At 65.7% G+C, this 57671-nt stretch carries 50 protein-coding genes (2 of these 50 cut by a window edge); 22 read left to right on the plus strand and 28 right to left on the minus strand.

The features are described from left to right. Window positions 1-1165, plus strand: the 3' portion of a protein-coding gene (locus tag L5G33_RS02355) for a class I adenylate-forming enzyme family protein (RefSeq protein WP_236996524.1). The gene continues 353 nt to the left of window position 1, outside the view; the window shows 1165 of its 1518 coding nt (coding positions 354-1518); the start codon falls outside the window, past its left edge; it ends in the stop codon at window positions 1163-1165. A 78-nt stretch (window positions 1166-1243) separates the two neighbouring features. On the opposite strand, the gene L5G33_RS02360 is transcribed toward L5G33_RS02355, so the two are convergent. Beyond that, on the minus strand, window positions 1244-2089 hold the full coding sequence (locus L5G33_RS02360) for a mycofactocin-coupled SDR family oxidoreductase (protein ID WP_236996525.1): 846 nt from the start codon (window positions 2087-2089) through the stop codon (window positions 1244-1246). Beyond that, window positions 2089-3537: an aldehyde dehydrogenase family protein gene (locus L5G33_RS02365; RefSeq protein WP_236996526.1), complete on the minus strand. Its 1449-nt coding sequence runs from the start codon at window positions 3535-3537 to the stop codon at window positions 2089-2091. Before L5G33_RS02365 ends, L5G33_RS02360 begins: the two co-directional genes overlap by 1 nt. A 194-nt stretch (window positions 3538-3731) precedes the next feature. On the opposite strand from L5G33_RS02365, the gene L5G33_RS19350 reads away from it, so the two are divergent. The 3 genes from L5G33_RS19350 to L5G33_RS02380 all read left to right on the plus strand — a co-directional run bounded on the left by L5G33_RS19350 (window position 3732) and on the right by L5G33_RS02380 (window position 6787). Then, the gene (locus L5G33_RS19350; RefSeq protein WP_308191529.1) at window positions 3732-4337 is read left to right on the plus strand and encodes a TetR/AcrR family transcriptional regulator; all 606 of its coding nucleotides are present in this window, start codon (window positions 3732-3734) and stop codon (window positions 4335-4337) included. 114 nt (window positions 4338-4451) lie between these two features. Beyond that, window positions 4452-5561, plus strand: coding sequence for an acyl-CoA dehydrogenase family protein (locus tag L5G33_RS02375; protein WP_265742365.1), 1110 nt, complete (start codon window positions 4452-4454; stop codon window positions 5559-5561). A 2-nt stretch (window positions 5562-5563) separates the two neighbouring features. Continuing rightward, window positions 5564-6787: an acyl-CoA dehydrogenase family protein gene (locus tag L5G33_RS02380; RefSeq protein ID WP_236996529.1), complete on the plus strand. Its 1224-nt coding sequence runs from the start codon at window positions 5564-5566 to the stop codon at window positions 6785-6787. A 67-nt stretch (window positions 6788-6854) separates the two neighbouring features. Here the strand turns inward: L5G33_RS02380 and L5G33_RS02385 are convergent, their stop codons facing one another. Further along, on the minus strand, window positions 6855-7832 hold the full coding sequence (locus L5G33_RS02385; protein WP_236996530.1) for an acyl-CoA dehydrogenase family protein: 978 nt from the start codon (window positions 7830-7832) through the stop codon (window positions 6855-6857). 99 nt (window positions 7833-7931) lie between these two features. Here L5G33_RS02385 and L5G33_RS02390 point away from each other — a divergent pair, with 99 nt between their 5' ends. Genes L5G33_RS02390 through L5G33_RS02400 form a run of 3 tightly spaced genes read left to right on the plus strand, consistent with a single transcriptional unit; the run spans window position 7932 to window position 10441 of the window. Beyond that, window positions 7932-9098: an acyl-CoA dehydrogenase family protein gene (locus tag L5G33_RS02390; protein WP_236996531.1), complete on the plus strand. Its 1167-nt coding sequence runs from the start codon at window positions 7932-7934 to the stop codon at window positions 9096-9098. Window positions 9099-9117: 19 nt separating this feature from the next. Further along, window positions 9118-9891, plus strand: coding sequence for an enoyl-CoA hydratase/isomerase family protein (locus tag L5G33_RS02395; RefSeq protein ID WP_236996532.1), 774 nt, complete (start codon window positions 9118-9120; stop codon window positions 9889-9891). Between the two features lie 43 nt (window positions 9892-9934). Then, entirely contained in the window at window positions 9935-10441 is a 507-nt protein-coding gene (locus tag L5G33_RS02400; protein ID WP_236996533.1) for a DoxX family protein, read from the plus strand. Between the two features lie 100 nt (window positions 10442-10541). On the opposite strand, the gene L5G33_RS02405 is transcribed toward L5G33_RS02400, so the two are convergent. Beyond that, entirely contained in the window at window positions 10542-11804 is a 1263-nt protein-coding gene (locus tag L5G33_RS02405; protein ID WP_236996534.1) for an FAS1-like dehydratase domain-containing protein, read from the minus strand. Window positions 11805-11874: 70 nt separating this feature from the next. Between L5G33_RS02405 and L5G33_RS02410 the strand changes: the two genes are divergently transcribed. Next, window positions 11875-12870: an LLM class flavin-dependent oxidoreductase gene (locus L5G33_RS02410; RefSeq protein ID WP_236996535.1), complete on the plus strand. Its 996-nt coding sequence runs from the start codon at window positions 11875-11877 to the stop codon at window positions 12868-12870. 26 nt (window positions 12871-12896) lie between these two features. Continuing rightward, a complete protein-coding gene (locus L5G33_RS02415; RefSeq protein ID WP_236996536.1) occupies window positions 12897-14396 on the plus strand; it encodes an AMP-binding protein in 1500 nt (499 codons plus the stop codon). Window positions 14397-14405: 9 nt separating this feature from the next. Here the strand turns inward: L5G33_RS02415 and L5G33_RS02420 are convergent, their stop codons facing one another. Then, window positions 14406-15560: an acyl-CoA dehydrogenase family protein gene (locus tag L5G33_RS02420; protein ID WP_236996537.1), complete on the minus strand. Its 1155-nt coding sequence runs from the start codon at window positions 15558-15560 to the stop codon at window positions 14406-14408. Between the two features lie 203 nt (window positions 15561-15763). Between L5G33_RS02420 and L5G33_RS02425 the strand changes: the two genes are divergently transcribed. Next, entirely contained in the window at window positions 15764-18232 is a 2469-nt protein-coding gene (locus L5G33_RS02425; protein ID WP_236996538.1) for a CaiB/BaiF CoA-transferase family protein, read from the plus strand. Between the two features lie 32 nt (window positions 18233-18264). Continuing rightward, complete coding sequence (locus L5G33_RS02430) at window positions 18265-19161, plus strand: TIGR03619 family F420-dependent LLM class oxidoreductase (protein ID WP_236996539.1); 897 nt, start codon at window positions 18265-18267, stop codon at window positions 19159-19161. 21 nt (window positions 19162-19182) lie between these two features. Here the strand turns inward: L5G33_RS02430 and L5G33_RS02435 are convergent, their stop codons facing one another. Both L5G33_RS02435 and L5G33_RS02440 read right to left on the minus strand, forming a co-directional pair. Next, window positions 19183-19995 carry a FadR/GntR family transcriptional regulator gene (locus tag L5G33_RS02435; RefSeq protein ID WP_236996540.1) on the minus strand — a complete coding sequence of 271 codons (813 nt, stop codon included), beginning with the start codon at window positions 19993-19995 and terminating at the stop codon, window positions 19183-19185. A gap of 252 nt (window positions 19996-20247) precedes the next feature. Next, window positions 20248-21552 (minus strand): acyl-CoA dehydrogenase family protein, encoded by a 1305-nt coding sequence (locus L5G33_RS02440; RefSeq protein WP_236996541.1) that lies wholly within the window; start codon window positions 21550-21552, stop codon window positions 20248-20250. A 91-nt stretch (window positions 21553-21643) separates the two neighbouring features. On the opposite strand from L5G33_RS02440, the gene L5G33_RS02445 reads away from it, so the two are divergent. Then, window positions 21644-22642, plus strand: coding sequence for a phosphotransferase family protein (locus L5G33_RS02445; protein ID WP_236996542.1), 999 nt, complete (start codon window positions 21644-21646; stop codon window positions 22640-22642). Between the two features lie 12 nt (window positions 22643-22654). Here L5G33_RS02445 and L5G33_RS02450 read toward each other — a convergent pair whose 3' ends face one another. Next, the gene (locus L5G33_RS02450) at window positions 22655-23251 is read right to left on the minus strand and encodes a TetR/AcrR family transcriptional regulator (protein WP_236996543.1); all 597 of its coding nucleotides are present in this window, start codon (window positions 23249-23251) and stop codon (window positions 22655-22657) included. Window positions 23252-23354: 103 nt separating this feature from the next. Between L5G33_RS02450 and L5G33_RS02455 the strand changes: the two genes are divergently transcribed. Further along, window positions 23355-23795: a nuclear transport factor 2 family protein gene (locus L5G33_RS02455; protein ID WP_236996645.1), complete on the plus strand. Its 441-nt coding sequence runs from the start codon at window positions 23355-23357 to the stop codon at window positions 23793-23795. Window positions 23796-23804: 9 nt separating this feature from the next. Here the strand turns inward: L5G33_RS02455 and L5G33_RS02460 are convergent, their stop codons facing one another. The 5 genes from L5G33_RS02460 to L5G33_RS02480 all read right to left on the minus strand — a co-directional run bounded on the left by L5G33_RS02460 (window position 23805) and on the right by L5G33_RS02480 (window position 31609). Then, complete coding sequence (locus tag L5G33_RS02460; protein ID WP_236996544.1) at window positions 23805-24512, minus strand: ABC transporter ATP-binding protein; 708 nt, start codon at window positions 24510-24512, stop codon at window positions 23805-23807. After that, a complete protein-coding gene (locus tag L5G33_RS02465; RefSeq protein ID WP_236996545.1) occupies window positions 24509-27268 on the minus strand; it encodes a branched-chain amino acid ABC transporter permease/ATP-binding protein in 2760 nt (919 codons plus the stop codon). The genes L5G33_RS02460 and L5G33_RS02465 overlap by 4 nt, the downstream gene beginning before the upstream one ends. Window positions 27269-27320: 52 nt before the next feature. Further along, the gene (locus L5G33_RS02470) at window positions 27321-28568 is read right to left on the minus strand and encodes an ABC transporter substrate-binding protein (protein WP_236996546.1); all 1248 of its coding nucleotides are present in this window, start codon (window positions 28566-28568) and stop codon (window positions 27321-27323) included. A 180-nt stretch (window positions 28569-28748) separates the two neighbouring features. Further along, window positions 28749-30137 carry a xylulokinase gene (gene xylB / locus L5G33_RS02475; protein ID WP_236996547.1) on the minus strand — a complete coding sequence of 463 codons (1389 nt, stop codon included), beginning with the start codon at window positions 30135-30137 and terminating at the stop codon, window positions 28749-28751. Further along, entirely contained in the window at window positions 30134-31609 is a 1476-nt protein-coding gene (locus tag L5G33_RS02480) for a mannitol dehydrogenase family protein (protein WP_236996548.1), read from the minus strand. The genes xylB and L5G33_RS02480 overlap by 4 nt, the downstream gene beginning before the upstream one ends. Window positions 31610-31748: 139 nt before the next feature. On the opposite strand from L5G33_RS02480, the gene L5G33_RS02485 reads away from it, so the two are divergent. The 5 genes from L5G33_RS02485 (at window position 31749) to L5G33_RS02505 (ending at window position 37133) form a co-directional block, all read left to right on the plus strand. Beyond that, the gene (locus L5G33_RS02485) at window positions 31749-32795 is read left to right on the plus strand and encodes a sugar-binding transcriptional regulator (RefSeq protein ID WP_236996549.1); all 1047 of its coding nucleotides are present in this window, start codon (window positions 31749-31751) and stop codon (window positions 32793-32795) included. Between the two features lie 89 nt (window positions 32796-32884). Beyond that, window positions 32885-34183: an ABC transporter substrate-binding protein gene (locus L5G33_RS02490; RefSeq protein WP_236996646.1), complete on the plus strand. Its 1299-nt coding sequence runs from the start codon at window positions 32885-32887 to the stop codon at window positions 34181-34183. Between the two features lie 32 nt (window positions 34184-34215). After that, window positions 34216-35139: a carbohydrate ABC transporter permease gene (locus L5G33_RS02495; protein ID WP_236996647.1), complete on the plus strand. Its 924-nt coding sequence runs from the start codon at window positions 34216-34218 to the stop codon at window positions 35137-35139. Further along, complete coding sequence (locus L5G33_RS02500) at window positions 35139-35993, plus strand: carbohydrate ABC transporter permease (RefSeq protein WP_236996550.1); 855 nt, start codon at window positions 35139-35141, stop codon at window positions 35991-35993. The genes L5G33_RS02495 and L5G33_RS02500 overlap by 1 nt, the downstream gene beginning before the upstream one ends. A gap of 39 nt (window positions 35994-36032) precedes the next feature. Further along, window positions 36033-37133: an ABC transporter ATP-binding protein gene (locus tag L5G33_RS02505; RefSeq protein WP_236996551.1), complete on the plus strand. Its 1101-nt coding sequence runs from the start codon at window positions 36033-36035 to the stop codon at window positions 37131-37133. Between the two features lie 122 nt (window positions 37134-37255). On the opposite strand, the gene L5G33_RS02510 is transcribed toward L5G33_RS02505, so the two are convergent. After that, window positions 37256-39499: a CocE/NonD family hydrolase gene (locus tag L5G33_RS02510; protein WP_236996552.1), complete on the minus strand. Its 2244-nt coding sequence runs from the start codon at window positions 39497-39499 to the stop codon at window positions 37256-37258. 259 nt (window positions 39500-39758) lie between these two features. Between L5G33_RS02510 and L5G33_RS02515 the strand changes: the two genes are divergently transcribed. Then, complete coding sequence (locus tag L5G33_RS02515; RefSeq protein WP_236996553.1) at window positions 39759-40292, plus strand: LppP/LprE family lipoprotein; 534 nt, start codon at window positions 39759-39761, stop codon at window positions 40290-40292. Window positions 40293-40308: 16 nt separating this feature from the next. Here L5G33_RS02515 and pcaD read toward each other — a convergent pair whose 3' ends face one another. Then, window positions 40309-41085, minus strand: a complete 777-nt coding sequence (gene pcaD, locus L5G33_RS02520) for a 3-oxoadipate enol-lactonase (RefSeq protein ID WP_236996554.1) — start codon at window positions 41083-41085, stop codon at window positions 40309-40311. A 192-nt stretch (window positions 41086-41277) separates the two neighbouring features. On the opposite strand from pcaD, the gene L5G33_RS02525 reads away from it, so the two are divergent. Together L5G33_RS02525 and L5G33_RS02530 are read left to right on the plus strand one after the other, a co-directional pair. Continuing rightward, complete coding sequence (locus L5G33_RS02525; RefSeq protein ID WP_236996555.1) at window positions 41278-41976, plus strand: ATP-binding cassette domain-containing protein; 699 nt, start codon at window positions 41278-41280, stop codon at window positions 41974-41976. Next, a complete protein-coding gene (locus L5G33_RS02530; protein ID WP_236996557.1) occupies window positions 41976-43985 on the plus strand; it encodes a YhgE/Pip domain-containing protein in 2010 nt (669 codons plus the stop codon). Before L5G33_RS02525 ends, L5G33_RS02530 begins: the two co-directional genes overlap by 1 nt. A gap of 51 nt (window positions 43986-44036) precedes the next feature. On the opposite strand, the gene rnhA is transcribed toward L5G33_RS02530, so the two are convergent. The 10 genes from rnhA to L5G33_RS02580 all read right to left on the minus strand — a co-directional run bounded on the left by rnhA (window position 44037) and on the right by L5G33_RS02580 (window position 52788). Beyond that, the gene (gene rnhA, locus L5G33_RS02535; protein ID WP_236996558.1) at window positions 44037-44486 is read right to left on the minus strand and encodes a ribonuclease HI; all 450 of its coding nucleotides are present in this window, start codon (window positions 44484-44486) and stop codon (window positions 44037-44039) included. 22 nt (window positions 44487-44508) lie between these two features. Further along, on the minus strand, window positions 44509-44847 hold the full coding sequence (locus tag L5G33_RS02540; protein ID WP_236996560.1) for a YidH family protein: 339 nt from the start codon (window positions 44845-44847) through the stop codon (window positions 44509-44511). Further along, on the minus strand, window positions 44844-45371 hold the full coding sequence (locus tag L5G33_RS02545) for a DUF1697 domain-containing protein (RefSeq protein ID WP_236996561.1): 528 nt from the start codon (window positions 45369-45371) through the stop codon (window positions 44844-44846). Before L5G33_RS02545 ends, L5G33_RS02540 begins: the two co-directional genes overlap by 4 nt. Window positions 45372-45460: 89 nt before the next feature. Beyond that, entirely contained in the window at window positions 45461-45859 is a 399-nt protein-coding gene (locus L5G33_RS02550; protein ID WP_236996562.1) for a type II toxin-antitoxin system VapC family toxin, read from the minus strand. Beyond that, window positions 45856-46089, minus strand: coding sequence for a type II toxin-antitoxin system Phd/YefM family antitoxin (locus tag L5G33_RS02555; protein WP_236996563.1), 234 nt, complete (start codon window positions 46087-46089; stop codon window positions 45856-45858). Before L5G33_RS02555 ends, L5G33_RS02550 begins: the two co-directional genes overlap by 4 nt. A 100-nt stretch (window positions 46090-46189) precedes the next feature. Further along, entirely contained in the window at window positions 46190-48109 is a 1920-nt protein-coding gene (locus L5G33_RS02560; RefSeq protein WP_236996564.1) for an ABC transporter ATP-binding protein, read from the minus strand. After that, window positions 48106-49839 (minus strand): ABC transporter ATP-binding protein, encoded by a 1734-nt coding sequence (locus L5G33_RS02565; protein ID WP_236996565.1) that lies wholly within the window; start codon window positions 49837-49839, stop codon window positions 48106-48108. Before L5G33_RS02565 ends, L5G33_RS02560 begins: the two co-directional genes overlap by 4 nt. Before the next feature lie 53 nt (window positions 49840-49892). Beyond that, window positions 49893-50684 (minus strand): family 1 encapsulin nanocompartment shell protein, encoded by a 792-nt coding sequence (locus L5G33_RS02570; protein ID WP_236996566.1) that lies wholly within the window; start codon window positions 50682-50684, stop codon window positions 49893-49895. Further along, window positions 50681-51727, minus strand: a complete 1047-nt coding sequence (locus L5G33_RS02575) for a Dyp-type peroxidase (protein ID WP_236996567.1) — start codon at window positions 51725-51727, stop codon at window positions 50681-50683. The genes L5G33_RS02570 and L5G33_RS02575 overlap by 4 nt, the downstream gene beginning before the upstream one ends. Window positions 51728-51828: 101 nt before the next feature. Next, entirely contained in the window at window positions 51829-52788 is a 960-nt protein-coding gene (locus tag L5G33_RS02580; protein WP_236996568.1) for an alpha/beta hydrolase, read from the minus strand. Between the two features lie 335 nt (window positions 52789-53123). On the opposite strand from L5G33_RS02580, the gene L5G33_RS02585 reads away from it, so the two are divergent. Next, window positions 53124-54788 (plus strand): FAD-binding dehydrogenase, encoded by a 1665-nt coding sequence (locus L5G33_RS02585; protein ID WP_236996569.1) that lies wholly within the window; start codon window positions 53124-53126, stop codon window positions 54786-54788. A 76-nt stretch (window positions 54789-54864) separates the two neighbouring features. Here the strand turns inward: L5G33_RS02585 and L5G33_RS02590 are convergent, their stop codons facing one another. From L5G33_RS02590 to L5G33_RS02600, 3 genes are all read right to left on the minus strand, one after another. After that, window positions 54865-55770 (minus strand): hypothetical protein, encoded by a 906-nt coding sequence (locus L5G33_RS02590; RefSeq protein WP_236996570.1) that lies wholly within the window; start codon window positions 55768-55770, stop codon window positions 54865-54867. Between the two features lie 127 nt (window positions 55771-55897). Then, a complete protein-coding gene (gene pgfA, locus L5G33_RS02595; RefSeq protein ID WP_236996571.1) occupies window positions 55898-57424 on the minus strand; it encodes a cell envelope lipid trafficking protein PgfA in 1527 nt (508 codons plus the stop codon). Between the two features lie 45 nt (window positions 57425-57469). Beyond that, window positions 57470-57671, minus strand: the final stretch of a protein-coding gene (locus L5G33_RS02600) for an ABC1 kinase family protein (RefSeq protein WP_236996572.1). It continues 1163 nt past the right edge of the window; only the last 202 of its 1365 coding nucleotides appear in the window; its start codon lies beyond the right edge, outside the window; its stop codon occupies window positions 57470-57472.

Here is a 57671-nt window from a genome sequence, read left to right on the forward strand (position 1 = left end):
GACGGATGACTGGTTGGCACTCACCGGACAACCGGGCGTTCCCGAACCCGACCCGGTCGTGGACGACGGCCCCGCCGTGGTGATCTACACGAGCGGGACCACCTCCGAGCCCAAAGGCGTCCTGCTGCGACACAGCAATCTCGTATCGTACGTCCTCGGCTCCGTCGAGTACATGAATGCCTCGGTGGGCGATGCGGCACTGGTCAGCGTGCCTCCGTACCACATCGCCGCGGTTGCGAACGTGATCTCGAACCTGTACGGCGGGCGTCGCACGATCGTGCTTGAGCAGTTCGATCCCGAACAATGGCTGGCGACGGTGCGTGACGAAGGCGTGACGAACGCGTTGATCGTGCCCACGATGCTCGCCCGGATCGTCGAGGCGATCCACGACGGCGCCGACGGATCGGTGCCGACGCTGCGCTCGCTAGCGTACGGCGGCGCACCGATGCCGGGGTCGCTCATCGAGAAGGCTCTCGGTGCGTGGCCCGAGGTCGGGTTCGTGAACGCGTACGGGCTCACCGAGACCAGCAGTACCGTCGCCGTGCTCGGGCCCGACGACCATCGGGCCGCAATCGCATCGGACGACCCGGCCGTTCGGTCGCGTCTGACCTCGGTCGGCCAGGTTCTCCCGACCGTCGATCTGGAGATTCGCGACGACCAGAACAATGCGGTGGCGGCAGGGGTCGTCGGACGGATCTGTGTTCGTGGCGACCAGGTCTCGGCCGAGTACGCAGGGGTCGGTCGGGCGGTCGACGACGACGGCTACTTCGACACCCGCGATCAGGGGTACCTCGATGAGGGCGGATACCTGTTCATCGGCGGTCGGGTCGACGACACCATCATTCGCGGAGCGGAGAACATCGCGCCAGCAGAGATCGAAGAGGTGCTCCTGCGACATCCTGACGTTCTGGACGCGGCAGTCGTCGGCGTTCCCGACGAACAATGGGGTCAGCGCATCGAAGCCGCGATCGTAACTCGCGGCGGCGAGACAGTCGACATCGAGGCGCTCAGAGTGTTCGCTCGGGATCTGCTGCGATCGAGCAAGACTCCCGACCGGTTCTGGATCTGGCCGGAGATCCCGCGGACGGCGACGGGCAAGCTGGTACGCCGCAATGTCTTGCAGAAGATCACGGACTCGGCTGGAACTGAGATCCTCAGCTCCTGACCGAGTCACGCACGCCACAGAAGAATCCGGGGCCCGAAATCTATCGGACACCCCGGATTCTGGTGTTCTGCAGAAGGGTCAGCGGACAGAAAAGCCCGCGTCGAGTGCCCATTGCATGCCGGTGATGAACTTCGCCTCGTCGGAGACGAGGAACGCCACGGCATTCGCGATGTCCTCGGCGTCGAGGATGGAGATCGGAAGTGCGTTCTGCATCTGGGAGATGTTGCTGCCCATCTCTTGCGCCTTGCGAGCCAAGGCGTCGTTCATGGTCATTCCCGACAGCACCCCGGTCGGGTGCACGGTGTTCACCCGGATCATGTCGGGGGCGTACTGGGTGGCTAGGACCTGCATGTACCCCACGAGTCCTCGTTTTGCCGCCGTGTACGCCTGTGGGCTCGCGTCGGGTGCCGCCGTCCCCTTGAGGCCTGCCGAGGACGAGGTCAACACGATCGACCCGCCCCGCCCGCCGTCTACGAGTGCGCCGATGGCCGCACGAACCGTGTTGAATGCTCCGGTCAGAATGACGTCGAGCGTGTCCTGCCATTCTTGCTGCGGGTCCTCTTCGTCCGCGTACCGGATCATTCCCGCGTTGGCGATGACGATGTCGACACGACCGAACTCGGCCAGGCCAGCGTCGAACACCGCCTTCAATGCGTGGAAGTCGCGGACGTCGGCCACGCCGAGATGCATTCTGCGACCTTCGATCTCCACAAGTCGCTTGGTCTCCTGCAACTCGTCGATCGACGCGCACGAGTAGTCGAAAGATGCGATGTCCTCGCAGATGTCCACGCCGATCACGTCGACACCTGCTTGCGCGAGACGTACCGCGTGCGCGCGTCCCTGTCCGCGTGCGGCTCCGGTGATGAACGCGACTCGTCCGTCGAGAGTGCCGACGGGCAGCTTCTGGCCTTCGAGATCCAACATCAGGCGAGCCCCACTCCCACGCTCTTGGTTTGCAGGAACTCATCGATCCCTGCGCGGCCTCCCTCTTTGCCTACTCCGCTGATGCCTTTCCCGCCGAACGGTCGGTGAACAGCGAGATTCGCGGCCCCGTTGATCAAAACCTCACCGGTGTCGAGTTCGGCCGCGATCCTGATCGCTCGTTTGAGGTCGCGGGTCTGGATGTATCCGGACAGTCCGTACTCGGTGGAGTTGGCGATCTCGATCGCCTCGTCGTCGGTGCCGAATTTCGTGATGGCCAGTACCGGACCGAACACCTCCGTCTGTGCGAGCTCGGACGCCGGGTCGACGTCCGCGAAGACAGTCGGCTCGATGAAGTAGCCGTCCCGGTCAACCCGGTTGCCGCCGTACACCAGGCGAGCACCGTCGCTCTCCGCGCGGTCGATCATTCCCATGATCCGGTCGACCGCTGCCTCGTTGACCACGGGGCCGGCGATGGTCGTCGGGTTGAAGGGGTCTCCGGTGACTATTGATCCCGCAGCGGCGACGACGGAGTCCACCACCTGGTCGTAGACGGACGCCTGCACGAGCAGTCGAGTGGGGAAGGCGCAGCCTTGGCCGGTCATCATGCCGACGGACAGGAATGCCGCGTGCTGGCATGCGGTGGCGATATCGGCGTCCTCGAGGACGATGTTCGCCGACTTTCCGCCGAGTTCCAGAACGACCGGTTTCATGGATGGCGCACACGCCTCGAGAATGCGGGTCGCGGTGGCCGGGCCGCCGGTGAATGTCACCTTCTTCACCAGCTCGTGGGTGACGAGATGGTTTCCGGCCTCCGCGGTGCCCGGAAGCATGTTGATCACTCCCGGCGGTATGCCCGCCTCATCGACGAGGTCCATGAACAGTTCCGGCACGAACGGCGTCATCTCCGACGGTTTGACGACTACGGTGTTTCCGGCGGCGATGGCGGCGGGGACCTTCATCGCCAGCGAGATCAGGGGGCCGTTCCAGGTGATCACAACACCGATGACGCCGAACGGCTGACGCAGTGTGTAGCCGAGTTCACCGTCGTAGAGCGGCTGACCGGTCACCTCGCCGGCAATCTTGTCGGCCCAGCCGGCGTAGTAGCGGGTCCACTCGGCCGATATCGCGACACCTGCTCCGGCCATGGCGACCGGCATCCCGTTGTCCATCGCGCCGCGACGCGCGAACTCGTCGGCGTTCGCCTCGATGAGCTCGGCGAGTCGGGTTAGGCAGGCTCGCCGGATCGGCGGAGGCGTGCGCCGCCATGAATCGTATGCGGCATGCGCGGTCGCCACTGCGTTGTCGACGTCGCGGGCGTCGGCGAGCGGTATGCGCGCGTTGACCGTGCCGGTGGCCGGATCGATGTGATCGAAGGCTCCGCCGGAGCCATCGGCGAGTCTCTCACCGCCTATATGGAGGTGTACTGCGGGTGGGGTGCGATCGCTCATCGCGTCTCCTTCGGGGATCAGGGCCGCCAGATCGGCGTCACTCGGTACGCAGGCAATCGGGCATTCGTCCCGAAGAGCCGCGGCTAAAAAGAACAATCAGTGATCGATATGACTGACATCACAGACCGTATACGGAACGTACTTCGTCCGCAATAGATGCACGGAAGCCGACTGCGGTCGGTCAGAATGCATGGGTGGGAATAGATGCGACACGTGGCCGACCGAGGGATCCGCTCGTCAGCGGTCGGATTATCGATGCGGCGCTGGTGGAGTATTCGAGATTCGGGTGGTCGGCCTTCACGATGGACGGGGTGGCTCGCAAGGCCGGGGTGGGGAAGGCTGCGCTGTACCGGCGATGGCCCGACAAGGCGAGCCTGCTCCTCGATGCGCTTGAGGCTCGATCGGCGATCATCTCGACCATCTCAGTGACCGGTGATCTCCTGGCCGATCTGACGTCGCTGGGTGCGGCGCTGCTCGAGCACTTTCTGGACCCGTACGGGTGGGCGACGCTCCGAGCCGCCGTTGATGCGGCCTCGGACACACCCTCGGTGGCGGGCTTTCACGATCGACTGGTTGCTACCCATCGGGAAGCGGCAACGGACCTGTTCGAGCGGTATGTCGTTGCTGGCGATCTATCGTCCGTCGTGAGTGCCGACGTCATGGCCGAGCAGTTCTTCGGCGCAGTGCTGATGCACGTACTTGCGTTGCCTCCGGAGGAGCGCGCGCGTGTGCGTGCAGCATCGCGTCATGTCGCGGGGCCGATCGTCGACCTGTTCTTGGCGGGGGCCCGGACCCGTTGACTTTCGCCTGTGCGGGCACGAGGTGTGTCCACGCGCGGAATAATCATGTAACTTATTGCACTGTACAGGTTGTGATGACGCGATCGCGATCGAGCTTTGCGATGGAGGATGACGATGATCACCGGATGGTCAGAGGAACATGATCAACTTCGGGCGGTGGTACGCCGATTCCTCGCCGAGACGTCGCCGACCGAACGCGTCCGAGAACTGGCGGAGGCGGGCGCCGCGGGAGACCCGGTCGTCTGGAGGCAGATGGCGAGTCAGTTGGGGCTCCAGGGGATCGCGATTCCCGAACAGTACGGCGGGTCCGGTATGGGGCCGGTGGAACTGGGCGTCGTGATGGAAGAGTTGGGACGAGCACTGTACGTCGGTCCGTTCTTCTCCACCGTGGTCCTCGCCGGGCAGACTCTCACGACGTGCTCGGACGAAGCGGCGCAGGCTCGGTGGCTGCCGGGCATCGCGGACGGGTCGCTAACCGCGACTGTGGCGATATCAGATCGCGACCTCGGTTTCGATCCGACGTCGGTGTCGACGTCGGCGAAGCGCGGAGCCTCAGGGTGGGTGGTCTCGGGAACCAAGCGATTCGTCGTCGACGGGGCGACCGCCGACCTGATCCTCATCGCGGCACGCGCAGACGACGGAATCGGGCTCTTCGCTGTCGACGGCTCTGATCCGGCTGTCCGTGCGGCGGCGGTCGGGACGCTCGACAGCACCCGCGCGGTGGCTACCGTCGAATTGGTTCAGGCGCCTGCGACGCGCATTGACGCCGACGGTCTCGACACGATCGCACGATCCGCAGGCCTCGCGGCGGCCGCACTGGCGGCCGAGCAGATCGGTGGGGCGTCCGCGGCGCTGGACGCGTCGGTGGAGTACGCGGGCATTCGCGTGCAGTTCGAGCGGCCGATCGGCTCTTTCCAGGCCATCAAGCATCGTTGCGCCGACCTGTTGGTCCAGATCGAATCGGGGAGGTCGGCCGCGTTCTTCGCCGCGGCACTGCTCGCAGACGGGGACCCGGAAGGCGCCGTGGCAGTCTCTGCCGCAGCGGCGTGGTGCTCGACTGCCTACTCGAAGGCGAGCAAGGAGAACATCCAGTTCCACGGTGGTATCGGCTACACGTGGGAATGCGACGCCCACCTGCACTTGCGACGGGCCACGGTCTCCACCGTAGTGCTCGGTTCCCCCGCTGAGCATCGAGCTCGAATCGCCGACTTGATGGAGGTATGACAGTGAACCAGCAGACAAGCCCGATGTTGCGGGAACAGCAGACAGCTCGAGCCGCAGACGATCAGCGCGTCGAGACCGACGAGGAGTTCCGGGCCAGAATCCGTGAGTGGTTCGTTGATAATGCCCCCGACCCTCGTCCTCGTGATCCGAGTGAGCGCAAGGCCTGGGTCCGTGCGTTTCACGCCAGGATGTACGACGCGCGGATGACCGGCCCGGCGTGGCCCGTCGAGTACGGTGGCATGGGGTTGTCCTTCGCGCAGCAAGTCGTCTACCAGGAGGAGTCCGCTCGCGCGCGGGTGCCGTCTCCGCTGGGTACGGGCCTGGGCATCGTCGCGCCGACGATCATCAAGTACGGCACGCCCGAACAGCGCGAGCGGTGGCTAGGGCCGATGCTCCGTCAGGACCTCGTCTGGTGTCAGGGCTATTCGGAACCGGGTGCTGGGTCCGACCTTCCGGCATTGCGCACCACCGCTCGTCGGGACGGTGACAAGTACGTCGTCAACGGGCAGAAGGTCTGGACGACCCACGCCTCGGACGCGGACGTATTCTTCACTCTGGTCCGCACCGGCACCCAGGAGTCGCGGCAGAGGGGGATCACGTACCTCATCATCGACGCCGACTCGGCCGGTGTCACTGTGCGACCGCTGCGCGACATCACCGGTGCCGCGCACTTTGCTGAGGTGTTCTTCGACGACGTCGAAGTTCCGGTGAGCAATCGGATCGGTGAGGAGAATGAGGGGTGGCCGCTCGTCCGCACCTCGCTCGGCCACGAGCGGGCCGCCGGCGCGATGAATCAGGCCACCAACTATCGGCGGATCCTCGACGAACTCATCGAACTCGCCCGCGAGCGCGGACTGGGCGTCGATCCGATCATTCGTGACCGGATCGCCGACTTCGAGATCCGCGTGCGTTTGATGAAATACAACGCGAGCCGCGTCATCAACGACATCATCGTCCGCGGCGAGCCGGGACCCGCATCATCGGTCTCCCGGTTGTTCATCACGATGTTCGAGCAGGAACTGCATGAGTTCGCGGTGGAGATGCTCGGTGCGGACGGCATCGTCACCCGAGACAGTGACCTCGCCGTGCAGCGGGGCCGTTGGCTGACGGGATTTCTGGCCACGCGAGCCTCGACGATCGGCGCCGGAACGTCGGAGATCCAACGCAACACGATCGCCGAGCAGGTGCTCGGTCTGCCTCGTGACCCGGCGATGCCCGCGCGGTAGGCCCTCTGCCGGGCAGAACAGGGCGGCGACTCCGCGAAGGAGTCGCCGCCCTGGTGTCGTCGAAGTGTCAGGCCATCAGGGTCGCGACGCGGTCGTGGTGGAACGCCGCACTGCCGCCGAGGAACTCATCGGTTGTCGCGCGCCGCAGGTACAGGTGTAGATCATGCTCCCAGGTGAATCCGATTCCGCCGTGGGTCTGGAGCGCGTCGCTCGTGATCGCCGAGACCTTCTCCGCGGCGAAGGCCTTCGCGACGCTCGCCGCAGAGGAGGCGTCGGGGAGGCCTGCATCGAAGGCCATCGCTGCGTAATGGGTCGCCGCGCGGACGCCGTCCAACGCGATCAGCATGTCGGCGATCTTGTGCTTGACTACCTGGAATGAGCCGATCGGACGATCAAACTGCTTGCGGACCTTCACGTAGTCGGCGGTCATCCGCATGGTCACCTCGCCGACGCCGAGCGAGTCCGCCGCAATCAGCACGGCGGCGGCGTCACGCACACGCTGAGGCTCGACGTCGAGTTGGTGGGCGGTCTCACCGAGTGCGGAGACGGAGTAGAACCGGCGGGACTCGTCGAGCGTCGTCCGGCGGAGCGTGTGCGCCGATCCAGCTCTGATCAATCGGACCGAGTCGTCGACCGCCAGCAGCCAGTCGACCGCGGGGGCTGCGTGCACGAAACCGGTGTCGATGACGAGCGCGGCCTTCTGATCGCCCTCTGCGAGGGCGGCGATCACCTCGTCGGGCGCGCCGCCCGCGGCGGCGGCCCACGCGGCGATCGCCGTGTCATTCCACAGGGTCGGAGCCAACGCTCGTCCGATCTCCTCGGCGACGAGCGTCGATTCGACCAAGCCCATCCCGGAGCCCCCGTGTCGGTCCGGCACGGGCAGCCCAGTCCACCCCATCTCCACGCCGCGCCGCCATAGGCCGTCGTCGATGTCGTCGGCGTCGGACGACACGGCCCGGACCCGATCGAGGGTGCAATGCGCAGCGAGCATGCTCCGCGACACCTCGCGCAGCATCGTCTGTTCGTCGCTGAGTTCGAAATCCATGCGATCGCCCTTTTGCTCTGGCCCGCGTCCCGCCGCGTGGCTACCATCAATACGGTAAGATCATATAACTATTTCAGATGGAGCGACAGGAGGCCGCGAATGCTGGCCGAGACGAGTGCCGATCTCGAGGAGTTCCGGGTGCAGGTCCGCACCTTCATTGCGGAGCGCAGTCCCGGGATCAAGCAGCATACGGGAGTTCGTGCGCCTGCCGCCGACTTCGTACCGGCGATCCGACGGTGGACCGCGGACCTGTACGCCGCCGGATACTTCGGCGGCGAATGGCCGGAGCAGTACGGCGGCGCACCCGGATGGGATCTGCGTAAGGCGTTCGTCGTCGCCGAGGAGCTGGCACGTGCGCAGACGTGGCAACCGATCGGTGCGCACGCTCTCGCGGCGGCGGCGGTGCTCGACTTCGGTACCGACGCGCAGAAGGACCACTACCTTCCGCGTATCCGTAGTGGTGAGGACATCTGGTGCCAGTTGTTCAGTGAGCCCGGTGCCGGAAGCGATCTGGCGGCGTTGCGGACGTCGGCGCGGCTGGACGGCGACCACTATGTGGTCGACGGCCAGAAGGTCTGGACCACTAACGGTCAGCACGCGGACGTTGGCTACCTTCTGGCCCGCACCGACCCCGATGCGCCCAAACGGAAGGGCATCACGGCCTTCGCCGTCGACATGACGCTTCCTGGAATCGACGTCCGGCCACTCCGTGAGATCACCGGAACTACGGACTTCAACGAGGTGTTCTTCGACAGTGTCCGCATCCCGGTCGATGCGGTCATCGGGGAGGTCGACCAGGGCTGGACGGTGGCGAACTCCAGCCTCGCCCACGAGCGGACCGGTGTCGCATCCATGGCCACTGAGCTCCAGGTACACCTCGACCATCTCCTCGCGTTGGCGCGGCCTCGGTTCGTCGAGTCCGGCGTGCGCCGAGACGTCGGACGGATCGCGACGCACGCCAAGGTCATCGATCTGATGAGCCGGCGCGTGCAATCGGGGATGCTCGCCGGACGGGCGGGGGTCGCCGACGCGCCGTCGGTGAAGATCTTCTTCAGCGACACCAACCTCGAACTCGCTCAGGCGGGCATGGCTTTGCAAGGGGTCAACGGAATCGCGACAGAGGGCGACGCCGCTGCCGTCGACGACGGATGGTGGCAGGACGCATTTCTGTATGCGCGCGCCTACACGATCGCCGGAGGCGCCAACGAGGTCCTCAGGAACATCATCGCCGAGCGCGGACTCGGTCTGCCGCGCGATCCGGCCTGAGCGAAAGGAAGGCTACTCCATGACCTTCGAAACTATCCGGTACGAAGTAACCGATCACGTCGCGACGATAACCCTGGATCGTCCGGACAAACTCAATTCGTTCAACGCGACGATGGTCGCGGAGTTCAGCGAGGTGTGGCGCACTGTCCGCGAGGACGACGAAGTCCACGTTGTCGTGCTTCGCGCCGCAGGCGACAAAGCGTTCTGTACCGGCGTCGACGTCGCCGAAGGGCTCGATCTCCATGAGAACGTCTGGAGCCAGGACGATCCGGGCCGGGGCCTCTCGCCGCGGGCGAACAAGGTGTGGAAGCCGGTCATCGCCGCCGTCCACGGGATGGTGGCGGGCGGAGCGTTCTACTGGCTCAATGACTGCGACTTCATCGTCTCGGCCGACGACGCGATGTTCTTCGATCCGCACGTCTCGTACGGCATGACCTCAGCGCTCGAACCAATCGGGCTCGCGCGTCGCGTGCCGCTGGGCGAAGCCATGCGATGGGCGCTGGTGGGGCTCGACGAGCGGATGTCGGCCGATCGTGCGTTCACGATCGGACTCGTTTCCGAACTGGTTCCGTCGTCGGAGCTGTGGTCGCGGGTCGACGCCCTCGCACGAACGATCGCGGCCAAGCCACCGGCGGCTGTGCAGGGCACGGTCAAAGCGGTGTGGGAGACGCTCGACATGGAGCGCAACGCGGCGTATGCGGTGGCGTGGAACTACACCGTGGTCGGAAACCCGATCGGTACGGCGCAAGTCTCCCGCGGCGGCTTCGTCAAACCCAAGTGGACGCTGCGATAACGCGCAGTGCCCCACTGCCTCGACAAGCTTCGAAAGGACACTCATGGCCAGGTCGGACAATGATCGCTCAGGAGGCCTCCCAATCCGGTTGCTGCTGCGTGCAGCGGTCGGCGGGACGATGATCGCGCACGGCGTGAAACACGCCCGGAGCCTAGACGGAACGGCAGGCTGGTTCGGTTCCATCGGCTTCCGTCAACCGAGAATGCAGGCTGTGGCCAGTGCGGTCGTGGAAACCGGTGCAGGGGCCGCGATCGTCGTGGGTGCTGGTGTGCCGGTGGCTGCTGCCGCAGTCGTCGGAACGATGGGCGTCGCCGCTCGATCGGTGCACGCGAAGAACGGCTTCTTCATCACGTCGGAGGGGTGGGAGTACGTCGCCAACCTCGCGGTGTCGGCAGTCGCGCTGGCCGCGCTCGGGCCCGGCCGCTGGAGTGTGGACCACGCGCTCGGCATCGACTCGAAGCTCAGCTCCGCTCAGTGCGCGGCCGTCGCCGGCGGGGTCGGCGTGGCATCGGCGGCGACGCAACTCGCCGCGTTCCACCGACCGAACTGATCAGAACCGAAGCTGAATCAAGTCGGAGTAGACCGAAACGTCCGGCAGGCTCGCTGAGCGAACCTGCCGGACGTCCATCGTGCGAGTTCGTGCAGTGGCCTCAGCGGTGGCGGTCGATCTCGTGCGCCAGCAGTGACTCCAGGTCGTCGGCAGGCGGCTTGGGAAGCTCGACTGCGGCGTCGCGGGTCGGCAGCAGCACGACAGCGGTGCCGGGCGTGTTCACCTCGCCGCGCTGGTTGGTGCACGTCAGTTCGAGGTGGACCTCGTTGCGCGTCCCCTGATCATCGGTCGCCTGACGCTTGTCGACGACGGTGCCGGTGATCCACGTGGTGTCACCCATGTAGTTGAACTTGCGATGCTGGCACGAGAGCTTCCACAGCCAGCCGTCATCGCCCATCCAATCGGTGACTGCGTGGGTCAACCAGGTCTCACGCATCGCGCCGTAGTCGTAGTTCATCGGGATCCCGAGTTCCTTGGCACGTGCTGGCTCCCAGTGCAGTCGCTGGACCGTGTCGGGGATATTGCGCTCGTTCGGCGGGTAGAGGCCTGGAACCTTGCGACGGACGGCACGCGAGATGCCGAACGCGCCGGGAGGGGTCAACTGCATGCCCCAGCCGAGGTGCCAGACGACGATGTCGGTGACCGTCAGTGGCCCTTTCACGCGCGTCTGGATCTCGTCGCCGACGGCGACATCCTCCCAGTACCGGGTCTCGGAGCCGCGACGCTCTTCTACGTCGTACGCCGCGTCGATCTCGGCGATCTGCTCGTCGGTGTACGGCGTGGTGAAGTCGATGGCGTCGGTCTTGCGCGAGTTCGCCTTGGAGGCATGCCGCTCGGCGTTGATCCAGGTTCCGCGTTGGGTCGCGTGGACCTCGCCGTCGCCGTTGGCGAACAGGAACGCATTCGTCACGTGGGCGGTCCGGCCGCCGAACTTCGAGGGCTTCTCCTGCACGCCGACCTGTGCGCGGATCACCTTGCATCGATCACCCTCGGTGAGCGGGCGGAACCACTCGAACTCCATCACCGCCTGATAGGACCCCAGGCCGGCGAACGGATCACCTTTCAGGAGGGCCTTCTGTTCCGGCGAGACCGGCTCGGCGGCGTTCTCTCCCATCGTGTACAGGAAGTTCGGCGGCGCGATGATCCCGCCCCACCGAGTCTTCGCGGCATAGTCCGGGTCGGACCACAGCGGGTTCGCATCGCCGTATCCGTAGGCGAAGTGGCGGGTGCCGTCGGTCGTCACCTCGTGATTGTGCGGGGTGAGGGGCCGCTCTGGAATTCCGATCCGCTTGCGCGAACGTTCGAAGGCCTCATCGGTGAGTGTCCCGTAGCCGTCGGCGTCCGGATTCGTCACATCGCTCATTTTCAACTCCTCAACTCGTGTACTCGCGCTCACTATATAGTACAAATAGATAAATGATTAAGGAGATGACATGAAGTTCGGTTTGCCCTGGCCCGGAGCCGAAGTCGCCGCGGAAGCCGAGGCCGCAGGAGTCGAATCATTCTGCACCGGTGACTTCGTCGACAACGACGCCTACAGTCTGCTCGCCGACATGGTCGAGAACAGCGCGAATGCCCAGGTCGGAACGGGTATCGCGTACGCGTTCTCGCGAAGTCCGTATGCGCACGCGTCAGCGATACGCACTTTGCACGCCAAGGCTCCCGGCCGACTGTTCCTCGGTCTAGGGTCGGGCGCCCACTCGATCAATCGCGACTGGTTCGGCGTCGAGGCCGATCGTCCGGTCGCTCGGATGAGAGATCTCGCGGGTGCCGTTCGCGCCTGGCTGGACGCTGAGAACGGCGAACGCGTGACGTACGACGGCGAGTTCTACCGGATTAACGCGCGCGTGCAAGCGCCGGTCCTCGGTCGCCTCGACGTTCCGATCCTGTTCGCGGGCTTCAACAAGCTGATGGTGACCGCCGCGGTGCAGTCTGCCGACGGGGTCATCGGACACGGTCTGTTCACCAAGCAGTGGTGGGACGAAGTCGTCCGCCCCGCTGAAACCAAGGGGCTCGCCGCCTCGGGCAAGGAGTCGACGGTCGAGCACGGGTGGCTGATCACCGCGGTCGACGACGACGACCCCGAGCGTGCGATCAAGGATGCTCGGCGGATGGTGGCGTTCTACCTCACGGTGAAGACGTATGACGCATACGTCGAGCATCACGGGTGGACCGACGCGGTGGCGGCGCTTCGAGCGGCATTCAAGGCCGGTGACATGGATGCGTTCACGAATGCGGTCACCGACGATATGCTTCACTCGATCACCGTGTGCGGGACGACGGCCGATGCGCGGAGTCGGCTCGCCGAGCGTCAGAAGGAAGGATCGCTCGCGCGCGACGTCACGTACTTCGCTCCACCGTCGTTCCTGGTGAGTGGTCGGCGGCGGGAGGCGTACTCGCGCAGCAGTCTCGGACTGTTGGCGGACTGACCGTGAAGGAGGAGAGCGGGACGAGCATGCACCTGAGCGTTCTGGCGGCAGAACTCGGCGACAAGCCGGCCGTGGTGATGGCCGAGAGCGGTGCGACCCTGACCTATGCCGAACTCGAAGCGGCGTCGAATGCGATCGCGCATGTGTTCGCGGACCTGGGTTTGGAGGTCGGCGACCACATCGCGATTCTCATGGAGAACTGTCTCGACCTGTTTCCCGTGGTGTGGGCCGCACAGCGCTCCGGACTGTACTACACACCGGTCAACTGGCATCTGACAGGCGACGAAGCCGCATACATCGTCGATAACTGCGAGGCGCGCGTGCTGGTGTCCACGCCGTCCCAGGCGGAGCTGGCGGCGCACTGTGTGGGGGCGGCGTCCCGGGAGGTCGTCGAACTGACAGTGGGCGGCAGTCTCGACGAGGTCGCATCACAGGCGTCGGCCGACCCGATCTCGAAGGAGGTCGAGGGCTGCTACATGCTGTACAGCTCGGGCACCACCGGACGACCGAAGGGCATCGTCCCGGAGATGACGCGCGCCCCGTTCGGCAGTGGTGTGGCGATCGACCACATGATCGGGACCGCGTTCGGATTCGGCAGGTCCTCGATCTACCTGAGCCCGGGGCCGCTCTACCACGCTGCGCCGCTCGGCTGGACGATGGGAACCATCCGCAACGGCGGTACGGCGATCGTGATGGACAGGTTTGACGCCGAAGCCGCCTTGGAATTCATCGAACTGTACGGTGTCACCGCGACTCAGATGGTTCCGACCATGTTTGTCCGGATGCTCAAACTCCCGGCAGACGTACGGGGAAAATACGAACTCGGCACGCTGCGAACAGTCGTGCATGCCGGAGCGCGCTGCCCGGTCGAGGTCAAGAAGCAGATGATCGACTGGCTCGGTCCGATCCTCGTCGAATTTTACGCGGGGAGCGAGGGCACCGGGTTCTTCATGGTGGACTCACAGACGTGGCTGCAACGCCCGGGGACGGTCGGCAAGGCGGCCCTCGGCACAGTGCACATCTGTGACGACGACGGCCGCGAACTCCCCGCCGGGGAGATCGGGACCGTCTGGTTCGGTGACGTGCGGCGGTTCGAGTATCACGGCGATCCGGATAAGACCGCAGACGCGTGGAACTCGGCGGGCTGGAACACGCTCGGCGACCTCGGACACGTCGACGCTGACGGCTACCTGTACCTCTCCGACCGCCGAGTCGACCTCATCGTGTCCGGCGGGGTCAACATCTACCCCCGTGAGATCGAGGATGCGTTGATACTGAACCCCGCGGTGATCGACGTCGTCGTCGTGGGCGTCGACGACGACGAGTTCGGCCAGAGCGTGCATGCGTACGTCCAACTCGCCGATACCGGGCGCGCGGACTCCGGGGTAGTGAGTGAGCTCGACGCGTTCGTCCGTGAACGGGTCGCAGGCTTCAAGGCTCCCCGTGGGTGGACCGTCCTATCGGACTTTCCGCGACTTCCCAGCGGAAAGGTATTGCGTCGCAAGCTTCCTGCGCCCGGGGCCTAACCGGTGGAGTCACCGACGGCCGGTGAGGTCACGTCCGATGATCTGCCGCATGATCTGGTTGGTGCCCCCGTAGATCTTTTGGACTCGGGCGTCGAGGTAGGCGCGAGCGATCGGGTACTCCATCATCCAGCCGTACCCGCCGTGGAGTTGGAGACAGCGGTCGATGACCCGGTTCTGCACTTCGCTCGCCCAGAGCTTCGCTTTCGCGGCGTCGACGGCGGTCAGTGCGCCGTCGTTCTGCGCGAGCACGCATTTGTCGACGAATGCCCGAGTGACATCGAGCTCGGTCGCCATGTCAGCGAGCACGAATCGACTGTTCTGAAAGTCGGCGACGGGTCGCCCGAAGGCCTCGCGCTCACTCGTGTAGTCGAGGGTCCACTGCAGGGCGGCATCCGCGGTCGCGAGCGCCATGGCGGCGATCGAGAGCCGCTCCAACGGCAGATGGCCCATCAACTGGCGGAACCCGCCGCCCACGATCCCCAGTACGTTGTCGTCGGGCACGAAGACGTCCTCGAAGAACAGTTCGGCGGTGTCCTGCGCCTGTAGCCCCAGCTTGGCGAGCTTGCGACCGCGGGTGAATCCCGCCATCCCGGCCTCGACGACGAGCAGGGTGAAAGCGTCTGTCCCGCCGGCCGGATCGGTCTTCGTGACCACGACGACGTAGTCGGACTGGATTCCGCTGGTGATGAAGGTCTTCGAGCCGCTGACTCGCCAGCCTCCGTCGACCTTGGTTCCAGACGTCTTGATGCCTTTGAGGTCGCTCCCGGTGCCTGGTTCGGTCATGCCGACGGCCATGATCTTCCGGCCCGCGCACATGTCGGGAAGCCAACGGGCTTTCTGGTCGTCGGTGGCCATCGCCGTCACGTACGGAATGAGTATGTCGTCCTGAAGGGAGAAGCTGGAGCTGAGGGATGTCGCGCCGACACGGGCCAGTTCCTCGCAGACCACCATCCGATAGCGGAAGTCGTCGATTCCGGGACCGCCGTACTCCTCAGGTCCGGACAGCCCGACGATGCCGTGTTCGCCTGCGGACGCCCAGACGTCGCGGCCGGTCGAGTGGTCTTCTTCCCACTGTGCGTAGTTCGGCTCGACTTCGCGTCGAACGAATTCACGGACTACTTCGCGGAAATGGTCGTGGTCGCTGGTGTACAGGCCTCGGTCCATGGGTCACCTCGTGGTCTCGGTTAGGGATGGATTGAGCCCATCTTACGGGTTAAATCAGTTAACTGATAGTGCGTATGGATGTCGGGGAATTGGCGAACCTGTCCGTGGTGGAAGTGTTCGGACGATCCGCTGCCATGCTCTTCCATTTCTGGTTTAATTAGGTAACTTATTAACCCGTAACGTACATCACATCAGGAGGACCCGTGACCTCGCTTCAACCGAACCAGACCGCAGAATCAGGACCTCTCTCGGGACTGGTGGTCGTCGATGCGTCCTCCACCCTTCCCGGGGCGCAGGTCAGTCAGTTCCTGGCGGACTGCGGTGCGGAGGTGATCATGGTCGAGCCTCCGGGCGGGTCGATGGTCCGGCAGATGCCGGGGTGGCCTGCATTGCTTCGCGGCAAGAAGAGCGTCACCCTGGACCTCCGCACCGATGAGGGCCGCGACCGTCTGCGCGCGCTGCTCGTGGGCGCGGACGTGTTCGTGCATACCCTTCGGCCGACGACAGCCGAGCGGATCGGACTCACTGCCGACGCGCTGTCGGAGAAGTATCCGCGACTGGTCACCGCACACATCACGGGGTGGGGATCCGACAGCCCGTGGCGCGACTACAAGGGGTGGGAGGGACTCGTCTACGCGAAGACCGGCGCCATGTGGTCCAAGCGCCAGCTGACACTACGGCCGGGGCCGGCGATGGTGACCGCGCCGTACGCGTCGTGGGGCGCGTCCCAAGCTGCCGTGCACGGTGTTCTGGCGGCCCTGCTCGACCGCGAGGTCAGCGGCCGCGGCCAGGTCGTCGAGTCCGACCTGGTCCGCGGACTCGGTGCGTTGGAGGTCTACAACTGGTTCTACGAACTCGTCCTCCACCGTTACCCGGGGGCCTTCACCCCGATGGACGTCGCGTACGACGAGAACGGGGTACCGCAGGCGTACCTGATCTACGCACTCTTGATCGCGGCGACGAAAGACGGCACGTGGATGCAGTTCGCGCAGACGGCGCCTCGCCTGATGCAGGCGTGGCTCATCGAACTGGGACTCGCGCCCGAGCTCGCCGACAAGAAGTGGGAAGGGTTCCCGATGCTCCCCACCGCAGAACTCCGCGAGGAGTGGTGGACCAAGATGCTCGAACGTGTGCAGGACCGGACCTTCGAGGAATGGCAGGCGACATTCGAGCGGAACCCGGACGTCAGCGCTGAGATCTTCCGCTCGCCGGAGGGTTCGTTCGAGCACCCGCAGACGGTGTTTGAGAAACGGGTCGAGGTCATCGACCAGCCTGGCCTCGGCCCGGTGACGCAGGCGTCCACACTCGTGCACACCGATGCGGGACCGTTATCGAAGATCCGACCCGCCCCTGCTGCAGGAGCCGACGACGAGTTCCTCGACACGCTGATCACCGCGGCGTCCGCGAAGCGGGCGACGGCTCCCGCAGGCGACGCGGGAGCCGGCCTCCCGCTGTACGGCGTCACAATCCTCGAGTTCGGGTCGATGTTCGCCGGCCCCTACGGCACCGCAGTACTCACCGACCTCGGTGCGCGAGTGATCCACGTCGAGCCGCTCGAGGGCGACGGCATCCGCAGCCTCGTCGCATTTCCCGAGGCCGGCGGGGCCAAGGTGATGCAAGGCAAGGAAAGCCTCGCCGTCGACGTCTCCTCGGCGGAGGGGCTTGCGATCATCCATGCGCTCGTCACCGACGTCGATCTGGTGGTCCAATGCTTCCGAGGCGATTCCGCCGCCCGTCTCGGCGTCGGTGAGGCCGAGCTCAAAGCGCTCAATCCGAACCTGGTCTACCTCAACGCCCCGGGCTATGGGACCACTGGTCCGTACGCGGCGCGTCCGGCCTACGCGCCGTCGATCGATGCGGCAGCAGGCATATCGGCCACCGACGGCGGCGGTGTGGAGGCCCCGGCAGACATGCGTGAGGCGAAACTGCGCGCCGCGACGCTGCACGCCGCCGGTGCAGTCAACTGCGCACAGGCAGACGGCATCGCAGCGTTGGGGGTCGGCACCGGGCTGTTGCTCGGCCTGTATGCGAAGCGTCGAGGCGTCGAGATGCCCGGAATGACAACGACGATGCTCGCCTCGGCGCAACAGTCGATGATCGCCTTGAACACCCAATACGACGGCCGTCCGAACATCGATCACGTCGATACGGAGTTCTACGGACTGCATGCGCTGTATCGGCTGTACCGGGCCGCGGACGGGTGGGTGTTCCTGGCCGCGCCGTACGAGCACGAGTGGGCGGCCCTCGTCACCGCGCTCGCACCGTACGTGGATCTGGCGAGTGACGAGCGTTTCGCGGACCAGAATGGCCGTCGAGCGAACGACGCACAGCTCGTCGAGGTCCTCTCCCATGTCTTCGGTCGCCGCGGAAAGCTTGACTGGGAGTCGGAGTTGACCGCACAGAACGTGGGCTGCGTGGAAGTCGCCGAGGAAAACATGGAATGGAAGATGCAGAGCGACGAGTTCTTCGATGCCGGCTACGCGGTCGAAGCCGTCAGCCCGATCTTCGACGAACATCGACGCCTCGCGCCGATCACTCGGTTCTCCCGCTCGCAGACCAAGGCGGACGCGGGCTGCACGCTCGGTCAGCATACGACCGCGATTCTGCAGAGCGTCGGCTACGACGAGGCGGCGATCGCCGATCTGGTGGAGCGGTCGATCGTCGGAGTGTGAGCGGCGCCTTGCGCCAGAAGGGTTGAACTGTCATGAAGTTCACCGTCGAGTACCCGGTCGGTGGTCCGGATTTCGATCCGTTGCTGCTCTCGCGCGGCGGAGTCCGTCGCGTCGTCACTCAAGCAGACGAGGCAGGGTTCGCCGCGCTCGCATTGACGGAGCATCCGGCTCCGTCGCTGCGGTGGCTGCAGGCGGGCGGTCACGAGACACTCGATCTCACGACTGCTCTCGCCTTCTTCGCGGCGGCCACCGAACGGATAGGTCTCATGACCTATCTGCTGGTGTTGCCTTATCACAACCCTTTTGCGGCGGCGAAGGCGTTGACCACAGTCGATCTGCTCTCCGACGGACGATTGACTGTCGTCGCCGGTACGGGCTACCTCAAGAGCGAATACCGCACCCTTGGAATAGATTTCGAAGCTCGTAACGAGCGGTTCGATGAGTCGTTGCACGTGATGAAGGGTCTCTGGTCCGCCGGGGCGCCCTACAACTTCGAAGGAGTGCACTTCGCCGGGCGCGATGTCGCCTCACTGCCGAAGCCGGTGACCGCAGGCGGCCCTCCGATCGTGATCGGCGGGAACAGCGCGCTCTCGCGTCGTCGCGCCGCGGCTCACCACGGCTGGAGTCCGCTCATCGTGTCCGAGGAGGTCGCGGCGACGACCCGGATGCCGATGCTGACCATCGCGATGCTCAAAGAACAGATCGCGACTCTGCGGGAGGCTAGCCCGGACGCGTTCGTGCAGGTGCAGACTCCTCAGTCCGACTACCTGCGCGGGCCGATGGGAGTCGACGAACACCGAGCGCATCTTCACGAGTTGGAAGCGGCCGGTGTCGATTCGTTCGTGGTTCAGTTGCCGGTGACGTCGATCGCTGCGGCCGTCGACGGCCTCGCCGCGTACGCCGCGGAGTTTCTCGCCCCCATCAGTTGACGCCGGTCAGTTGAAACCCCGTCAGTTGAAGAGGTCGACTAACGGTTTGTTCTCGTCGTCGAACATGAAGAGGTAGGTCGCAGCGACTTCCATGTGGCGGAACCAGTGCTTCTCGGCCCCGGGACCATCACGCTTCTCAAGGAGGTTCGCGAGACGGACGTAGGAGCGAATCGTCTTCTGGAACCGGCTCTTCTGTTCATGTTCGGGGCGCGTCATGCCCTGTGCGATCGTCTGCTGCAGATGTGTGTTCACGATGTCGGCCAGCACGGCGCCCTGAACGGCCAGGGTCTTGTTGCCGCATCGTTGCAAGATGAGCTCGTGGAACCGGTAGGTGATCGCGCTCCAGCGCGAGAGGTCAGGGGTGGCTTCGATCCAGCCTTCCACCATGGCCTTGAGTTCGGTGATCACGGCGCGCAGATCTGCGAGGTCGTCGTCTGTTCGGACTTCGGCCAGCATTCGGGCGCAGACGGGTTCGGTGACCATGCGGGCTTCGTACACGTCCTGAATGGTCGTGTTCTGGAGTTGCAGGAGAAGCCCGACGTGTCGCGCGGCGACGATCGGGTCGGGCTCCAAGACCTGGGCGCCACCGCGCGCGCCGCGTCGAACTCCGATGAGTGTCTCGGCTTCGAGGATGCGGAACGCTTCACGAAGCGTCGGTCGCGAGACAGAGAACTGCTCCATCAGCTCAGCTTCGGCGGGAAGCGTCTGCCCTGGTAGAAGGTCGCCTCGCACGATCTGCCGTCGCAGATGGCCAGCGATCAACTCGGCGGTCTTCGGAGCGCGCATCACCTCGCCTACACGTGCACTGGACGACGTGCTGTCGCGCTTCCCCATGAGATGGTCCCCTCCAACGATTTCGGCACGGCAGACGAGGTGCAGCGTCCCGAACATATAGTCTACGTATATCCACTGAATACAGTGTGATCAGTCGACTATATCTGGACTTCCTTTGGTGGAGTGAACTGAGCCGCTCGTATCGTCGTCGATGTCGTTGGGCGTGTTATGTCCAGTACTGCCAGTACTCGTTCGGGCAGTACTACATCGAGCTAGTCGAGCAGCCTGTAGTCGAGAACGCGCTTCTGTAGTTCATGGCAGGCCGTGCGAGGCCAGCGTGTCGGCGTGTTTGCGTCGGGCCGCAGCGAGGCGGGTCGGGGAGTGCTCAGTGGGAAACAACTCGGTCGTGGCCGTGTACGTCTTGAGCAACTCTTTGGCGATCGTGCCTTGATGCACCTCGGTCGGTCCGTCCGCCAGTGCCAGCTGGGGTACGCTCGCCCACCAGCTGGCAAGCGGCAGCTCCGACGTGACCCCCAACGAGCCGTGCAGGTGCACCGCTCGTTGGATGATGTCGTGCATCACGCGAGACATCTGGACCTTGCACATGGCGATGGAACTACGGGCACTCCCGTGCGGCTTGGTGTCGATGATCCACGCGGTGTGTAGAACGAGGAGGCGGAACTGATCGAGCTGGATTTTGGAGTCGGCGAGCATGTGCTGAACCGATTGCTTCGATCCGAGCAACTCGCCCTGAGTGCGTCGCGACAGAGCTCGCTCGGCCATCATGTCGAGTGCGCGACTACACAGGCCCACGGTCCGCATGGCGTGGTGGACGCGTCCTCCGCCCAGCCTCGCCTGCGCCACGGCGAATCCTTCGCCCGGTCCGCCGAGCATCGCGTCCAGAGGTACCCGGACCTCGTTGTACCGGATGTAGCCGTGGATTCCTTCGTCGAGATCGTCGCGTTCGCCGAGCACGGAGACGTTGCGAAGGATCTCGACTCCAGGCGTGCCGGTGGGGACTATCAGCATGGACATCCGCCGGTAGGGGGAGGCGTCAGGGTCGGTGACCGCCATGACGATCAAGAACTCGGCGTAACGAGCATTGGAGGAGAACCACTTCTCGCCGTCGATCACCCACTCGTCGCCGTCTTGCCATGCGCGACAAGTGAACTCCTTCGGATCGGCGCCCGCTTGCGGCTCAGTCATCGAGAAGCTGGAGACGATCCGGCCGTCGAGCAGAGGTTGTAGATACCGCTGCTTCTGCTCCTCGGTGCCGAACATCGCGATGATCTCAGCGTTGCCGGTATCTGGGGCCGCCGTTCCGAACACGGTCGGTGCCCAGTACGAGCGGCCGATGATTTCGTTCATCAGGCCGAGCTTGAGTTGTCCGTATCCGGGGCCGCCCAGGTCCGGGCCGAGGTGGCAGGCCCACAGGCCCTGCCCCTTTACGCGCTCCTGCAGTGGCCGGAGGATTGCGCGGCTCGCTTCGTTCGTGACGTCGTACGGGTCGCCTCCGTGCGGAAACAGCGTGTCGAGTGGTTCACACTCGTCGCGGACGAAGTCGGCCATCCAGTCGAGCTTCTTCTGGAAGTCGGGTTCGGTCGAGAAGTCCCACATATCGTCTCACCTTCGATGCTGCATTTACTGTTCATTCAATCTAGAATAAGATTCTGAGAATAACAAACACAATTATGATTGGGGTTCCGTTATGGACGATGTGCTTGAGGAGATGTGGCCGCGGGTGGCGAAGGAGTTGTCGACGGCGTGTCCGGGTGTGCGCCTCGTCGGTCTAGACCCGCTGACCGGCGGAGCCTCGAGCTTGACGTACATCGCGCGACTCGACGGCGCGGACGACGTGGTGGTCAAGGTCGCTCCGCCCGGATTCGAACCGGTTCGGAACCGGGACGTTCTGCGGCAGGCCGCGTTGATGCGTGCGCTCACCGACCACGGTGGTGTCCGTGTGCCCGGCGTCGTGTTCGCCGGTGCCGGCGGGGGACTCGACTCGCCGCCGTTCTTCGCCATGGACCTGGTGCCGGGGCGCTGTGAAGAGCCGGTCCTGCAGCCGGTGGGTGAGCGGGCAGTGCCTGCGGAGGTCGAGGCTCGCGCATACGACGCTGCAGTGGCCATGGCGGAACTGCACGCGGTCCGGCCCGGCGACTTGAACATGGAGGGCGAAGCGCGCGTCGGTATTCGTGACGAGATCGAGCGGTGGACGCGGGCGTTCGAGACTGTCCCCGCAGATCTTCAGGGAGACTTCCAGAAGTGCGCCGAACTCTTGGAGGCGTCGATTCCGCTTGCGATGGAGCCGGTGGTCAACCACGGGGACTATCGCCTAGGCAACACGCTGTGCTCGGGTGGCCGGGTCACCGCGATCATCGACTGGGAGATCTGGTCGTTGGGGGATCCCAGGATCGATCTCACGTGGCTGACGTTCTTCACCGATGAGGCCGGTCATCCGGCTGCCGAGCCGGGAGCTCCCGTAGGTACGCCGACGAAGGCCGAGTTGATCGCCGCGTACGAGACCGCGGCCGGTGTGAGCCTTGCGGACATGGATTGGTTCGACGCGCTGACGAAGTACAAGGAGGCTGCAGCCACGGCACTGCTGCTCAAACGTGGCCGGCGGGGCGGTGCGATGCCGCCTGCGATGCGACGGATGGTGGACGGCGTGCCGCGTCTGCTCGATGAAGTGCGAGCAGTTCTCGCCTGAGTCGGTGTGTGATCAACTGATCGCGTGACGAAGGAAGCCGACCAGGTGGCCGATATCGTCATCGGTCGGCAGCGTCGCGTTCCACACCTGGTCTTCGACGGCGCCGATGAGAGTTGTCGCGGCCAGGCGGGAGTCGCGGAGGACGTCGGTCGATCCGAGGTCGGTGAGTATCGGCGCGAGGATCTCGGCGATCTCGGTGCGGAACGACAAGCTGATCGCGACCTCGTGGCGGCTGCCCAAGATGTTGCGCGAGGCTGAGGCGAGTTCCGGCGTGGCGGCCTGGCTCATGAGTGCGGTGACGGCCGCGTGCAGGCGTCTGCCGGGGGAGTCGGCGCTGGCGGCCTTGTGGCCGACGTACGTCGACACCCTCCGTATGCCGTCTTCGGAGATCGCCGCGACGAACTCGGCTTTGCTTCCGAAGTATCGATAGAAGGCTTCAATGGACACTTCGGCCGCTGTGACGATGTCGGCGACGCGCGGATTGACGCCCGCCCCGAAGAGTTCCCGGCCCGCGGCGATGAGCCGCGCGACTTCAGTCTCCGCAGTAGCTTGCCTGCGGCTCAAGCTGCGCTGGACGGCTTCTGCTGCACGTGATGTCGGTTCCTCCACGGACCGAGCATAATCCAGTTCTGATTTTACGGAACAGCGATACACTCGGGGAAAACGGAATTCGTTAGAACAGATCACTGATTAAGGAACGCAGGTGGACGAGATGGACGCTTGGGAGATCGCGGCGCGGGAATGCGTCAGGAATACGTACGCGTCGTACAACCACGCAGGCGATCGCTTCCGGATCGCCGATCTCACCGCCTGTTTTGCCGAAAACGGCGTATTGGAGATCAAGGGTGGCGCCGTGGCGACCGGACGCGCGGAGATCGTCGAACTGCTGACCGGGTCTCGCTCGGAGAATCCTTCATGGGTTCCGCAGATCCGGCACTTCATCGCCAACGTGGTGTTCACCTCGGTGACGCCGACTGGGATCGAGTCTGCCGCATACTTCCAAGTCCTGACGCAGCGAGGACTCGACCATTGGGGCCGCTATCGGGACGCACTCGTGCCCGTCGACGGCGATTGGCTGCTGGCCCATCGCTTGGTCGCCGTCGACTCCGCGGTCGACGGCGCATGGTACGACGGGCCCGTCAGCGGGAGGTGAGGCGCCGCGTCACACCGCCAGCGTGGTTCCCAGATAGGCGGCTTCGATACGGCCGGGGTCGGCAAGAAGATCGGCGGCCGACCCAGCGAGCACTTCTTCGCCGTGAGCGAGGACGAGTGCCCTGTCCGCGGTGGCGAGAGCGAGCGACACGTGCTGTTCGACGAGGACGACGGCTACGCCAGCGTCGGCGACGGTGCGCAGGACAGGGAGAAGAGATTCGACGATCACCGGAGCCAGCCCCATGGACAGTTCGTCGATCAACAGAACCTTCGGGTCCTGGACGAGTGCTCGGCCGATCGCGAGCATCTGTTGCTCGCCGCCGGAGAGGACACCCGCGGGCACTTGCAGTCGGTCCTTGAGTCGAGGGAACAGGTCAAGTGCCTCGTCGACCTTGCTGCGGCGGGTGGCGGCGAGCCGCAAGTTCTCAGTGACGGTCAGTGTGGTGAACAGCGATCGGTCGTCGGGCACCAGGACGATACCGCGTTTCGCCGCGCGTCGCGGATGGCTAGAGGCGAGCTCTGTCCCGTCGATCTGCACAGAGCCTTCGGTGCGGTCGATCAGGCCCGCGAGAGCGAGGAGCGTCGTGGACTTTCCCGCGCCGTTCGGGCCGAGCACAGCCAAGATCTGTCCTGCATCGAGGGAGAAGGCGACACCGCGGACGACTGATGAGCCGTTGTATCCCGCTGCTAGTCCAGTGACTTCGATTCGGGAGTTCATGCGTTCACCTCATCGTTGATGGGAGCGGGTTCGTCGTCTTCCGCCGGTGCTGGCGAGTGGGAGGACCCCAGGTAGGCGGCGACGACCTGCGGGTTGTTCTGGATCTCGGCGGGAGTGCCGACGGCGATGACCTTTCCGAGGTCGAGGACGATCACCCGATCACAGATGTCCAGGACCAGGCCCATGTCGTGTTCGACCATCACCACCGTGACACCGCCTGCTCGGGCCGCACGAAGGCGTTCACCGAGCCAATGGCTTTCCGCCGAGTCGAGGCCTGCGGCCGGCTCGTCGAGCAGCGCGACGTGCGGCCTGCCCGCGAGCGCCCGCGCCACGGACACGAGTTGGCGGCGGCCCTGGGAGAGCTCGTCGACGGGCCGGTCGGCCACCTCAGTGAGGTCGAGCGTGGCGAAGAGCCTGTCGAGATCGGGCTCGGCATCGTTGCCGTGTCGATGCAGCGCCGCAGTGGTGCCGACCACCACGTTCTCGCGAACGGTGAGGTCGTCGTACAACTCGATTCCTTGGAACGTTCGGCCGAGACCTGCCCGGCTGCGGAGATGCGGCGGGGCCCCGTCGAGGACTGCGCCGTCGAGGGTGACCGATCCGGTGCAGTTCGCGTATCCGCTGATCGCGTCGACGAGGGTCGTCTTGCCCGCCCCGTTGGGGCCGATGAGTCCGAGAATCTCACCGTGGCGGACCTCGAACGAGACGTCGTCTAGCGCGATGACTCCGCCGTAGCGAACGCCGACTCCGTCGACCGATACGATCGGCCCGCCGATCGTGGGAGCATCACCGACGATAAGCGATGAACCTTCGGCTGCTGGAGCCAGCTTCCCTCGGCGGACCCGTGCGGCGAGTGTATGCAGCGGGCCGACGACGCCTTCCGGGTTCAGGATGATGGTCAGGACAAGGAGTGCGCCGGACACGATGCCGAAGTACTCGCCGAGCCCGATCCACCGGTCGAGCGCAAGGAAGATGATGCCGCCTGCTCCGACGAGCCCCGCCGTGATCCCGCCGGCGACGGAGGAGACTCCGGCCAGATAGACCATGGCGAAGAGCCCGATGCCGGCGAGCGCGGTGAACGACGACGCAGTCGCACCGTACTGTTGGTAGGCCATCAGGGTGCCGCCGATCGCGGCGATGAACGATCCAATCGCGAAAGCTGCGATCTTCACCCGGCGGACGTCGATGCCTGCTGCGGCAGCCGAACGCTCGTTGGCTCGCACCGCGAGCATCGAGGCTCCCAGGCGTCGGGTGCGCAGCCACGCGACACAGAACGCGACTGTGGCGAGCACTATCAGGCACAGGATGCCGAACCCGATCTTCGGGTAGTTTGCGCCCGCACCGATGCCGAGGTCCAGCCCGAACAGGCTGGGCGGATCGACCGGCGCGCCTCCGAGCCCTCCGTTGAAGTCGACATTGCGGAACCAGAGAGCTTCGAGGGTCACCGCCATGGCGAGTGTCACCACCGCGACGGGCAGGCCCCGGAGGCGAAGAGCGGGGAGGCCGACGACGACTCCGACGACGGTGGCGATCAGCGCGGCGAGGACGGGTGCGATCGGGAACGGTATGCCGAGCCCGGTCGTGAGTCGCGACAACGTGAACGCCGCGACACCTGCGACGGCGAGCTGGGCGAGCGACACCTGCCCCGCGTATCCAGTCACCACCACCTGAGACAGCGCGATGACGCCGAGGATGAAACTCGTGATGACTGCGGCCCGAACCGATCCGTGCGTGGAGATCAACAGGACGATGGCCGGAACGATTGCCACCAGTGGCACGAACAAGTTGCGAGGCCGGGGTGCGCGTCCCAGAGACGGAGGCACGAGGGAGCCGCGCTGGGGCAGTCGGTCCCGGCGAGCGACGAGCAGGACGAGGATTAGGACGAGTGGTACGAGTTCCGCAGTACCCGATGACGGGAGCCAGCCGACGGTCGTCTGCATGTAGGTGAGGACGGACTGCACCATGCCGATCGCCAGTCCGGCGAAGATCGCGGGACCGAGCTTGGTGAAGCCGCCGCATAGCGCAGCAGCCAATGCGGGAACGATGAACAGGGTGTACGACAGCGGGATCAGCGGGACGATAGGGGAGATCAAGATGCCCGCGAGTCCCGCAACCACGGTCGAGAGGGCCCAGTTGACTGCGGCGATGCGGTCTGGCGCGAGCCCCGAGACGAGGGCCCCGCGCTCGCTTTCGGCGACCGCACGAGTGGCCAGACCGAAGCGAGTGAAGCGAATGAGAAGTGTCAGCGCGATGCCGAGCAGGATGATGATCGCGGCGAACCACAACTGGTCGGTGGGGATTCGGGTGCCTGCGAGGGTGAAATAGCCCTTCGGCAGGATGGCGTCGACCGCGACCGGACTCGTGCCGACCTTCTGTGCGATGACGGCTTGGATGAGGAGCATGACGCCGATAGACGCCACCGCCTTGGCTACCGGCGACGCGCTGCGCAGCGGGCGGAACACCAGCCCGTAGAGCACCAGCCCCAAGACTGCGGCGACCGCCAGTGATATCACCATCGATATCGCGAGATTCTGCGGCGCCCCGAGGCTCAGGTTCTGTTTGAGCCCCGGGACGGGCAGGATGAGTTCGCCCTTGCGGAGAAACGCGAAGGTGTACGCCACGTAGAGAGCGATCGCGCCGGTGGCGAAGTTGACCACTCCTGAACTGCGGAATGTCACCACCAGGGCCATAGCCAACGCGGCGAACACTGCGCCGCTGCCGAGGCCGAGGAAGAGGAACAACAAGTAGTCGGACATGACTCGCTCTCTAGAGGTTCGAGACTATGGTTCGGTCAGGATTGAACCGCGACTACTTGAGCAGGCCGATGTTCGAGATACTGCCCTCGGCGTCGATGTCTCCGACGAGCGCGAAGTTCGCGCACACAGCCTTCAGGCCGGGAAGCATCTTTCCGTCACAGGTCATCGTGCCGCCGCCGCCGAGAGGAACGGCGACGTCCTTCACCGAGCGAATCGCGGTGATGATGCTCTCCGGGGTGGGCTCGCCCTTCACCGACGATGCGGCACGGATGAGGCCCATCATCGACTGGTAGCCGGTCTGTGCCGATCCCTCGGTGGTTTCGCCCGGCGCGTACTTGGCCATGACCGCGCGGTAGGCCTTCGACTCGTCGTCGTCGCCGCTCGCATCAGTGGTGGTCATGATCTTTGACCCGTCGAGCGCGCTGCCTGCGCCTTCGATTACGGAGTCGTCGTTACACGCGGTGATGACAACCTTCTCGCCGGAGTACTGGACCGTTTCGAGTCCCTTGAGCGTGGAACTGCACATGGTCGCGTCGCCGACCAGGCCGACCATGCCCGGATCGTCCTTGACGCCGGCCGCGACCTGCGATGAAGCATCTGGGGTGCCGAGCGGAATCGGCGTGATCGTCAGGTCGACTCCCGACGCTTCGAACGCCGGCTTCCCCATGGACTGTGTGGCTGCGACGATGCCGGTGTTGTCGGTGACGAAGAGCGTCGCCTTGTCGTGGCCCTGCTGCTTGGCGTACTTGGCCATGTCCGTCAGGATTCCGGGGAAGCCGCCGGTCCAGAAGAAGGCTGAATCCGAGGTCAGTTCCTTGCCGCCGACTCCGTTGTAGCCGGTGTACGCGATGCCTGCGCCGGCGATGATCGGTTCCATCACATCGCCCTGCGCCGAGTTGAGCACGGTGACTGCGGCGACCTTCTGCTCGACCATCTGGTTTGCGCAGTCGGCCGCTGAGGACGTGTCCTCCTTGCTCTTGCAGATGACCGTCTCGATCGGGTGCCCACCGATCCCGCCGAGGTTGTCGTTGGCGTACTTGACCGCGGCCTCTGCTGCGATGCGACCCTCGGGCTGGGAGATGGCCGGGCCGTCTTCGGAGTTGATGACGCCGATCTTGATGGGAGTTCCTTCAGCCTTTTTCCCGGCGAAGGTGCCGTCGGGTGCCGCTGAGATCGCGGCGTCGTCGGACTGGGTGTCGGTGGCGGAATCGTCGGCACACGCCGCGACTCCGAAGACTAAGGCGGATGCGGCAAGTGCTGCCGCGATGCGGCGGGTACTCCGGGCATTGAGGTGACGCATACAACTTCCTTCGGGTCAGCGTGACATAGGCCACTTATTGAACTGATTGCAGAAGCGTAAGACTCGGGCATCATTGTGTCAAATAATCTAACTGATTAAGTTGGATGTAGACCATGCTGCGAAGCGAAGGGAGGTGAGTTCGCGTTCGCGGCCCCCGGGGGTTCGACCCGCGGGAGTTCGCTAGGGGCGCGCGGCCGCGTCGGCGGCCGCGCGGTACTGCGTGTACACGTCCGGCGTCGGCTCGGCCGACACCGAATGCGACTCGAACGACCACTCCGGTAGCTGCCCGGTCAGGGCCCACGCGGCTTGGCGCGCGGCGCCGAGCGCCACGTGCTCGCCGTCGGCGGGCATCGTCACCTCGCCGCCGAACAGTGCGGCCGCGATCTGTTGCACGGCAAAAGATTTGGATCCACCACCGGTCAGCATGATTCGCCGGACATCGATGCCCTCGGCTTCGATGCGGTCGCGGCAGAACACCAGGGAGCCGAGCAGGCCTTCGACGGCGGCGCGGGCCATGTTCGCGCGTGTGAAGTTCGCGGTGGTGACACCCGTGATCGATCCGGTGGCGTCGGGCAGGTTCGGGGAGCGTTCACCCGCGAAGTAGGGGACCATCGTGACGCCGTCGGCGCCCGGGGGAGCCGACAGTGCCAGCGACGAGAACTCGTCGAAGGCGGCTCCGAGCATCGCCGCGGTCGACGCGAGGACCGGGGCGCCGTTGAGCGTGCACACCAGCGGCAGGTGCCGTCCGGTCGCGTCGGCGAAACCGGCTACCAGGCCAGACACATCGCACGGTGGAACGTCGGTCACTGCGCTGACGACACCCGAGGTCCCGAGGGATACGACGGCGTCGCCCGGTCCGGCGTGCAGGCCGAGCGCGGCCGCCGCGTTGTCGCCCGCGCCCGCACCGATCACGAGACCGGACGAGGTGACACCGGCTCGTTCACCCGGCCCGACGACGCGCGGAAGGATCGGTCGCCGTCCGCGGAAGGCCAAGTTCAGCAGGTCGTCTCGGTACTCGCCGGTCGCCGCGCTGAAGTAGCCGGTGCCCGAGGCGTCGCTGCGGTCGGTCGTCAGCTCGGCGAGGTCGGTTCCACCGCGCAGCTTCCAGGTCAGCCAGTCGTGCGGAAGGCAGACGGCGGCGACCCGGTCGGCGTTGGCGGGCTCGTTGTCGGCGAGCCACCGCAGCTTGGACGCGGTGATGGAGGCCAGCGGAACCACACCGACGTCCTTCGCCCACTCGCCGGGGCCGCCGAGGTCGGCGATGATGTCGGCGGCGCTGCTCGCCGACCGGGTGTCGTTCCAGAGGAGTGCGTCGCGCACCACGTCGCCGTCGTCGTCGAGGCAGACCATCCCGTGCTGTTGCCCGCCGACCGACAGCGCGGCGACATCGTCCAGTCCGCCCGCGTCCGCGATCGCCGAGGTCAGCGCTGCCCACCAACGATCGGGTTGCACCGACGTGCCGTCGGGATGCGGTGCGGTCGCGGACCGCACCGTCTGTCCGGTGTCGGCGTCGCAGACCACCACCTTGCACGATTGGGTCGACGAGTCGACACCGGCGACGAGAGTCATGCGAGAACGGCCTCCAACGTTCTGCGGGCGCCCACCGTGCGCAGCAGGTCCAGCGCCCGCAGATAGACCGCCGTGAACTGTTCGTAGTCGGCGAGGTCGCCGAACAGGTCGACGTCCCGGACGAACGCCAGCGGCTCCGTTCGCGACTCTCGAGCCAACGGAACCAACCGTGCGGCCAACGGATCGACGACGTCGATCGGCTCGCCCTGCTCGTCGACGCCCTCGGCGTACCGCGTCCAGCTCGCCACGACGGCGGCGGCCAACGGCACGCCGCCACCCGATGCGACACGGTCGCGGATCACCGGAACCAGCCATTTCGGGATGCGGTCGGACGAGTCCTGGCACAGGCGCGCGACGGTGTCCGCGATCGCGGGATTGGCGAACCGTTCCAACAGGGTGTCGATGTAGTCGTCGACGTCCACGCCAGGCAGGGCGGCGAGCGTGGGCTTGCCCTCCTCGCTCATATAGCGGCGCAGCAGCGTCACGATGTCGGGGTCGCGCGCGGCGTCGTGCACGTAGCGGTATCCGAGCAGATACCCGAAGTAGCAGAGTGCCTGATGGCCGGAGTTCAACAGACGGAGCTTCATGTGCTCGTACGGCGTTACATCGTCGACCACCTGGACGCCGACCTTCTCGAGAGCGGGACGCCCCATCGCGAAGTCGTCCTCGAGGACCCACTGGGTGAACGGTTCGGCGACGACCGGCCAGTTGTCGGCGATGCCGACACGGTCGGCGACCTCGGCCGCGAGCTCCGGGGGCGTCGCCGGGGTGATCCGGTCGACCATCGAGTTCGGGAACCGGGCGTTGTCGGCGATCCATCCGGCGAGCGCGGGATCGCGCAGCGTCGCGAACGCCAGGAACGTGGACCGGGCCATATCGCCGTTGCCTTGGACGTTGTCGCACGACATCACGGTGAACGCTGGAATTCCGCGCTCGCGCCGACGTGCCAGCGCTTCGGTGACCAGTCCGAACACGGTCACCAGCGGCGTCGCGCCGGACAGGTCGGCCACCACGTCGGGATTGGTGGCGTCGAACTCGCCGGTCGAGGGTGAGAAGTTGTAGCCGCCTTCAGTGACCGTCAGGGAGACGATGCGTGTGGCCGGATCGGCGAGACGTTCGACGACGGCGTCTGGATCGTCTGGGGCGTACAGATAGTCGACGATCGATCCGATCACCGACGTCTCGACTGCCCCGTCAGGATGCTTGAGCGTCAGCGAGTACAGGCAATCTTGACCGAGGAGTGCGTCGCGCATCGCGGCGTCGGCCTCGCGGACCCCGACGCCGCAGATGCCCCAGGTCGACGCGTCCGGATCCGCGGCGAGGAGGCGGTCGAGATACACCGCCTGGTGTGCGCGGTGGAACCCGCCCACTCCGAAGTGCACGATGCCCGTGGTGATCGCCGAACGGTCGTAATCGGGGACGGCGGCTCCGCTGATCTGCTCCAGGTTCGCCGAACTCAACGGAATGCTCATCGATGCCTCTCTCCGGACCGCCATGCCCGTCGCATACCGGTCATGGCGTTGTTGCGTGCGTCACAGTCGGATGTTACCCTACTGAGCATATCCACATGCAGTGAGCATATGTTCACAATTATCCGAGAGCAATGTACCGATGACGCCAGAGCGAACCGCTGACGAACCGGCGAAAGACCATTCCGGTTCCTCGCGCCGTTCGACGTCGTCGCGAACGGGTTCGGACTCTGGTCACGACCTGCGCCTCCTCGTGCGGGCTGCCGCGATGTACCACCTCGACGGACTGACTCAGGCCGACATCGCACGTCGGCTCGGAGTCTCCCGTCCGACGGCCGGCAGGCTCATCGCCCGTGCCCGAGCGCAGGGCCTGGTTCAGGTGACCGTCTCTGCACCGCCGCACCTCGCGTCCTCCATCCACACCGACCTCGAGCGCGAGATGGAGCAGGCGTTCGGGCTCGACGAAGTCCTCGTCATGGATGAAGTCGCGGACGGGACCGGCACGGGGACCGCGGCACTCGGCCGCGCAGGCGCATCGATCTTGATGCGTCGGATCCAACCTGACGACACCTTCGGTTTCACTTGGGGCCCCGAGCAGATCGCAGTGGCAGACGCGATGCGCGGGTCGGCGTCGTGCTCGCGCGTTGTGCAGATGGACGGTTCGATGACCTCGGTCGATTACGCGACCGGGCTCGACCACACCCTCATGCGATTCTCCGAGTGCCTCGGCGCGCAACCCGTTCGTTTGATCGCCCCGCTGTATGTGGATGCCGGGACCGTCGAAGCGCTGCAACGCGACTCGCTGATCTCCCAGTCGCTCGACGCAGCGCGCGAAGCGCAGCTCGTCCTCTACGGGGTCGGCTCGGCGTCCACGTCGACGACGCTCTTCGAAGGTGCGTTCATCGACTCCGTCGTCCTCGACGAGCTCCTCTCGTTGGGTGCGGTCGGCGAGATCGGCGGCCGCTTCTACGACATCCACGGCGTCGCCGTGCAGTCCAGCCTCGTGGAACGGACCGTATCCGTCTCGCTCGAGGCGTTGCGGGACTGCCCGACATCGATCCTCATCTCCGGCGGACCCCACAGGCAGGAAGCCGTTCTCGGCGCTCTGCGCGGCGGGTACGCAACCATCGTCGTCACCGATTCGGCGACCGCGCGATGGCTCGTGTCACAAGAGAAAGGCGAACAGTGAGGTTCCCAGGAAGAGGTTTGGCGCACCGGTGGCGTACCGCTGGACGCCGACGAGCGCTCGCGGCGGGTGCATCCGCAGTCGCCGTTGCGATGGTCGCGACCGGGTGTTCTGGCGCGGGCGCCTTGTTCGGCGACTCCGACCGACAGATCACCGTCGCGATGGTGTCGAACTCCCAGATGCAGGACGCCGTCGAACTCTCGGGTCAGTTCACCGAAGAGACAGGCATCGACGTCAAGTTCGTGACGCTGTCGGAGAACGAGGCGCGCGCCAAGATCACCGCGTCGGTCGCGACCGGCGGCGGTGAGTTCGACGTCGTCATGATCAGTAACTACGAGGCGCCGATGTGGGGCGAGTACGGCTGGCTGGTCGACCTCACCCCGTACATGAACGACTCACCGGGGTACGACGCCGACGACTTCGTTCCGACGCTGAAGTCGGCACTCTCGTACGACGGCAATATGTACGCCGCGCCGTTCTACGGCGAGTCGTCGTTCCTCATGTACAACAAGAAGCTGCTCGCCGACAAAGGTGTGACGCTGCCCGCGGACCCGACGTGGCCGCAGGTCGCGGAGGCCGCGGCGAAACTCGACACTGACAACGTCTCCGGTATCTGCTTGCGCGGCAAGCCAGGCTGGGGTGAGGTCATGGCGCCGCTCAACACCGTCATCAACGCGTTCGGCGGGCGCTGGTACGACGAGGACTGGAACGCCCAGTTCGATAGTCCCGAAGTGCGCGACGCCGTGCAGTTCTACGTCGACACCGTCCGGAAGTACGGACAGCCGGGCGCGCCGTCGTCGGGCTTCCAGGAGTGCAGCAATCTGCTGGCTCAGGGACAGACAGCGATGTGGTACGACGCGACGTCCGCTGTCTCGGTGTTGGAGAACGAGGACGAGTCGTCCATCGCGGGAGATGTCGGCTACCTGCCTGCCCCGTCGATGGCCAAGGGCGGCAACGGCTGGCTGTACACGTGGGCGCTTGGCATTCCGACCAGTAGCGACAAGCACGACGACGCCTGGAAGTTCATCGAATGGATGACCAGCAAGGACTACATGAACTACGTCGTCGAGAAGAAGGGACCGGAGAGCGTCCCGCCGGGCAGTCGGCTCTCCACCTACGAGATTCCAGAGGTCAAGGAGGTCTCTGCGCCGTACTCGGAGCAGATGCTGTCGGCGATGAACGCTGCTGATCAGAGCCGCCCGACACTCAGGCCGGTTCCGTACGAGGGGATTCAGTTCCTCGCCATCCCCGAGTTTCAGGACCTCGGAACTCGAGTGAGCCAGCAGATCTCGGCGGCGATCGCCGGACAGATCACTGTCGACGAAGCACTCGATCAGTCGCAGAAGTACGCCGAGGTCGTCGGTGAGTCCTACCAGGAGGAGTCGCAGTGAGCACTGTCGTATCCACCCCGACGGGCGGCACCATGTCGACCGGGAAGCCGTCGATCACCTCGAAGAAGGAGCAGATCTCGCGCGCCGAGGGATGGCGTCGCCGCGGCCCGCTGCTGCCTGCACTGATCTTCCTGCTTGTGGTCACGCAGATCCCGTTCGTCTTCACGCTCTACTACTCGACGCAGTCGTGGAACCTCGTCCGTCCGGGGTCCAGGCATTTCGTCGGACTGGCGAACTACGCCGACGTGTTCAGCGACCGCCAGTTCTGGCAGGTGGCCGTCAACACGATCCTGCTGATCGTCGGCACCGTCCTGATCTCGGTGATCCTCGGACTGGTGTTCGCGCTTCTACTCGACCGGAAGTTCATCGGACGCGGTATCGTTCGCACTCTGCTGATCACCCCGTTCCTGGTGACGCCGGTCGCCGCGGCGCTGCTGTGGAAGACGAGCCTGTTGTCGCCGACCAACGGCCTGGTCAATTGGGCGTTGAGTCCCCTCGGCGTCCACGTCGACTGGCTCTCGGACTTCCCGCTGATGAGCGTGATCGCCGAACTCGTGTGGCAGTGGACGCCGTTCATGATGCTGCTGATCTTGGCGGGGCTCCAATCGATGCCGCGTGACGTCCAGGAGGCCGCACGAGTCGACGGCGCAACCAGTTTCCGGTTGTTCCGTGAACTGACGCTGCCTCACCTGCGCCGATTCATCGAGCTCGGTGCGGTGCTCGGAGCGATCTACTTGGTCAATACCTTCGACGCGGTCTACATGATGACTGCAGGTGGGCCAGGCGTGTCGAGCGCCAACCTGCCGTTCTACATCTATCAGCGAGCATTCCTCGGTTTTGACATCGGTCAGGCCGCGGCGATGGGTGTGGTCACAGTGGTCGGAACGATCGTCGTCGCGACGTTCGCACTCCGCTTGATATTCAAGTCATTCTCCGGAACAGAGGAGGCCGCGTGATGAGTACCGCGACCAGACCCGACGTCACTACCCTGCGACGCAAGCGCAACCCGAAAGCGTCGCTGCTGACCGCGTTCACCTGGATTCTCGCCATCGGGTTCTTCTTCCCTGTGCTGTGGATGGTGCTGCAGGCGTTCAAGAAGGAGTCCGATGCGGCGACTGATCCGCCGACGTTCTTCTTCAGCCCGACGCTCGACCAATTCAAGAACGTGTTCGACGCGGGTATCGGCACTCCACTCTTGAACTCGGTGTTCGCGACCGTCGTGTCGACGATCCTCGTTCTGCTGCTCGGCGTACCCGCGGCGTTCGCGCTGTCGCTGCGCCCGGTGCGGAAGACGAAGGACGCGCTGTTCTTCTTCCTGTCCACCAAGATGCTGCCGATCGTCGCCGCGATCATCCCGCTATACGTGATCGTCGGCCAGATCGGGATGCTCGACAACGTGTGGACGCTGATCATCCTGTACACCGCGATGAACCTGCCGATCGCGGTCTGGATGATGCGGTCGTTCTTCCTCGAAGTCCCGGGCGAACTCCTCGAAGCCGCGAGCATCGACGGGGCGAGCCTGTGGACATCGGTCCGCGAGGTGATCCTCCCGTTGATCTCGCCCGGTATCGCGGCGACCGCGCTGATCTGCGTGATCTTCTCGTGGAACGAGTTCTTCTTCGCAGTCAACATGACGGCTGTCGACGGCCAGACGATGCCGGTGTTCCTCACCAGCTTCATGTCCGGTCAGGGCCTGTTCTGGGCGCAGCTCTCGGCCGCGTCCGTGTTGGCCGCTCTGCCGGTCGTCCTGGCCGGATGGGTCGCGCAGAACAAGCTCGTGCGCGGCCTCTCGTTCGGCGCCATCAAGTAAACGTCCCCGCTCACGTACACACTCCAGGAGAAACCACTCATGGCTTCCATCACCTACGACAAGGCCTGCTGCGTCTACCCCGGTGCGGACACGCTTGCCGTCGACTCCCTCGACCTCGACGTGGAAGACGGCGAATTCATCGTCCTCGTCGGACCGTCCGGCTCCGGAAAGTCGACGGCCCTGCGCATGCTCGCCGGCTTGGAGGAGATCGACTCCGGTGAGATCCGGATCGGCGGCACGAACATGGTCGGTGTCGCACCCAAGGAACGCGACATCGCGATGGTCTTCCAGAACTATGCGCTGTACCCGAACAAGACGGTCGGCGAGAACATGGGCTTCGCGCTGAAGATGCGGGGCGTCCCGCTGGCCGAGCGGAAGGAGAAGGTCGCCGAGGCCGCCAAGCTTCTCGACCTGACCGACTTCCTCGATCGCAAGCCCGCGAAGCTGTCGGGCGGTCAGCGCCAGCGGGTCGCGATGGGGCGCGCCATCGTCCGTGAACCGCAGGTGTTCTGCATGGACGAGCCGCTGTCGAACCTCGATGCGAAACTGCGCGTTCAGACGCGCACCCAGATCGCCGCGTTGCAGCGTCGGCTGGGCACCACCACCGTGTACGTGACCCACGACCAGGTCGAGGCCATGACCATGGGCGACCGCGTCGCGGTCCTCAAGCACGGTGTGCTGCAGCAGTTCTCGACGCCGACTGAGTTGTACGACCACCCGGTCAATGCGTTCGTCGCCGGCTTCATCGGCTCGCCGGGCATGAACCTGTTCACCGCCCCCGTCCGCGACGGCGAGATCACGATCGCGGGCGCGCCGATCGCCATCGATGAGGAGAACGCGGCGCTGTTGCGCACCTCGGGGCTCGACACCGTGATCGTCGGGATCCGCCCCGAGCATCTGGCGTTGGGTGACGGTGAGGGCCTCAATGCCGACGTCGCACTGCTGGAAGAACTCGGTAGCGAGACCTATGTGTACGCGAGCCTTGCCGACGATTCGATCAAGAACCTCGACGGAGAGCCGGTGATGATGGTCGCGCGCTCGGGCACGCGTTCACCGGCCCGTCTGGGCGACGGCATCCGTCTCCGTCAGTCGGGTGCCGCTGTGCACCTGTTTCACCCGGAGACCGGCAACCGCCTGTAGGTCGCGCCGCACTCGTTCACGCCCAGGGCGCCTCGTTCAATGCCCAGGGCACCAGGATTGCGCCCAGGCCCTGCACCTGAGCACTAACTGGTGCCCGGGGCGCAAAGGCTCGGGGGGCGGCGTCAGCCGCCGTTGAACGCTCGGTGGTAGACGCGGCACTGCTGGCCGCGCAGAGAGCCGCAGGCGGCCTTGACCGGCATGCCCGAGTGCGACACGACGGGCAGGGTGACGAACGACCGGGACAGGTCGATGGTGTCGACGACCTTGCCGCCGGTGCGCGCGGTGTCGAACTGCCAGGAGGCGAGGTCGCCGCCGGGCGCGCTGACCATGACGCGGATGCGCGAACCCTTCGCGAACGAGTGCATGACGGGGTGGATCGGAATCGTCATGTCGTTGAAGCCCGCACTCAACGGCAGCGAGCGCGTGTAGTCGGGCGTGGCGCCGTCGCCTCGATAGCTCGACCGCAGGACGCCGGTGCCGATCGCCGTCTCGTGTCCGCTCGCCGACACCTCGGTGAGGGTGACTTGCAGATCGGTCGTCGGTGCAGTGCTCTTGACGCGCAACGTGACCGAGCCGTCACCGAGCATGAGCCGGTCGGACGTCAGCGGCGTACTGATGAACCCGAGACCGCTACGGCCGGGAGCCTGTTTCCAGTCGTAGTCCGGGTGGGTGGCCCACGCCGCCGCCGTGTCGACGGATGCTTCCGGCAGTGTGTTCAACGGCCGGTTCGCCGGATTCGGGCGGAACGCGACCTGACCGTCGCCTGCCGTCGGGCTGAGCTTCCCGTGTCCGGAGAGGTAGAGGCGTTCAGCACCCGCGTCGCCCGGCCAGGAGCCGAACGACTTCTGCCACGGCGACGACAACCCACCCGAGCCCGCCGAGCCTGCACCGTTCCCGAACAGCGCCCGCACCCGCGGGGTACCGGTGATGAACCGCGACTTCGCGGTCTTCAGATTCGGCGAGTCGGCGAATCGCACCGGCGGTATGGGCTGGCCCGGCGCGTTCGTCGCAGCCGGATAGACCGCGAGTCCGAGCGGCGCCATCGCAGGCGGAGTGTGCGGCACTTCGCCTGCGACGAAGATCTGTAGGAATTCCGCCCACCGCGACAGGATCTGCGGACCGAGCGAATCGAAGTGGCGGCCGTTGATGATGTTGGCCCACACTTTCGGGTTGTGCTTGAGGTCGCCGAGGACGTCGACCCACGTTGGGCCGGTCTGCTCATCTTGCGCGGCGCCGCTGAGGAACACCGGGACATCGATCTTGGACGCCCACTCCGGGATCGAACGCTCCTGGTAGACCTGTGCCGACGCCAGCGGATTCTGGTCGATCAAGGTGAACGGGTCCTGGGTCTGCAGACGGAGTTTCTGGTTGGCGGCGCAGACTCTGTCGCCGCCGTCGATGCGGGCCTTGACCCACGGTTGGCCGCCGGACGGGCCCGGCTTCGCGTCGTCGACCCGCTCCTGCAACCACGACTTCGCGAAGCCCTTGTTGAAGATGCCGCCTGGTCGGCCGGTCGAGTAGAGATCGTCGGTGGTGCTCATCGGGGCGATCGCCGCGAGGTGCGGTGGCCGTGTGCCCGCCGTGTACATCTGCGTGATCCCGGAGAACGAGATGCCGACCATGCCGACCTTGTTGTTCTTGACCCAGCCTTGGCGACCGATCGTCTCGATCGCGTCGTATCCGTCCATCGCCATCACGTGATCGAACAAGCCGAAGTCGCCGCCGCTGCAACCGCTTCCGCGCATCTGCAGGCTGATCGTTGCGAAGCCGAGCATCTGCGGAGCCAACGTCGCACCGACGATCACCGAACTCGCGGGCGCCTGCGGATCCGGCGCGCCGACCTTGTCGCCGACCGCGCCGACGACCAGATCGTTCGGCGCGGCGTTCTGGTATCCGGAGTATTCGACGACGGTTGGGAACGGGCCGTCCGAGAGCTTCTTGCCGTACGGAAGCCGGACCGTCGCCGCGAGCGTGACGCCGTCCCGCATCCGGATGTAGTTGAGTCCCTCGTGCATTTTCTGGCGGTACAGGGAAGGGTTCGGCGGCGGTGAGTCGACGGCGGTCACGCGAACGGAACGGGGTGAGACGCCCGCACCTCTCCAGGTGTACGAGCCCGGCGACAGATGTCGCACCAGCAGCGAGCCCAGGCGGTCGCTGACCCCGGAGCCCGCGGTCGATCCGTCGGATGCGACCAACGTCAACGCGGTTCCGGGTCGGGTGTCGGTGATGTACGCCTGTTCGACGCCACCGCCGACCTTCGCGCTGTGGCTCGGTGCAGCCCACGAGGACGGCGCGAGCACCGTCGCCGCGGTTGCCGCAGTCACCCCGATCACTGCGATCTTGCCCAGGAGTCCGCCTATGCGCATACCGTTCTCACCTGCTGTCTTGGCCCACACGAAATGACCGGATCGATCGATCAACTGGTGTGACCGTAGCCATAGCCGGGTGTAAATGCAAGGGATCGCATAGCTGGGCAGCGCCGACGAGACTGTCGGTCAATCGAATGACGAGAGTGGAACGGCGTGGCGTCTCGTCACGACGTACCAGGTGCGTCGAACGCAGCGGGCTGCGCTGGCGCCTCACAATCGGTCGGGGATCGGTCGGGGAGAGCAAAGGAGCAAGGACATGCACCATCGCATCAAGGCGGCCGCGGCCGCTCTCGTCGTCGCGGCAGTCACTCTGGGGACCGGTGTGGGAACTAGCGCGGGGGCCGGTCAGGCCGCCGCCGCACCGTCGGACCGATCGCACGCCGTCGCATGCCCAGCGATCCCGAGCGGCCGCGTCGACGACGCGGTGCGCCGTCTGGCGCCGCCGTTCCCTGGCCGCGCCATCCCGTGGGTGGTGACCGGGCAGGGCTCGGCCATGGGGTGCTGGTCCAAATGGGTCCAGGTCTACCCGCGAGGGGCGACAGGCAGTTCGCCGACGCACATCCTGTTCTTCGACCAGGACCGGTTCATCTCGACTGCGACGCGCAAGCCGACCGCGTTCACCCACGTCGTCCGAAGCGCGTGGCCCGGCGAGGTGACGATCTCGTACCGGTGGTTGATCGGCGACGATGCGACCGCCCACCCGCGCGGTCACGCGCTCGTGCCCTTCCAATCGGTGCCGTTCGTCGCACCGTTCCCGTTGACCCCCATCCCGGGTCAGGTGCTCAGGTAGCGCGCTCGGCGAGCGGTCAGTGCTCCGCGACGTGCTCGATGACGGCGGCGTTCACTGCGGACCGCTGCTCGTACGACGCGAGGTGCGCGGCGTGGTCGAGGATCTGCAGGCGTGAGTCGGGGATCTGATCGGCCAGGAACCGCTGGTGTTCGGGCGGCGTGGCGGAGTCCGCCGCGCCGCCGATCACGAGCGTTGGTGCACTGATCGAACCGAGGTTGGCGCGGCTGTCGAATGCGGCGATCGCTTCGCAACTCGCCGCGTACCCCTCGTCGGACGTGGCGGAGACCATGGCTCGCATCCGGTCGACGATCGCCGGATTGCGTTGCGCGAACGTCGAAGTGAACCACCTTTCGACGACACCGTCGGCGAGCGACGCCGTCGCCTCGACACGCACCTTCTGTGCCCGGTCGACCCACGGTTCCGGGGCGCCGAAACGCGCCGCCGTGCACACGAGCGTCAGGGTGCGGACAGTATCGGGTTGAGCGAGCGCGAGTTGTTGCGCCGTCGCACCGCCGAGGGACAGGCCGACGATGTGCGCCTGCGTGACGTCCAGCGCGGCGAGGAGGGCGGCAACGTCGTCGGCGATGTCTGCGACCGTGTAGGTGCGGACCGGTGCCGGCGACTCGCCGTGGCCGGGCAGGTCGACGGCGATGACGTCGTGGGCAGCGGCCAGCCCGGCGATCTGCGGCTGCCACACGGATCGATCCGAGCCGAGGGGACCGAGGAGCACGATCGGCGCGCCGTGGGTCTGCTGGCCGTGCCGCTCGTATGCGAGGCCGACAGTGGCTGTCATTGCGTAGCTCCTGTCCGAATGTCAACGGATTCACCGTGTTCCGCGAACAAATCGTACGCGGGCACGTGACGTGCGACTCAAGTGTGTCGGTGCCCTGGTGACAGCCGACACGCGGCAAGCGTGACCGTTCGTCCGGGCACCACGGCAGCTCGTGTGTTCGTGCCCGGCTGACGTCGGCATTAAGGTCGGTTCATGACTAGCGCGCCGTTGACCGCAGCCGTTGTCGCCCAGGGCCTCACGAAGCGCGGCCCGTCGGGCCCGGTGTACGGCCCCGTCGACCTCGATGTGCCCGCAGGCGGGCTGACCGTCCTGAACGGGCCGTCGGGTTCGGGCCGAACCTGTTTGCTGTTGACGTTGGCCGGTCGAATGAAGGCCAAGTCCGGACAGCTGTCGGTGTTCGGTGCGACGTCGCCGAAGGCGATCTTCAAGCTCGCGGCGATCGGGGCCGTCGACGACCTCGACGCCGTCTACGACGCGGTGCGGGTGATAGACCTGGTCACCGAGAAGCTGCGGTGGGACTCGCCCTGGTACCGGCTCGTCGGCAAGCGTGCCCAGGCGGTCGAGGCGGTGTGCCGTCCCGTGTTCGGGCCGCTGCCGATGCCCGACCCGCGTGCCTACGTCGAAGACCTCCACGAACTCGACGTCGCCCTGCTGCGGATCGCGCTCGCGAACACGCGGCGCCCGCCGCTGCTCGTGGTCGGCGGAGTCGACCAGTTGAGCAGTGTCGCCGACCAACAGACCTTGCTGCAGCGTCTGGTGGATCTCGGTCGGGAGCAGACCGTCATCACGGCCACCAGCAATCCAGTCGACGCTGATCTGGGACATCGACGGCTGATCGACGTGCCGAATCTGACGCAGAACGATCTCGTCCATGACGAAGGGACCAACTGATGCTGGCGGGACTGTCGCTCGGCACCGAATTCAAGCGCTACGGCAAGGGGGCGATGCCGAGAATTGCACTCGCCACCATCGTCCTACTGCCGCTCCTGTACGGCGCGATGTACCTGTGGGTCTTTTGGAACCCGTTCGACGAGGTCAACAAGGTGTCGGTCGCCATCGTTAACGAGGACACGGGCGCGATGTCGCAGGGCAAGCCGCTCGATGCGGGCAGACAGGTGCAAGAGCAGCTACTGGCGTCCGATGAACTCGACCTGACGGCGACCGATCGGGACGACGCGGCGGACGGCCTCGCGCACGGCCGCTACTACTTCACGATTACCATCCCGAAGGACTTCAGCAGCGCGATCGCCTCGGCGGTCAGCGATGATCCGCACAAGGCGACGATCCAATTCCAGTACAACGACGCCAACAGCTACCTGGCCGGGATCATCGGGCAGAACGCCTCGGCGCAAGTCCTGGAGCGAATCAATGGGGCGATCGGCGAGCAGGCCGTCGACCAGATCCTCGTCGGACTCGTCTCCGCAGGTAAAGGACTGACGACGGCATCCGACGGCGCCAAGCAGCTCGCGGCTGGGATGGACACCGCGAACAGCGGCGCTCAACAGTTGTCGGACGGCGCCGACGAACTGGCGGTCAACATGGTGACCGCTAGGGACGGCTCCGCACAGCTCGCCAGCGGCGCCCAGCAACTCGCGTCCGGTGTCGACCAGGCGACCGCGCCATTGACCGCCGCCCTCGAAGACGTCGCGAAGTCGGGCCTCAAACCGACGCAGTACGCGGACGACGTCGCAGACCTGACCAAGCAGGCGTCGACCCTCCTCGACGGCATCGGTACGGTCGGCGCCGGACAGTCGCAGGCCGAACGGGCGTTGGGCGGGGTCGTCGCGCAACTGCGGAACAGCAGTGATCCGACGGCACGGTCGCTCGCGGCGTCGTTGCGTCCGGTGCAGAAGTTCCTGCGGACCGAGGGCGTCGACCCGGGCACCACGCAACGCGTGAAGGCGCTGTCGCAGCAGTCGAAGTCGTTGTCGGCGCAGCTCGGTGACAAGAACTCGGGTCTGCGGAGTCTCCTCGGGCAGTTGGAGAGCGGTGAACTGCCCGGCAAGGTCGGTGAGCTGGTCGACGGCGCCAACCAGCTCTCGGCCGGCGCGGGCCGACTCAACTCGGGCCTCGTGCAACTCACCGACGGCAGCCAGCGGTTGGCCTCGGGTGCAGAGGAACTCGCGGACGGCACCCCGAAACTGTTGGACGGCGCGAAACAGCTGTCGACGGGCCTCGCCGACGGCGTGAAACAGATCCCGGACTTCGGTGACTCGCAGCGGCAGGCGAAGACCGCCGCGAACCTGTCGCAGCCGGTCGAGCTGAGCTCGGTGACGCACAACGAAGCTCCGACGTTCGGTGCCGGCTTCGCCCCGTTCTTCATCCCGTTGGCACTGTTCATCGGCACGCTGATCATCTGGATGCTGATCAAACCGCTACAGGTCCGACCCGTGTTGGACGGGCTCAGCGGACTGCGCGCCGTGCTGTGGTCGTATTGGCCCGCGATACTCATCGGCGTGGCGCAGGTCGTCGTGATGTTCCTCGTCGCGCACTTCGCTGTCGGTCTCGATCCGGTTCATCCCCTCGGGGCAGCCGCCTTCATGCTTCTGATATCCGGGGCGTTCTTGGCGTTGATACAGATGTTCACCGCGGTGTTCGGAGTGGCGGTGGGCCGCGTCGTGTCGTTGGCGTTCCTGATGGTGCAGATCGTCGCCTCGGGCGGCATCTATCCGGTGGAGACGACGGCGAAACTCGCCCAAGTCGTGCACCCATACGATCCGATGAGTTATGCGGTGACAGGCCTGCGCCAGTTGATCTCCGGCGGTGTCGACCATCGACTGTGGACATCCGTGATCGTCCTCGCGGGCGTCCTGGTGGTCAGTATCGGGATCAGTTCGTGGGCGGCCCAGCGGAGCCGACAGCTCACGATGGATCAGCTCTATCCGCCCGTCGAAGTGTGACGTCGGCGTGTGACGTCGGCGTGGCGCGCCGGCTTCACCGACGGCTCGGGCTCAGCTCTTCAGCGACCGTGCGGCGCTCGTCGCCAGGGAGTCGGCGATCTCGTTGTACTTGTCGCCGGCGTGGCCCTTCACCCAGCGCCACTCGACGGTATGCCCCTTCTCAGCCTCGATCAGCTCCTGCCAGAGGTCGGTGTTCTTGACCGGCTGCTTGCTCGAACTCTTCCAACCGTTGCGGACCCAGCCCGCGACCCATTTGGTGATGCCGTTTCGGACGTAGCTGGAGTCGGTGTAGAGGATCACCGTCGACGGCCTGGTGAGCGCGTTGAGCGCTTTGATCGCGGCCGTCAACTCCATGCGGTTGTTGGTGGTGTCGGGTTCGGCCCCCGACAGCTCCTTCTCGACGTCGCCGTACCGCAGTACCGCACCCCAGCCTCCGGGGCCCGGGTTGCCGAGGCAGGCGCCGTCGGTGGAGATCTCAACGGTCTTGGACGAGTCAGTCATGGGGATTGAGATTACCGGGACGTCAGCGGATGATCGCGAACGCTACCGCGAGCACGACGAGACCGCCGATCAGCACCCAGATCGCGAACGGTCCCGGCATTCGTCCGCCCTTCTCAAGGGCGTGTGTCGTTTGGTACCACCGCTGCCCGCCGACTGCCGCGGCCGCGATCCCCAACAGGATCAACCCGATGCCGAGTGTCGTCTGCACAGCGGGAGAAGCGAACTCGCCGATGACGTGCAGGACGGCGACGCCCGCGGCGATCAGACCGAGAGCGGTGCGGATCCACGCGAGCATCGTGCGTTCGGCGGCCAGGGTGAACCGCGCGTCGACGGCTCCCGGCGGAGGCTGCTGCTCGCTCACGCCCGGGCCCGTTCGACGAGGGCCGCGCTGGTCCGTAGATTGCGACCCGTCCCGGTGACGCCCAGGGCGCGCTCGATCACCTTCGCGGTCAGTTTCGTGGCGCCCGCGCCGTCCGGATAGTCGATGTGCAGATCGCGCCCGATGACGGCGAGCCGTTCGCCGTTGCCGAAATCGCGGGCGCAGAACTGTGCGGCCGCGTCGTCGAGCGGTGCGCCGGTGAGGAAATAGAGGTGGCCGTGCGGGACGTCGCCGAAAGGGTACTCGGCGAGTGCATCCGCGATCTCGTCTGGCGTCCTGCTGATCACCTCCCGAAAGTAGCCGAACTCGTCGGAGATCGCTTGCTCCAGGGCGCGGTCGAATTCGTCGGTGTCGCCCGGTGGGGTGCACAGCAGATTCCCCGACGCGATGTAGGTGGAGACGTCGGTCGCACCGAGCCGTGCTGCGATCTCGCGCAGCGCGGCCATCGGGAGCTTTGCCCCGCCGACGTTGACCGCTCGAACCAGGACAATGCGGGATGCGGGCACGCCAGACTCCTCAGCTTCTTCGACAGGTGGTGTCCTGAAGATTAGTGCGTCATGTGTTCGGCCGCAGTCGCGCGTGGCGGACGTTCCGGCTATCGGCGGGTGTCGATGGTCGGGGTCAGTGAGCCGGTATGGATCGTCTGATCGCTGGTCGCGATGGTGAGGCCTCGGCGTGTCGCCTGGGCGACGATCATCCGGTCGAACGGGTCTCGGTGGGCCCAGTTCAGCTGGCCTGCCGACGCCGCGTCCGCGGAGTCGATAGGCAGGTCGGTGGCCGCCATCGCGGTGAGAGTCTCCGGCCATGCAGACAGGAGCGGGGAAGCGTCGAGACGGCCCAACCGGGTCTTGATGGCGATCTCCCACGCCGAGACGGCCGACACGTAGAGACTGTTGGACGGGTCTTCGAGTGCCGTCAGCGCGGACGCTGCGATTCGTGACGGATCGGTGACGAGCCGCAGAAGCGCATTCGTGTCGAGGAGGATGCCGGTCACGACGTCGGCTCCCACGCGCCTAGTTCGCCGTCGGGGAGCGGGGCGTCGAAGTCGTCGGGAGCTTCCATTCGCGGAAACTGTCCGAACTGTCGAGGCATCGGCGCCACTGGTGAGACGACCGCGATCGGTCGTCCATGACTCGTGATCGTGATGGACTGACCGGTCTTCTCGACTTCCGCGAGCACCGCGTTGAGCCTGGCCTTCGCGTCGGTGCTGCTGATCGTCTTCATATCGACAGAGTATCGATCGGTCGGAGTTATGACTAGTCTGACTAGTCATAATTCCGGTCGTAGGCGTTCAAGGGCAGCGATTACCGGCTTTCCGAGTCAGTCAGACGTCGAGCGTCTCTGACGGCCCGGTGAACTGAGCGTTGTACAACCGGAAGTAGGCGCCCTTCGCCGCCAACAGCTCGTCGTGGTCACCCTGCTCGACGATGCGCCCGTCCTCCATCACGACGATGGTGTCGGCGTCGCGGATCGTGGACAACCGGTGGGCGATGACGAAGCTGGTGCGGTCGGCGCGCAGGTTGGCCATCGCCTTGCCGATGAGTAGTTCGGTGCGCGTGTCGACTGAACTCGTCGCCTCGTCGAGGATGAGGATCGTCGGCTTGGCGAGGAACGCTCTGGCGATGGTGATGAGCTGCCGCTCGCCTGCGCTGACGCCGCCGCCCTCGTCGTCGAGCACCGTGTCGTAGCCGTCGGGGAGGGTACGGACGAAGTGGTCGACGTGACTGGTCCGGGCCGCTTCGATCACCTCGTCGCGTGACGCGGTCGGGTCGCCGTAGGCGATGTTGTCGTAGATCGTTCCGCCGAACAGCCATGAGTCCTGCAACACCATGCCGGTACGTTCCCGCAGGTCGTCGCGGGTCATTGTCGACGCGTCGACACCGTCGACCCAGATCGCGCCCTCGTCGAGTTCGTAGAACCGCATGATGAGGTTGACCAGGGTCGTCTTGCCAGCCCCGGTGGGGCCCACGATGGCGATGGTGTCGCCCGACTCCGCGGTCAGGGACAGATGCTCGATCAACGGACGGTCTTCGACGTACCGGAACGAGACGTCGTCGAACACGATGCGACCCGCGTCCGACGCCGGCGTCTGCGCGTCGACGAGATCGGGATCCTCTTCCTCCTCATCGAGGACGGCGAAGATGCGTTCGGCCGACGCGACACCGCTCTGCATCAGGTTGAACATCGATCCGATCTGTGTGAGCGGCTGGGTGAACTGGCGGGAGTACTGGATGAACGCCTGCACCTCGCCGAGGCTCAACTGGCCGGACGCGACGCGGAGACCGCCGACGACGGCCACCGCGACATAGTTGAGGTTCCCGAGGAACATGATGGTCGGCATGATGATGCCGGAGATGAATTGGGCGCGCCACGACGACTCGTAGAGTTTCTCGTTACGGTCGTCGAACGCGGATTCGACGGCTTGGCCCTGGCCGAACGCCTTGACCAGTTCGTGTCCGGTGAACGCCTCTTCGATCTGCGCGTTCAACGCACCCGTCGACGACCACTGTCCGACGAAGTGCGGCTTGGACCGTTTCGCGATCAGGGCGGTCGCGAGCGCGGCGATCGGCACCGTCGCGATCGCGATCAACGACAGCAGCGGCGAGATCGAGAACATCATGATCAGAATCGCGATCACCATCAGCACCGAGTTCAGGAACTGGCTGATGGTCTGCTGTAACGACTGCGAAAGGTTGTCGAGGTCGTTGGTGACCCGGCTGAGGAGGTCTCCGCGAGCGGACGCGTCGTAGTACTTGAGCGGCAGGCGGTGGACCTTCTCCTCGATGCGGGCGCGAAGCCCGGTGATGGTGCCGATGACCACCTTGTTGAGGACGAACGCGCCCAGCCAGCCGAGGAGCGCCGCCGCGACGTACAGGCCGAGGACCAGTGCCAGGATGCGGCCGACGGCGTCGAAGTCGATGCCCTGCCCGGGGACGACGTCCATCGCCGACACCATGTCGGCGAACGTGCCGTGTCCGGATTCACGCAGACCCTCGACGGCCTGCTCCTTGCTGACCCCGGCCGGGAGCTGTGAGCCGATCACTCCGTCGAACAACTCGTTGGTGGCGTCGCCGAGGACCCGCGGGGTGTACGCGTTGAGCGCGACGGAACCGACGATCGCGAGCAGGATGACCGTCATCGCCGCCCGGTAGGCGCCCAGTTGGCGAACGAGTCGTTTCAGCGACGGACCGAACGAATGCGGCTTCTCCATCGAGGGTGCGCCGGGGGCGCCGGGCCTGCTCACTGTGCCGCTCCGATCGCGAGTTGGGACTCGGCTATCTCGGCATACGTCGCGCACGACTCCAGGAGTTCGTCGTGAGTGCCGAGACCGACGACGGCGCCCTGTTCGAGGACGATGATCTGGTCCGCGGAGGTGATGGTCGAGATGCGTTGGGCGACGACGATCATCGCTGCGTCGCGCGTCGCGGGAGCGAGAGCCGCCCGCAGTCTGGCGTCGGTCTGCAGGTCGAGCGCCGAGAACGAGTCGTCGAACACGTATACGGACGGTCGGCGCACCAGTGCTCGCGCGATCGCGAGTCGTTGCCGCTGGCCGCCGGACACGGTCGTGCCGCCCTGGGCGATCGCCGTGTCGAGACCGTCGGGCATGGCGCGCACGAAGTCGGCGGCCTGCGCGATCTCCAACGCCGACCACAGTTCGTCGTCGGTCGCGTCGGGCTTGCCGTGGCGGAGGTTGGTGGCGACGGTTCCCGAGAACAGATACGGCCGCTGCGGCACCAGGCCGATCCCGCGCCGCAACAGGTCGGGATCTTGGTCGCGGACGTCGACGCCGCCGATCCGCAATGCGCCGCCGGTCGTGTCGATGAGGCGCGGGATCAGGTTGACGAGGGTGGTCTTACCGGAGCCGGTGGAGCCGACGACAGCTGTCGTCGTCCCGGGCCTCGTGGCGAACGTGATGTCCGTCAGGACTGGGTCGTCGGCGCCGGGGTAACCGAACTCGACGGCGTCGAACTCGACGACAGCCGGATCGCCGGTCATCGCGACCGGCTCGTCGGGGGAGTGCACCGACGACTCGGTGTCGAGGACTTCGCAGATGCGTTCGGCGCAGACGCCTGCCCTGGGTGCCATGATCGCCAGGAACGACGCCATCATCACCGACATCATGATCTGCATGACGTAGCTGATCATCGCGGTGAGCGAACCGATCTCGACGGTGCCGTCGCCGACCGCGTGTCCGCCGAACCAGAGGACGGCGATCAGCGTCAGGTTGGTGATCAGCATGACGGCCGGGAACATCAACGCCATCATCCGTCCGACACGCAACGAGGAGTCGGCGAGGAGATTGTTCGCGACCCCGAACCGCTCGATCTCGTGGCGTTCCCGCACGAACGCGCGGACCACGCGGATGCCCGTGATCTGTTCGCGCATCACCCGGTTGACGCCGTCGATCCGCTCCTGCATGGACCGGAACGCGGGGATCATCCGCCCGATGATCAAGCCCATCGTCAGGCCGAGGACGGGGACGGCGACGGCGAGTAGCCACGAGATGGGCAGCGCCTCGTACATGCCCATCACGATGCCGCCGATGCCCATGATCGGGGCGGTCACCAGGATCGAGATCGACATGACGGCCAGCAACTGGACCTGCTGCACGTCGTTGGTCGTCCGGGTGATCAACGACGGTGCGCCGAACTGGCCGACTTCGCGCGCCGAGAATCCGTTGACGCGGTGCACCAGGCCGTGCCGGATATCGCGGCCGGCCCCGAGGGACGCCTGTGCGCCCGCGTACATGGCGATCACCGAACAGACGATCTGGGCGAGGGAGACGAGGAGCATCACGCCGCCGGTGCTCACGATGTAGCCGGTGTCGCCGGTCGCGACGCCGCGGTCGATGATGTCGGCGTTGAGGGTCGGCAGATACAGCATCGCCGCCGTCGCGACCAATTGGAGCGCGACGACGGCGACGATCAGACGTCGGTACTTCGTGAGATACGTGCGGAGCAGGCGGATGAGCACTCCGTCGACTCTATACGCCTGTCCGCCGATCGGACCAAGGGTTTTCGCGGTGCTCAGCGCAGCGCGACGGCGGCCTCCGGCGTGTAGGTCAGGTACGTGAACGATTCGGTGAAGTACAGGTTCACGACGTCCGCGTCGTGCGAGTCGTAGCCGATCGACACGTCCTGGCCGATGGTCAGTTCGAAGTCACCGCCGCGGGTGGACACCAGGTAAGCACCGTCGATCGCGGGCGCCCAGACGATCTCGCCGTCGGTGAGGATGCGGCGCAGGTGCTCGCGCACCGGGTAGCCGTGGTTCGACGTCTCGTTGACCTGTGCGTACAGCTCGGCCGACAGGGCGAGCGAATAGGGGCCGTCGACCGACGCCAGACGCAGTTTGTTCATGGCCTGGCTGATCGCGTCCGGGGACTCGCGGACGTCCTCGGGGAGTGCGATGTTCGCTGCCCCGGAGCCGAGCCCGGTGATCTGGGCGGCGGCGTACCCGCTGAAGATCGCGCGGTCCTCGGCGAGCGCGAGCTCACGCGCGGCTTTGACGACCGGGTCCCAGTCGGCGTCGGCCGCACCGCGCTCGACGTCGTCGATCGCTTCCCGCGTCACCGTGAACGGGACCTTGAGTTCCACCAGCGGCTGCGCGTTCCGCAGGTACGCCGAGATGCCGTCGGCCGGAGCGTCGATCTTCGTGCGGTGACCGACGGTCACCGAATCGGTGTCGAGCCCGAGCGGGCCCTTGACGTCCACGAGACGTCGACCGGCGACATTGCGTTTGAACGAGCGGCTCGCCTCCTCTTCGATCTCGGCCCATGCGGCGCTGGAGATCGGCGCTAGGTCGCGGTGCAGGTTGCTCATCGGATGTTCCCTTCTACGTTCTTCGGTCGTGTGGTGGCTACGCGGAGCGATCCGATGCCGAGCGATCCGGGAGACGGGTCGGGCTCGGCGGTCGATGGTTCGTCTTCGATGACGGGCGCGGGCGGCGGGTCTTCGAGGAACTCAAGGGTCGGTGCGAAGTATTGGTTGCCGGTGACGGCGGTAGTGAAGTCCAAGAGCCGGTCGTGATTGCCCTCCGGTTCGCCGATGAACATGTTGCGCAGCATCTGTTCGGTGACGTCGGGGGTCCTCGAATAGGCGATGAAGAGGGTGCCGCTCTCGCCGCCGCCCGCGACGTCGCCGTACGGCATGTTGTCGCGCACGATGTCGAGTTCGTTGCCGTCTTCGTCTTCGACCACATTCAAGGCGATGTGCGAGTTGGAGGGCTTCACATCGTCGTCGAACTCGATGTTCTCCAGTTTGGTACGGCCGATCGCGGCCTCCTGGTCGGGGACGCTGAGTGCGGTCCACGCGGCGAAGTCGGTGACGTACCGCTGAACCGCGACGTAGGTGCCGCCTGCGAACTCCGGGTCTTCGTCGCCGACGACGATCGCATCGACCGCGTCGTCGCCCGTCGGGTTCTCGGTCCCGTCGACGAAACCGATCAGGTCGCGCACGTCGAAGTACCGGAAGCCGTGCACCTCATCCACCACGGTGACCGCATCGCCTGCCGAGGCCGCCCACAGGCGACCGACCTCGAAAGCAAGATCCATGCGGTCGGACTTGATGTGCAACAGAAGATCGCCGGGGGTCGACGGCGCGGTGTGCACGTCGCCGGTCAACTCGATAAACGGATGCAACGAGGCGGGCTTCGGGCCGCTGAACAGACGGTCCCAGGCGTCTGAGCCGACTGCGATGATCGCCGACAGCGTGGCTTCGGGTGCTCGCGACGACACGGTCGTGACCAGGTCGCCCAGTCCGCTGATGCTCTCGCGCACCGCGTCCACGGCATCGTCGGCGATCGTCATGACGAGAAACATCGCCGATGGAGTCTTACGAGTCAGAATGTGCTGTCCGGTTCCCACGCTACTCAGCGTAGCGACAACACACGACAACGGCCGGTGACTCCTCGCGGAGCCACCGGCCGAAGCGGGTTCATGCTGGTCGAGCGGGTTGAGTCCCTTGCTCAGAAGAACGCCGGGCGGAACGTGGTGTTCCAGGACTGCTTGAAGCGAGCCTCCCAGTAGTCCCACCAGTGCGCGCCGTCGGGCGAGATGTTGGTGGTCAGCTTGACGCCCGGGACGGTCGCGAGGCGACCGATGTACAGCTGCGAACTGGTCGACGCGGCGACCTCGAGCGGCACCATCTGAGCGAACTTGGTCGGGTTGAACCGCGGGCTGCCCGGGGTCAGCGACGAGTCGTACTTGGAGCCGACGCCGCTGCCGGAGGACACGTAGACGCGCTTGCCTGCGAGGTTGCCTGCGGTCAGGAACGGGTCGTTGGCCGCCCACTGACCGGCCGGCCAGATGCCCCACATGTTGACCGGGTTGCCGCCCATCTCCATGACCGAAGCCTGGATGCCCTGGCCGAAGCCGGGCATGGTGACGGTCGGGTAACCGCTGTACGAGGCGACAGCCTTGTAGAAGCTCGGGTGGCGCGAGGCCAGGTTCAGCGCGGCGGTGCCGGACATCGACAGGCCGGCGATGCCGTTACGTCGGTTGTCGCTGTTGTGCTTGCGCTTCATGTATGCGGGGAGTTCCTTGGTCAGGAACGTCTCCCACTTGTTGAGGCCGAGCTTCGGGTCGCGACGCTCCCAGTTGGTGTAGAAGCTGCCAGCGCCGCCGAACGGGATGGCGACGTTGGTGCCCTTGTTCGCCATGTAGTTGTCGACGTTGGTCTCGATGAGCCAGCCGCTGTTGTGGGCCGGGGCGCGGAGACCGTCCAGGAGGTACAGGGTCGGCTTGGAGCCACCGCCCTTGCCTTCGATGATCTGCACGGGCACGTTGCGGTGCATGGCGTGCGAGTAGACCTGCTCGACGTTGCCTGCGGCCTGGGCCTGCGGTGCGACGGCGACGAGCGTCCCTGCTGCGGCGGCGGCGACCGCCAGGACACCGGCGGTCAAGCGCTTGCGGGCGCTGGAAAGCATGCGTTAGTCCTTCTGTTGATGGCCACGCACGCGCGGCCGCGAGTACAAATTGCCGGGCCTGACGGCCCTGACCCCCGTTCGGTGAGTGAGCGTAATCGAACTGTGACCGTCTGTCCAAAGCGGCGAGCGGGTCGAAACCGGGTTGTGACGTCCCCGCGCACGGGCGGTTTCGGGCACATCCCGTGATTCGTGCGTACGCAGCGAGCCGCGTGACGGGCGTGCGGCAGTTGGGCGGCAGCGGTATTCGTCGCCCGAGCAGCGGTCGAGTGCCCCGTGTGGCGGTAGAGTCGCCGATGTGATGTGCGCGATAGCGGGCGCGAAGAACAGGGGAGTACGTGAGCATTCGGGACAACGTCGACGCGGTGGTCGTCGGAGCTGGACTGGCGGGCCTGGTCGCCACCTACGAACTGACGAAGGCCGGTAAACGCGTCACCGTCGTCGACCAGGAGAACCGTGCAAATCTCGGTGGGCAGGCGTTCTGGTCGCTCGGCGGAATCTTTCTGGTCGACAGTCCCGAGCAGCGTCGACTCGGCATCAAGGATTCGCCCGAGCTGGCGCTCCAGGACTGGATGGGGTCAGCCGGGTTCGATCGCGAGGACGAGGATTACTGGCCGCGGCAGTGGGCGCGGGCGTACGTCGACTTCGCGTCGACCGTCAAACGCCAGTACCTGCACGACCTCGGGCTCCGGTTCACGCCGGTCGTCGGCTGGGCAGAGCGCGGCGGCGGCTTCGCCGACGGGCACGGCAACTCGGTCCCGCGCTTTCATCTCTCGTGGGGGACCGGCCCCGACGTGGTGCGGATCTTCCTGGAGCCGGTACTCGAAGCCGAGAAGCGTGGACTCGTCGACTTCGCGTTCCGACACCGCGTCGACGATCTGATCACCGAGGGCGGCGCTGCCGTCGGGGTGCGCGGCCGTGTGCTGGAGCGCAGCGACGCCGAACGCGGCGTCCCGTCGTCGCGTGTGGAGACCGACGACTTCGAGATCCGCGGCGACGCGGTGATCATCACCTCGGGCGGGATCGGCCACAACCACGACCTCATCCGGAAGAACTGGCCGGTCGACCGTCTCGGTCCGGCGCCGGAGTTCATGATCTCGGGCGTACCCGACTATGTGGACGGTCGGATGTTAGCGATCACCGAGTCGGCGGGCGGAAACATCGTCAACCGTGACCGCATGTGGCATTACGCCGAGGGCATTCAGAACTGGGATCCCGTCTGGTCCGACCACGCCATTCGCATCATCCCCGGCCCGTCGTCGTTGTGGCTCGACGCGAACGGCAACCGGCTCGCCGCGCCCAACTTCCCCGGTTTCGACACGAATTCGACGATGAAGGCGATCCTCGACACCGGCTACGACTATTCGTGGTTCGTATTGAGCCGCTCGATCATCGAGAAGGAGTTCGCCCTCTCGGGCTCCGAACAGAATCCGGACATCACCGAGAAGTCATTGAAGGTCGCAGCGAAGAGTCGTCTCGCGAAAGGGATGCCGGGTCCGGTCGAGGCGTTCACCGAGCACGGTGTGGACTTCGTCGTCCGTGACACTCTGCCCGAACTCGTCAATGGGATGAACGAGATCGGCCGAGGCGGGCACATCGATCTGCAGGAGCTCGAGCGCACCATCTCCTCGCGCGACGCGCAGATGGAGAACGGATACAGCAAGGACGCGCAGGTCATGGCCATTCACAATGCGCGGAACTACCTGGGCGACAAGGTAGTCCGCGTCGCCAAGCCGCATCGACTCCTCGACCCGGCGCACGGGCCGTTGATCGCCGTCCGCCTCAACATCCTCACGCGTAAGACGCTCGGCGGTCTCGAGACCAACCTCGACTCCCAGGTGATGCGTCCCGACGGCGCCGCGTTCGACGGCTTGTACGCTGCGGGCGAGGTCGCAGGCTTCGGCGGTGGCGGAGTCCACGGCTACAACGCCCTCGAAGGCACCTTCCTCGGCGGCTGCATCTTCTCCGGCCGCGCCGCCGGCCGGGCCGTCGCCCGCCGCTGACGGCTCTTCTGCCCCCGAATTCGCGTTGGGCGATTGAACGTTCAATCGTGCGACGCGAATTTCTGGGTAGGAGAGCTCAGATGAGGCCTAGTCTGAGCAGTCTCGGCTTGATGCGCGGTACGACGAGGCGTCGCTCCAAGTGGAGCCATTCGAGACGGACGATGTCGACGCCGAGATCCTCAAGGCGCGCCTGCCTGCGCTTCTCCCGTTTGAGGACGTCGATCGGAGTCTGTCCGTAGATGTTGTAGTCCTCATACTTGCCGTAGCCGTCGAACTCGGCGACGAGGACGCCGTCCCAGTCGAAGTCCGAGCGTGCGACGAAGCCGTTCGCGTCGTAGAACTCGTGCTGCAGACGCGGATGCGGCAGGCCGCCCTCGATCATCTGAGCGCGAGACCAGGACTCGGCGGGGTTCGCGGAGTCGGCGTCGGCCAGCGCCAGGGCTCGTCGAGCGACGGCGACACCGTGCATCGGGGCGTCGAGCATCCTCGTCATCGACTGACGTGACGCGCCCTGACTGAGAGCGCCGTCGAAGACGGTAAGGGCTCCCGCGAATCCCATCGGAGACGTACACGCGACCGACACCGCGGTCCTCTCCAGCGAGGTGACTGAAAGTCCGTCGACGACGATGGCCTCCTCCGGGACGAGGGGCACCGCCCGCAGGCGAAGCGATCGTCGACGGGCCCGCCGCGCGCTGACCACGTCGATCAGCGAGAGGTCCGGTGTGAGCAGCGGCAGGCGATGGATGACGGCAGCGCTCTGATGCGTGAAGGTCAGGCCGGGGTCGCGTTCGAGCGCGGCACGCACCCGCAGCAGATGGAGGTCGGCTGGTGGCCGCGGCACGGCCTCGGCGTAGGTGCCGGTGTCGATCCGGAGCAGATCACCGGCGTGCACCGCTCGCGCCAGTTGCGTCGACGTCCACCCGACACCGACCGCACGGTCTCGGTAGAGCACGCCGTACTCGTCGAACGGAAAGGTCCTCATACTCAGTTAGACGCACCGACGTCCTTCCCGGTTTCCTCGCCACGCCTGCTACCCAAAAATTCGCGTTGCGCGATTGAACGTTCAATCGCGCAACGCGAATTCTTGGGCAGGAGAGAGCCTTGGGCCCCTACTCCGGTCGCTGGTACCGGTCGTAGTCGGGCATCGGGCGGGTCGGATCGGAGATCGGGCGGAAGGAGCCTGTGTCCGTCTCGTCCGCGGGGCTCGGGGCCACGTGATTGTGGTCCGTCTGGCCCTGCTCGGGCTGGCTCCAGGCCGAGGGCGCCGTCTCGTCGACCGGCGGCTGCGACCAGTACGGGTCCTGTGCGGTGGGCTGCGCAGGCATCACCGTGGTGTCGTCGGTGGACGAGACGGCCGGGATGGCCGTCGTCGCCTCATGCGACCCCGAGTACGCATACGAGGCGTTCGGATCCGTCGGGTAGTCGCCATTGGGTCCGTTGTCGTCGGGCCCGTCACCATCGGGCCCATTACCGTCCGGCCCCCGCCCGTCGGTCTTTCCGTCGGTCGTGCGGCCACGCCACACGAGGATCGCCCAACCGATGAGCAGCAGTGCGCCGAGAACCCCCAGTCCGATCGGCACGTACTTCCCACCCCAGTTCAGGAGAGACAGGTAGTGCTTGGCGCGATCGGCCTGCTGTGCGACCGTCTCGTCTGACCATTTGAACGTCGCCTTCAGCGCGTCCATCTCGAAGTCGCGGACCGCTTCCGGCGATTCCTCGCTCTGATCGGGCGACTTGAAGTACTGGTGCTGGTCTTCGTAGCCGTAGATGATCGTGCCGGTGGTCGGCTCCACATACACGTGGCGCGTGGCCTTCGCGTACCGGTGCATCTCCACCGGGTCGCGGCTCTTCACGCCCTTACCCGAGATGCCCCACCAGCGGGCAGGCATGTTCAAGATCGTGCCGAGCGCGGCTTCGCCCGAAGCGTCGGGGAGATCGGACAGATCCTTCTCCGGGACATCGGCGACGAAGTGATAGGTGTCGACGCCGTCGATCCGGCGTTCCTCCACGAACTTCGCGACCGAGTCCTGGCGACTGTTCGAGTCGTAGTAGTAATAGTCTCGCTTACCAACGTCGAAGCCGAACTTGTACTGGAAACCCTTGCGGTCCTCCAACTTCACCGACGCCTCGTCGACGTTCCCGCCCTCGGGGACGGCCTCGAGTTGCAGCGAACTCACGTTGCCGTTCGGCACAGACGTCTTGCGATCCACCGACACCCGGTCGATCGTCGCGGTCAACAGCGCGTCGTCGCAGGGGAGCTCCCCGTCGGTCGCCATCGCGAGGTCGCGTTCCTGGCCGTCGGCGTCACGGACCCGGTCGATACGCACCGTCTGCGCCGACTGGAGAGTCGCCTGGTTCTCGTCGGACGGATCGACGATCACCGACCGACGCTGCTGCGTCAGGTGCGCGTCGAACACCGCGGCACGACGTTCGGAGACCGAGCACCGGTCGAAGATGCGGGCGGGGAACCGGTCGCCGGTCTCGCCCTCGGGCGCGACGGTCTCCGCGACCGACGTGATGTCGAGGTCGAGCGGGACGACCTTCAGCTTCGGTACGAGATACGTCGGCAGGGCGATCGCCGCCGCGATGCACGCGACGCCGAGGAATGCCATCAGTGCGAGTAGGACGCGCTTCACGTGGTTCGGCTCCTCGTAGAGGGTGCAGGGGCGGTGGTCGCGACGTCAGGCATTGCGGGCCCGCCGGTCGCGTTCGGCTTCCTTCAATATTCCGGCCATGTAGCCGTAGATCTCGCGGTCGCTGATGGCCTTCCACCGCGGTGCGAGGAGTTTCGTGTACTTCTCCACGTACAGCAGTTGCTTCCCGACGAGGACGAGCTCACGAGGCAGCCGTGCGTCGTGGGCCTTCGCGACGGCAGCCATCTGT

This window comes from Gordonia liuliyuniae, assembly GCF_021738805.1.
GTDB classification, from domain to species: domain Bacteria; phylum Actinomycetota; class Actinomycetes; order Mycobacteriales; family Mycobacteriaceae; genus Gordonia; species Gordonia liuliyuniae.

Excerpts from the sequence above, each read along its gene's own strand:
- L5G33_RS02505 (WP_236996551.1), top strand. The coding sequence starts at position 36,033 with ATGGCTTCCATCACCTACGACAAGGCCTGCTGCGTCTACCCCGGTGCG.
- L5G33_RS02395 (WP_236996532.1), top strand. The coding sequence starts at position 9,118 with ATGACCTTCGAAACTATCCGGTACGAAGTAACCGATCACGTCGCGACG.
- L5G33_RS02385 (WP_236996530.1), bottom strand. The coding sequence starts at position 7,832 with ATGGATTTCGAACTCAGCGACGAACAGACGATGCTGCGCGAGGTGTCG.
- L5G33_RS02375 (WP_265742365.1), top strand. The coding sequence starts at position 4,452 with ATGATCACCGGATGGTCAGAGGAACATGATCAACTTCGGGCGGTGGTA.
- L5G33_RS02430 (WP_236996539.1), top strand. The coding sequence starts at position 18,265 with ATGAAGTTCACCGTCGAGTACCCGGTCGGTGGTCCGGATTTCGATCCG.
- L5G33_RS02555 (WP_236996563.1), bottom strand. The coding sequence starts at position 46,089 with ATGAAGACGATCAGCAGCACCGACGCGAAGGCCAGGCTCAACGCGGTG.
- L5G33_RS02455 (WP_236996645.1), top strand. The coding sequence starts at position 23,355 with ATGGACGCTTGGGAGATCGCGGCGCGGGAATGCGTCAGGAATACGTAC.
- L5G33_RS02515 (WP_236996553.1), top strand. The coding sequence starts at position 39,759 with ATGCACCATCGCATCAAGGCGGCCGCGGCCGCTCTCGTCGTCGCGGCA.
- L5G33_RS02485 (WP_236996549.1), top strand. The coding sequence starts at position 31,749 with ATGACGCCAGAGCGAACCGCTGACGAACCGGCGAAAGACCATTCCGGT.
- L5G33_RS02495 (WP_236996647.1), top strand. The coding sequence starts at position 34,216 with ATGTCGACCGGGAAGCCGTCGATCACCTCGAAGAAGGAGCAGATCTCG.
- L5G33_RS02365 (WP_236996526.1), bottom strand. The coding sequence starts at position 3,537 with ATGAGCGATCGCACCCCACCCGCAGTACACCTCCATATAGGCGGTGAG.
- pcaD (WP_236996554.1), bottom strand. The coding sequence starts at position 41,085 with ATGACAGCCACTGTCGGCCTCGCATACGAGCGGCACGGCCAGCAGACC.
- L5G33_RS02465 (WP_236996545.1), bottom strand. The coding sequence starts at position 27,268 with ATGTCCGACTACTTGTTGTTCCTCTTCCTCGGCCTCGGCAGCGGCGCA.
- L5G33_RS02420 (WP_236996537.1), bottom strand. The coding sequence starts at position 15,560 with ATGGACCGAGGCCTGTACACCAGCGACCACGACCATTTCCGCGAAGTA.
- L5G33_RS02590 (WP_236996570.1), bottom strand. The coding sequence starts at position 55,770 with ATGAGGACCTTTCCGTTCGACGAGTACGGCGTGCTCTACCGAGACCGT.
- rnhA (WP_236996558.1), bottom strand. The coding sequence starts at position 44,486 with ATGACTGACTCGTCCAAGACCGTTGAGATCTCCACCGACGGCGCCTGC.
- L5G33_RS02525 (WP_236996555.1), top strand. The coding sequence starts at position 41,278 with ATGACTAGCGCGCCGTTGACCGCAGCCGTTGTCGCCCAGGGCCTCACG.
- L5G33_RS02410 (WP_236996535.1), top strand. The coding sequence starts at position 11,875 with ATGAAGTTCGGTTTGCCCTGGCCCGGAGCCGAAGTCGCCGCGGAAGCC.
- L5G33_RS02570 (WP_236996566.1), bottom strand. The coding sequence starts at position 50,684 with ATGAGCAACCTGCACCGCGACCTAGCGCCGATCTCCAGCGCCGCATGG.
- L5G33_RS02405 (WP_236996534.1), bottom strand. The coding sequence starts at position 11,804 with ATGAGCGATGTGACGAATCCGGACGCCGACGGCTACGGGACACTCACC.
- L5G33_RS02360 (WP_236996525.1), bottom strand. The coding sequence starts at position 2,089 with ATGTTGGATCTCGAAGGCCAGAAGCTGCCCGTCGGCACTCTCGACGGA.
- L5G33_RS02490 (WP_236996646.1), top strand. The coding sequence starts at position 32,885 with ATGGTCGCGACCGGGTGTTCTGGCGCGGGCGCCTTGTTCGGCGACTCC.
- L5G33_RS02530 (WP_236996557.1), top strand. The coding sequence starts at position 41,976 with ATGCTGGCGGGACTGTCGCTCGGCACCGAATTCAAGCGCTACGGCAAG.
- L5G33_RS02415 (WP_236996536.1), top strand. The coding sequence starts at position 12,897 with ATGCACCTGAGCGTTCTGGCGGCAGAACTCGGCGACAAGCCGGCCGTG.
- L5G33_RS02440 (WP_236996541.1), bottom strand. The coding sequence starts at position 21,552 with ATGTGGGACTTCTCGACCGAACCCGACTTCCAGAAGAAGCTCGACTGG.
- L5G33_RS02580 (WP_236996568.1), bottom strand. The coding sequence starts at position 52,788 with ATGCTTTCCAGCGCCCGCAAGCGCTTGACCGCCGGTGTCCTGGCGGTC.
- L5G33_RS02435 (WP_236996540.1), bottom strand. The coding sequence starts at position 19,995 with ATGGGGAAGCGCGACAGCACGTCGTCCAGTGCACGTGTAGGCGAGGTG.
- L5G33_RS02445 (WP_236996542.1), top strand. The coding sequence starts at position 21,644 with ATGGACGATGTGCTTGAGGAGATGTGGCCGCGGGTGGCGAAGGAGTTG.
- L5G33_RS02500 (WP_236996550.1), top strand. The coding sequence starts at position 35,139 with ATGAGTACCGCGACCAGACCCGACGTCACTACCCTGCGACGCAAGCGC.
- L5G33_RS02400 (WP_236996533.1), top strand. The coding sequence starts at position 9,935 with ATGGCCAGGTCGGACAATGATCGCTCAGGAGGCCTCCCAATCCGGTTG.
- L5G33_RS02470 (WP_236996546.1), bottom strand. The coding sequence starts at position 28,568 with ATGCGTCACCTCAATGCCCGGAGTACCCGCCGCATCGCGGCAGCACTT.
- L5G33_RS02480 (WP_236996548.1), bottom strand. The coding sequence starts at position 31,609 with ATGAGCATTCCGTTGAGTTCGGCGAACCTGGAGCAGATCAGCGGAGCC.
- L5G33_RS02390 (WP_236996531.1), top strand. The coding sequence starts at position 7,932 with ATGCTGGCCGAGACGAGTGCCGATCTCGAGGAGTTCCGGGTGCAGGTC.
- xylB (WP_236996547.1), bottom strand. The coding sequence starts at position 30,137 with ATGACTCTCGTCGCCGGTGTCGACTCGTCGACCCAATCGTGCAAGGTG.
- L5G33_RS02510 (WP_236996552.1), bottom strand. The coding sequence starts at position 39,499 with ATGCGCATAGGCGGACTCCTGGGCAAGATCGCAGTGATCGGGGTGACT.
- L5G33_RS02460 (WP_236996544.1), bottom strand. The coding sequence starts at position 24,512 with ATGAACTCCCGAATCGAAGTCACTGGACTAGCAGCGGGATACAACGGC.